The sequence below is a fragment of the Malikia granosa genome (assembly GCF_002980595.1).
GTDB classification, from domain to species: Bacteria; Pseudomonadota; Gammaproteobacteria; order Burkholderiales; family Burkholderiaceae_C; genus Malikia; species Malikia granosa.
The window spans coordinates 217,757-272,296 of the sequence record NZ_PVLQ01000012.1; the positions used below are offsets into that span (position 1 = coordinate 217,757).

Annotated in this window: 52 protein-coding genes and 1 tRNA gene (2 of these 53 only partly in view); 23 read left to right on the top strand and 30 right to left on the bottom strand. The window is 68.6% G+C overall.

Annotated elements, in window-relative coordinates:
- The 8 genes from C6P64_RS04390 to C6P64_RS04425 form a co-directional block, all read right to left on the bottom strand.
- Positions 1-383: the 5' portion of a Bug family tripartite tricarboxylate transporter substrate binding protein gene (locus C6P64_RS04390; RefSeq protein ID WP_105747362.1), read on the bottom strand. Its footprint begins 604 nt before the window's first position; 383 of the gene's 987 nt are visible here — the first part of the coding sequence; it begins with the start codon at positions 381-383; the stop codon falls past the left edge of the window.
- A gap of 75 nt (positions 384-458) precedes the next feature.
- Entirely contained in the window at positions 459-1,457 is a 999-nt protein-coding gene (locus tag C6P64_RS04395) for a tripartite tricarboxylate transporter substrate binding protein (RefSeq protein ID WP_105747433.1), read from the bottom strand.
- 121 nt (positions 1,458-1,578) lie between these two features.
- Positions 1,579-2,646, bottom strand: coding sequence for a cyclase family protein (locus C6P64_RS04400; protein ID WP_105747363.1), 1,068 nt, complete (start codon positions 2,644-2,646; stop codon positions 1,579-1,581).
- Positions 2,647-2,662: 16 nt separating this feature from the next.
- On the bottom strand, positions 2,663-3,592 hold the full coding sequence (locus C6P64_RS04405) for an NAD(P)-dependent oxidoreductase (protein ID WP_105747364.1): 930 nt from the start codon (positions 3,590-3,592) through the stop codon (positions 2,663-2,665).
- Entirely contained in the window at positions 3,589-4,269 is a 681-nt protein-coding gene (locus tag C6P64_RS04410) for an RraA family protein (RefSeq protein ID WP_105747365.1), read from the bottom strand. The genes C6P64_RS04405 and C6P64_RS04410 overlap by 4 nt, the downstream gene beginning before the upstream one ends.
- A 41-nt stretch (positions 4,270-4,310) precedes the next feature.
- Positions 4,311-5,315 (bottom strand): Bug family tripartite tricarboxylate transporter substrate binding protein, encoded by a 1,005-nt coding sequence (locus C6P64_RS04415; RefSeq protein WP_105747366.1) that lies wholly within the window; start codon positions 5,313-5,315, stop codon positions 4,311-4,313.
- Between the two features lie 10 nt (positions 5,316-5,325).
- Positions 5,326-6,198 (bottom strand): amidohydrolase family protein, encoded by an 873-nt coding sequence (locus tag C6P64_RS04420; RefSeq protein WP_105747367.1) that lies wholly within the window; start codon positions 6,196-6,198, stop codon positions 5,326-5,328.
- A 25-nt stretch (positions 6,199-6,223) separates the two neighbouring features.
- Positions 6,224-7,201 carry a Bug family tripartite tricarboxylate transporter substrate binding protein gene (locus C6P64_RS04425; RefSeq protein WP_105747368.1) on the bottom strand — a complete coding sequence of 326 codons (978 nt, stop codon included), beginning with the start codon at positions 7,199-7,201 and terminating at the stop codon, positions 6,224-6,226.
- A 101-nt stretch (positions 7,202-7,302) separates the two neighbouring features.
- Here C6P64_RS04425 and C6P64_RS04430 point away from each other — a divergent pair, with 101 nt between their 5' ends.
- Positions 7,303-8,070 (top strand): IclR family transcriptional regulator, encoded by a 768-nt coding sequence (locus C6P64_RS04430; protein ID WP_105747369.1) that lies wholly within the window; start codon positions 7,303-7,305, stop codon positions 8,068-8,070.
- 239 nt (positions 8,071-8,309) lie between these two features.
- On the opposite strand, the gene C6P64_RS04435 is transcribed toward C6P64_RS04430, so the two are convergent.
- Positions 8,310-8,394 (bottom strand) — tRNA-Leu (locus C6P64_RS04435).
- 66 nt (positions 8,395-8,460) lie between these two features.
- On the opposite strand from C6P64_RS04435, the gene cysM reads away from it, so the two are divergent.
- From cysM to C6P64_RS04455, 4 genes are read left to right on the top strand one after another with little or no spacing between them, the layout of a single operon-like run.
- The gene (gene cysM / locus C6P64_RS04440) at positions 8,461-9,399 is read left to right on the top strand and encodes a cysteine synthase CysM (protein ID WP_105747370.1); all 939 of its coding nucleotides are present in this window, start codon (positions 8,461-8,463) and stop codon (positions 9,397-9,399) included.
- A 36-nt stretch (positions 9,400-9,435) separates the two neighbouring features.
- Positions 9,436-9,663 (top strand): sulfurtransferase TusA family protein, encoded by a 228-nt coding sequence (locus C6P64_RS04445; protein WP_105747371.1) that lies wholly within the window; start codon positions 9,436-9,438, stop codon positions 9,661-9,663.
- 21 nt (positions 9,664-9,684) lie between these two features.
- A complete protein-coding gene (locus C6P64_RS04450; RefSeq protein ID WP_105747372.1) occupies positions 9,685-10,044 on the top strand; it encodes a CidA/LrgA family protein in 360 nt (119 codons plus the stop codon).
- Between the two features lies 1 nt (position 10,045).
- Positions 10,046-10,780 carry an LrgB family protein gene (locus C6P64_RS04455; protein ID WP_105747373.1) on the top strand — a complete coding sequence of 245 codons (735 nt, stop codon included), beginning with the start codon at positions 10,046-10,048 and terminating at the stop codon, positions 10,778-10,780.
- Between the two features lie 69 nt (positions 10,781-10,849).
- On the opposite strand, the gene C6P64_RS04460 is transcribed toward C6P64_RS04455, so the two are convergent.
- Positions 10,850-11,833, bottom strand: coding sequence for a tRNA dihydrouridine synthase (locus tag C6P64_RS04460; RefSeq protein ID WP_105747434.1), 984 nt, complete (start codon positions 11,831-11,833; stop codon positions 10,850-10,852).
- A 49-nt stretch (positions 11,834-11,882) separates the two neighbouring features.
- A complete protein-coding gene (locus C6P64_RS04465; protein ID WP_105747374.1) occupies positions 11,883-12,797 on the bottom strand; it encodes a LysR family transcriptional regulator in 915 nt (304 codons plus the stop codon).
- A gap of 159 nt (positions 12,798-12,956) precedes the next feature.
- Between C6P64_RS04465 and C6P64_RS04470 the strand changes: the two genes are divergently transcribed.
- Complete coding sequence (locus C6P64_RS04470) at positions 12,957-14,195, top strand: benzoate/H(+) symporter BenE family transporter (protein WP_105747375.1); 1,239 nt, start codon at positions 12,957-12,959, stop codon at positions 14,193-14,195.
- A gap of 117 nt (positions 14,196-14,312) precedes the next feature.
- Complete coding sequence (locus C6P64_RS04475) at positions 14,313-14,756, top strand: universal stress protein (protein ID WP_105747376.1); 444 nt, start codon at positions 14,313-14,315, stop codon at positions 14,754-14,756.
- 121 nt (positions 14,757-14,877) lie between these two features.
- Here C6P64_RS04475 and C6P64_RS04480 read toward each other — a convergent pair whose 3' ends face one another.
- Positions 14,878-17,796 carry a valine--tRNA ligase gene (locus tag C6P64_RS04480; RefSeq protein WP_105747377.1) on the bottom strand — a complete coding sequence of 973 codons (2,919 nt, stop codon included), beginning with the start codon at positions 17,794-17,796 and terminating at the stop codon, positions 14,878-14,880.
- 87 nt (positions 17,797-17,883) lie between these two features.
- Complete coding sequence (locus C6P64_RS04485; RefSeq protein WP_105747378.1) at positions 17,884-18,639, bottom strand: pseudouridine synthase; 756 nt, start codon at positions 18,637-18,639, stop codon at positions 17,884-17,886.
- Between C6P64_RS04485 and yaaA the strand changes: the two genes are divergently transcribed.
- From yaaA to C6P64_RS04505, 4 genes are all read left to right on the top strand, one after another.
- Positions 18,638-19,414 carry a peroxide stress protein YaaA gene (yaaA, locus tag C6P64_RS04490; protein WP_105747379.1) on the top strand — a complete coding sequence of 259 codons (777 nt, stop codon included), beginning with the start codon at positions 18,638-18,640 and terminating at the stop codon, positions 19,412-19,414. The genes C6P64_RS04485 and yaaA overlap by 2 nt on opposite strands.
- Before the next feature lie 42 nt (positions 19,415-19,456).
- On the top strand, positions 19,457-20,326 hold the full coding sequence (queF, locus tag C6P64_RS04495; RefSeq protein WP_105747380.1) for an NADPH-dependent 7-cyano-7-deazaguanine reductase QueF: 870 nt from the start codon (positions 19,457-19,459) through the stop codon (positions 20,324-20,326).
- An 86-nt stretch (positions 20,327-20,412) separates the two neighbouring features.
- On the top strand, positions 20,413-21,159 hold the full coding sequence (locus tag C6P64_RS04500) for a flagellar brake protein (protein WP_105747381.1): 747 nt from the start codon (positions 20,413-20,415) through the stop codon (positions 21,157-21,159).
- A 165-nt stretch (positions 21,160-21,324) separates the two neighbouring features.
- On the top strand, positions 21,325-22,656 hold the full coding sequence (locus C6P64_RS04505) for a ferredoxin reductase family protein (RefSeq protein WP_105747382.1): 1,332 nt from the start codon (positions 21,325-21,327) through the stop codon (positions 22,654-22,656).
- 84 nt (positions 22,657-22,740) lie between these two features.
- Here C6P64_RS04505 and C6P64_RS04510 read toward each other — a convergent pair whose 3' ends face one another.
- Together C6P64_RS04510 and C6P64_RS04515 are read right to left on the bottom strand one after the other, a co-directional pair.
- Entirely contained in the window at positions 22,741-25,146 is a 2,406-nt protein-coding gene (locus C6P64_RS04510; protein WP_170073038.1) for an ATP-binding protein, read from the bottom strand.
- A 468-nt stretch (positions 25,147-25,614) separates the two neighbouring features.
- Complete coding sequence (locus C6P64_RS04515) at positions 25,615-26,790, bottom strand: Y-family DNA polymerase (protein ID WP_105747435.1); 1,176 nt, start codon at positions 26,788-26,790, stop codon at positions 25,615-25,617.
- Positions 26,791-26,949: 159 nt separating this feature from the next.
- Here C6P64_RS04515 and C6P64_RS04520 point away from each other — a divergent pair, with 159 nt between their 5' ends.
- Positions 26,950-29,679, top strand: coding sequence for a PAS domain-containing sensor histidine kinase (locus C6P64_RS04520; RefSeq protein ID WP_105747384.1), 2,730 nt, complete (start codon positions 26,950-26,952; stop codon positions 29,677-29,679).
- Between the two features lie 19 nt (positions 29,680-29,698).
- Here C6P64_RS04520 and C6P64_RS04525 read toward each other — a convergent pair whose 3' ends face one another.
- On the bottom strand, positions 29,699-30,610 hold the full coding sequence (locus C6P64_RS04525; RefSeq protein ID WP_105747385.1) for a ketopantoate reductase family protein: 912 nt from the start codon (positions 30,608-30,610) through the stop codon (positions 29,699-29,701).
- A complete protein-coding gene (locus C6P64_RS04530; RefSeq protein ID WP_105747436.1) occupies positions 30,607-32,139 on the bottom strand; it encodes an MFS transporter in 1,533 nt (510 codons plus the stop codon). The genes C6P64_RS04525 and C6P64_RS04530 overlap by 4 nt, the downstream gene beginning before the upstream one ends.
- A gap of 306 nt (positions 32,140-32,445) precedes the next feature.
- On the opposite strand from C6P64_RS04530, the gene C6P64_RS04535 reads away from it, so the two are divergent.
- Positions 32,446-33,414: a Bug family tripartite tricarboxylate transporter substrate binding protein gene (locus tag C6P64_RS04535; RefSeq protein WP_105747386.1), complete on the top strand. Its 969-nt coding sequence runs from the start codon at positions 32,446-32,448 to the stop codon at positions 33,412-33,414.
- A gap of 43 nt (positions 33,415-33,457) precedes the next feature.
- Here C6P64_RS04535 and cho read toward each other — a convergent pair whose 3' ends face one another.
- Positions 33,458-34,375 (bottom strand): excinuclease Cho, encoded by a 918-nt coding sequence (cho, locus tag C6P64_RS04540; RefSeq protein ID WP_105747387.1) that lies wholly within the window; start codon positions 34,373-34,375, stop codon positions 33,458-33,460.
- 15 nt (positions 34,376-34,390) lie between these two features.
- Complete coding sequence (gene trhP / locus C6P64_RS04545) at positions 34,391-35,770, bottom strand: prephenate-dependent tRNA uridine(34) hydroxylase TrhP (RefSeq protein WP_105747388.1); 1,380 nt, start codon at positions 35,768-35,770, stop codon at positions 34,391-34,393.
- 198 nt (positions 35,771-35,968) lie between these two features.
- Here trhP and C6P64_RS04550 point away from each other — a divergent pair, with 198 nt between their 5' ends.
- Complete coding sequence (locus C6P64_RS04550) at positions 35,969-36,157, top strand: hypothetical protein (RefSeq protein ID WP_105747389.1); 189 nt, start codon at positions 35,969-35,971, stop codon at positions 36,155-36,157.
- Between the two features lie 333 nt (positions 36,158-36,490).
- On the opposite strand, the gene C6P64_RS04555 is transcribed toward C6P64_RS04550, so the two are convergent.
- From C6P64_RS04555 to C6P64_RS04565, 3 genes are read right to left on the bottom strand one after another with little or no spacing between them, the layout of a single operon-like run.
- Complete coding sequence (locus C6P64_RS04555) at positions 36,491-37,240, bottom strand: cytochrome b/b6 domain-containing protein (protein WP_105747390.1); 750 nt, start codon at positions 37,238-37,240, stop codon at positions 36,491-36,493.
- A 23-nt stretch (positions 37,241-37,263) separates the two neighbouring features.
- Complete coding sequence (locus C6P64_RS04560; RefSeq protein WP_105747391.1) at positions 37,264-37,788, bottom strand: diheme cytochrome c; 525 nt, start codon at positions 37,786-37,788, stop codon at positions 37,264-37,266.
- A gap of 37 nt (positions 37,789-37,825) precedes the next feature.
- On the bottom strand, positions 37,826-38,254 hold the full coding sequence (locus C6P64_RS04565; protein ID WP_105747392.1) for a DUF1924 domain-containing protein: 429 nt from the start codon (positions 38,252-38,254) through the stop codon (positions 37,826-37,828).
- Positions 38,255-38,463: 209 nt separating this feature from the next.
- Here C6P64_RS04565 and C6P64_RS04570 point away from each other — a divergent pair, with 209 nt between their 5' ends.
- The 5 genes from C6P64_RS04570 (at position 38,464) to C6P64_RS04590 (ending at position 42,822) form a co-directional block, all read left to right on the top strand.
- Positions 38,464-38,655 (top strand): YgaP family membrane protein, encoded by a 192-nt coding sequence (locus C6P64_RS04570; protein ID WP_105747393.1) that lies wholly within the window; start codon positions 38,464-38,466, stop codon positions 38,653-38,655.
- 169 nt (positions 38,656-38,824) lie between these two features.
- Positions 38,825-40,249, top strand: coding sequence for a cytochrome c oxidase accessory protein CcoG (gene ccoG / locus C6P64_RS04575; RefSeq protein WP_105747394.1), 1,425 nt, complete (start codon positions 38,825-38,827; stop codon positions 40,247-40,249).
- Positions 40,250-40,376: 127 nt separating this feature from the next.
- Positions 40,377-40,712 carry a PepSY domain-containing protein gene (locus C6P64_RS04580; protein WP_105747395.1) on the top strand — a complete coding sequence of 112 codons (336 nt, stop codon included), beginning with the start codon at positions 40,377-40,379 and terminating at the stop codon, positions 40,710-40,712.
- Positions 40,712-41,386 carry a response regulator transcription factor gene (locus tag C6P64_RS04585; RefSeq protein ID WP_105747396.1) on the top strand — a complete coding sequence of 225 codons (675 nt, stop codon included), beginning with the start codon at positions 40,712-40,714 and terminating at the stop codon, positions 41,384-41,386. Before C6P64_RS04580 ends, C6P64_RS04585 begins: the two co-directional genes overlap by 1 nt.
- Entirely contained in the window at positions 41,383-42,822 is a 1,440-nt protein-coding gene (locus C6P64_RS04590; protein WP_245911623.1) for an ATP-binding protein, read from the top strand. The genes C6P64_RS04585 and C6P64_RS04590 overlap by 4 nt, the downstream gene beginning before the upstream one ends.
- Positions 42,823-42,840: 18 nt before the next feature.
- On the opposite strand, the gene C6P64_RS04595 is transcribed toward C6P64_RS04590, so the two are convergent.
- Both C6P64_RS04595 and C6P64_RS04600 read right to left on the bottom strand, forming a co-directional pair.
- Positions 42,841-45,396 carry a cation-translocating P-type ATPase gene (locus C6P64_RS04595; protein ID WP_105747397.1) on the bottom strand — a complete coding sequence of 852 codons (2,556 nt, stop codon included), beginning with the start codon at positions 45,394-45,396 and terminating at the stop codon, positions 42,841-42,843.
- A 33-nt stretch (positions 45,397-45,429) separates the two neighbouring features.
- Entirely contained in the window at positions 45,430-45,915 is a 486-nt protein-coding gene (locus C6P64_RS04600) for a YajQ family cyclic di-GMP-binding protein (protein ID WP_105747398.1), read from the bottom strand.
- A gap of 70 nt (positions 45,916-45,985) precedes the next feature.
- On the opposite strand from C6P64_RS04600, the gene murB reads away from it, so the two are divergent.
- On the top strand, positions 45,986-47,041 hold the full coding sequence (gene murB, locus C6P64_RS04605; RefSeq protein ID WP_105747399.1) for a UDP-N-acetylmuramate dehydrogenase: 1,056 nt from the start codon (positions 45,986-45,988) through the stop codon (positions 47,039-47,041).
- Between the two features lie 21 nt (positions 47,042-47,062).
- On the opposite strand, the gene C6P64_RS04610 is transcribed toward murB, so the two are convergent.
- The 4 genes from C6P64_RS04610 to C6P64_RS04625 all read right to left on the bottom strand — a co-directional run bounded on the left by C6P64_RS04610 (position 47,063) and on the right by C6P64_RS04625 (position 50,458).
- The gene (locus C6P64_RS04610; protein ID WP_105747400.1) at positions 47,063-48,256 is read right to left on the bottom strand and encodes an MFS transporter; all 1,194 of its coding nucleotides are present in this window, start codon (positions 48,254-48,256) and stop codon (positions 47,063-47,065) included.
- Positions 48,257-48,321: 65 nt separating this feature from the next.
- Complete coding sequence (gene argG / locus C6P64_RS04615) at positions 48,322-49,656, bottom strand: argininosuccinate synthase (RefSeq protein WP_105747401.1); 1,335 nt, start codon at positions 49,654-49,656, stop codon at positions 48,322-48,324.
- 19 nt (positions 49,657-49,675) lie between these two features.
- Positions 49,676-49,993, bottom strand: coding sequence for a pyrimidine/purine nucleoside phosphorylase (ppnP, locus tag C6P64_RS04620; RefSeq protein WP_105747402.1), 318 nt, complete (start codon positions 49,991-49,993; stop codon positions 49,676-49,678).
- A 120-nt stretch (positions 49,994-50,113) separates the two neighbouring features.
- Complete coding sequence (locus C6P64_RS04625) at positions 50,114-50,458, bottom strand: arsenate reductase (protein WP_105747403.1); 345 nt, start codon at positions 50,456-50,458, stop codon at positions 50,114-50,116.
- Between the two features lie 136 nt (positions 50,459-50,594).
- Between C6P64_RS04625 and C6P64_RS04630 the strand changes: the two genes are divergently transcribed.
- Entirely contained in the window at positions 50,595-52,226 is a 1,632-nt protein-coding gene (locus tag C6P64_RS04630; RefSeq protein WP_170073039.1) for an AAA family ATPase, read from the top strand.
- Between the two features lie 19 nt (positions 52,227-52,245).
- Here the strand turns inward: C6P64_RS04630 and C6P64_RS04635 are convergent, their stop codons facing one another.
- Together C6P64_RS04635 and C6P64_RS04640 are read right to left on the bottom strand one after the other, a co-directional pair.
- A complete protein-coding gene (locus C6P64_RS04635; RefSeq protein ID WP_105747405.1) occupies positions 52,246-52,572 on the bottom strand; it encodes a YkvA family protein in 327 nt (108 codons plus the stop codon).
- A 35-nt stretch (positions 52,573-52,607) separates the two neighbouring features.
- A complete protein-coding gene (locus tag C6P64_RS04640; protein ID WP_105747406.1) occupies positions 52,608-53,897 on the bottom strand; it encodes a DUF445 domain-containing protein in 1,290 nt (429 codons plus the stop codon).
- A 335-nt stretch (positions 53,898-54,232) separates the two neighbouring features.
- On the opposite strand from C6P64_RS04640, the gene C6P64_RS04645 reads away from it, so the two are divergent.
- Positions 54,233-54,442 carry a hypothetical protein gene (locus tag C6P64_RS04645; RefSeq protein WP_105747407.1) on the top strand — a complete coding sequence of 70 codons (210 nt, stop codon included), beginning with the start codon at positions 54,233-54,235 and terminating at the stop codon, positions 54,440-54,442.
- A 94-nt stretch (positions 54,443-54,536) separates the two neighbouring features.
- Positions 54,537-54,540: the start of a bifunctional tetrahydrofolate synthase/dihydrofolate synthase gene (folC, locus tag C6P64_RS04650; protein WP_105747408.1), read on the top strand. It continues 1,334 nt past the right edge of the window; the window shows 4 of its 1,338 coding nt (coding positions 1-4); the start codon lies at positions 54,537-54,539; the stop codon falls past the right edge of the window.

The window sequence follows — 54,540 nt, forward strand, 5'->3', positions numbered from 1 at the left end:
AACACATAGGCGCTCACGGGCTGCAGGTCGGTGTCGTGGTTGAAGGGCAGCTTCTTGAAGATATGCGGCAGCAGCGAGAACGTGGTGTCGTTGGCCATCAGCGTGTAGCCGTCCGGGGCGGCCTTGGCCACCACCTGGGCGCCGATCGTCCCCGTGCCGCCGGGCCGGTTTTCAATGAAGAAGCTCTGGCCGGTCTGTTCGGTGAGCTTTTGCGCCATCTTCCGGGTCACCATGTCCACCGCGCCGCCAGGGGCATAGGGCACGATGATCTTGACCGGCTTGCTGGGCCAGCTGTCGGCGAGCGCCGTGGTGGCATGTCCGGTGAGCCAGGCAGCGGCCGAAACGGCGAGCAGCAGGCGGCGGGTAATGGCGTGGTGTGTCATGTTGTCTCCAATAATTTTCAATGAGTCGGGGTGGCAAAGGTGTTTCGGTGCCGGGGTGCTTGGCTGGGGCGCCCGTCACTCCAGCTGGATGCCGGCCGTCTTGATGACGCGGCTCCAGCGCTGGTTTTCCTGGGTCAGGAAACGGCTGAACTCGGCCGCGTTCGTACCCATGCCCTGCACCCCCATTTCGGTCCAGCGGCGCGACAGCACGGGGCCCGTGGCGAGCGCGCGTATTTCGGACTCAAGCCGGGCCAGGATTGGCGTCGGGGTGGCGGCGGGGGCCAGCAGGCCGTTCCATTCCGCCACCTCGACGTCGGCGTAGCCTTGTTCGGCGAGCGTCGGCACTTGCGCATAAGCTTCTGCACGCTGGGTCGCGGCGATGGCCAGGGCCCGCAGTTTGCCGGCACGCACGAGCGGACCGCTGGCGGAGATGGCGCTGAACATGAGGTCGACCTGAGCTGCGATCAGGTCGGTCAGCGCGGGTGCTCCGCCGCGATAGGGAATATGGGTGATCGAGACCTTGGCCGTCTGCTTGAACAGTTCCCCCGCCAGGTGCTGGGCACCACCATTGCCCGCCGAGGCGTAGGAAAGCTTGCCGGGGTTTGCTTTGGCGAAGCGGACCAGGTCGGCCACGCTGCGGAAGGGGGAGTTGACCGGCACCACCAGCAGCAGGGGCGCTCGGGTGAGCAGGGAAAGCGGCGCGAAGTCGGCCGGGCCACGGTACGTCAGCTTGGGCATCAGAATCGGGTTGACGGCGAAGGCCGTGGCGTCGAGCAGCAGGGTGTAGCCATCGGCGGATGCCTTGGCCACTGCCGCTGCGCCGATGGAGCCGCTGGCGCCAGGCCGGTTGTCCACCAGCACGGGCTGGCCCAGTTTCTCGGCCAGCTGGCTGGCCAGGGCGCGTGCGGTCGCATCCGCGTTGCCGCCCGCGGCATAGGGCACGATCAGGCGCAGCGGGCGTGATGGCCAGGCATCCGGCGATTCCGTGGCCCAGACCCGCTGGACTGTCAGCAGGCAGCCCAGGCTAGCCAGGCGCACGACGGTGCGGCGGGGAATAGAGGCTTGGAAGTTCATGTGTGTCTCCTCGGTGTATTCGAAGTTCATTCGGCCTTGAGGTTCAACGCGCGGGCCAGCCTGGCGTAGTCTTTGGTTTCGCTTGGAATTCATCGATGTATCCAGTTCTCGCCCTCGGTCCTCAGACCGTGGCGATGGGCGTGACCGGCGAGCCGGCGGCGCCAGGCAGGCGCAGCGGCGGGGCCGTCAACAGGAAGCGCGAGCGGCCGGCTTGGCGCAGCCACTGTGCCAGAGGCGTGAGCCACCAGAGCTCCCCCAGATGGATGCCGTTCTTGAACAGGCAGTGCTCGTGCAGCGGCAGGCGCGGGCGGCGCATCGGGCTGCCATGGGTCAGCGAGGCCGAGGGCACGAGTTCGACCGCCGGGTTGTCGGCCATCAGGCAGGCCAGGCGCACGTCGGTGATCCAGTTCAGGAGTTTTGCGTCGGTGCCGTCGAGGCCGCTGCCGGTCTCGTGCAGGCGCTTCACGTCGGGCTGGCGCTGCATCGTCAGCAGGGTGTCGGCGAAGCCGGTGTGCAGGCAGACCATGTCGCCGGCCTCGATCTCGACGCCGTCGGCTTCGAGTATCCGCATCAGCCGGTCGTAGCCCACCGCCTCGCGCTGGCGGCCGACGTGGTGCTCGAGGTCGACGAGGACGCCGCGGCCCTGCACGCCATGCGCGGCGAGGTTGGCCACGCCCAGCGCATTGGCGTCGGGATCGGGGTAGCGGGCCCAGTCCGCGCCGGCCCTAGGGTCGGTAGCGCCAGGGTGGATCTCCACGCCGGCGCGAAAGCCGTTGTAGAACACCGCCTCGGCCACGCCGTCGCCGTCGGCATCGAAGCGGCTGCCGATGTGGGCCAGGCTGTCCCACTGGGTCGAATACTGGGTGTTCATCAGCATGACCTCGTCGCAGACCACGTCCGTGAGGTTGGGGTCCTCCGAGGCATACGACCAGCAGAATCCCTGCACGCCGGCGCTGGCGCCATCGCGCAGGGTGCCGAACAGGCGCGGCGGCATGCGCCGGCCATTGAGGGCGAGACCGCCCGGCACGTCCAGCGGCAGCGACAGGCAGAAGGTACGGCCTTCGCGCACCTCCTGCATGCCTTGGCGCACCTTGGCGGCGGTGACCAGGTTCATCCGGCCGAGGCGGTCATCCGGGCCGAACTCGCCCCAGTGGCTGCCCTGCGGCGCGTGCTTCCAGCGTTGCGGCATGGCTTGGGCTCTCTCGTCAGGCGTGGACGGCTTGGGCCAGCACGTCGAGCACGTTGCGCGCGGCTCCCACGCCCATGTTCACATAGGCATCGCCCGTGACGCCGCCGATGTGCGGGCTCAGCAGGATGTTGGCCACGCCGTGGAACGGGTGCGGCACGGTCATGGGCTCGACCGCGAAGCTGTCCAGGGCGGCCATCGCCACCTGGCCACTGTTGACGGCTTGCAGCAGGTCGGCTTCGTTGATCAGGCCGCCGCGGGCGGTGTTGACCACGATCACGCCCTTCTTGCAGGCGGCCAGCGAGCTGGCGTTGAGCATGCCGCGGTTGTCGTCGGTCAGCGGGCAGTGCAGCGAGATCGCGTCGGACTCGCGCCAGATCGTCTCGAGGTCGACCACGCGGATGTAGTCGGGCAGGTTCTTGGCAAACGGGTCGAAGCCGATCACCTTCATGCCCATGGCGTCGCACATGCGGGCAAAGCGCTGGCCGATGGCGCCCAGGCCGACCAGGCCGATGGTGCGGCCATGCAGCTCCAGGCTCTTGTGCGTGGCCTTGTCCCAGAAGCCGGCGTGCATGCGTTCGTTGAGCCGGACCACTGACTTGGCGCAGGCCAGCAGACCCGCCAGGGCCTGTTCGGCCACGGCCGCCGCGTTGGCGCCGACGGCCGCGCGCACCGCGATGCCGCGCGCCTGGGCCGCCGCCTTGTCGATGGTGTCGGTGCCGCTGCCGTGCTTGGAGATCACGCGCAGCGAAGGCGCCGCATCCATCACCGCGGCACCGACGGCGCCGTAGCGCACGATGATGGCCACCGGGTCATGCCGCTGGCACAGGGCGACCATGTCGGCCGGGGTCGGGGCCTTGCCGGCGTAAATGACATTGAAGCCTTCGAGCAGGGCAAGGGCCTGGGGCGCCAGGTCGGCGCCGGTCACGATGACGACGGGCGCGTTCACAGGCTCTCTCCTTCCTTCAGCACGCCGGCGGCGCGCAGTGAGGCCTGCAGCCAGGAGGCGGCGGTGTTGCCCTGCTTGATCTGGGCGATGCGCTTGGCCTCGTCCTCCACCTTCTTGTGACAGCCGGGGATCAGTCCGGCCAGCCTGGCGCGCTCGACCACCACGATGCCGTCGGCATCGGCCAGCACGAGGTCGCCGGCGTTCACGGTCACGCCGCCGCAGCTGACCGGGTGGCCGATGCGCCCGCCGATGTTCTTGGTCGGGCCGTTGGGGTTGGTGCCGACCGAGAAGACCGGGTAGTCCATCTCGTCGATCTCCAGGCTGTCACGCACGGCACCGTCCATGATCACGCCCGCGATGCCGCGCTGCTGGCAGGCGGTCATCATGATGGTGCCCATCAGGGCCGAGGTCTGGTCGCCCTTGCCGTCGATCACCAGCACGTCGCCCGGCTGGGCCAGGGCGATGGCGGCGTGGATCATGAGGTTGTCGCCGGGGCGCACTTCCACGGTGAAGGCCGGGCCCGCCACCTTCATGCGCGGGCGCAGGGCGTGGATGCGGCCGTGCATGGCGCCGCGGCGGCCTGCCACGTCGGAAAAGATGGCGGCCTGGAACTGCGCGGCCTCGGCGACCAGTTCGGGGGAGACGCGCTCGAAGTCGCGCACGATGTCTTGGCTCATGGTGGGTTCCTCTGGGGTTGGAAAAAATGGGGGAGGGGGAATCAGTCGATCTGGAGGTTGCCGCTGCTGATCACGCGGGCCCAGGTGGCCGAGTCGGCCCGCTGGACAGCGGCCAGCTGCTGCGGCGTGCCGCCGACCAGCGTGATTCCCAGCTGGTCGGCCAGCTCGATCACGGCCGGCTCGCGCAGGGCCTTGTTGATCTCGGTGTTCAGGCGCTGCACCACCGGTGCCGGCGTGCCGGCCGGCAGGTAGACCGCCTGCCACTGCTCGACCACGAAGTCCTTCTGGCCGGCCTCGGCCATGGTCGGCACGTCGGGCAGGGACTTCAGGCGTGCGGCCGAGGTCACGGCCAGCGCGCGCAGCTTGCCGCTCTTGACATGGGGCAGCGCGGCGGCCAGCGGCGCGAACATGAATTGCACCTGGCCGCCCAGGGTGTCCTGCAGCGCCGGGGTGTCGCCCCGGTACGGAACGTGGATGAACTTCACGCCGGTGCGCTGCGCCAGCAGTTCCGCCTGCATCTGCAAGATGGTGCCGTTGCCGCCAGAGGCGTAGGCCATCTGGCCGGGCCTGGCCTTGGCGGCGGCGATCAGCTCGGCCACCGACCTGAATGGCTGCGAGGGCGCCACCACCACCAGCTGCGGGAAGGTGCCCACCAAGGCCACCGGCTCCAGGTCCTGCAGCGGGTCGTAGGGCAGCTTGCCCATGAGGTGTGGCGCGATGGCCTGGGCGCCGATGGTGGTGTGCAGCACGGTGAAGCCGTCCTTCGGGGCCTTGACCACGAGCGCGCCGCCGATCGTGCCGGTGGCTCCGGCCCGGTTGTCCACCACCACGGGAGTGCCCAGGGCTGCGCCCAGGCGTTGCGCAATGTGGCGTCCCAACACGTCGGTGCTGCCGGCGGCCGGATAAGGCACCACCCAGGTGATGGGGCGGGCCGTCGGCCAGCTGCCCTGGGCCAGGGCGGTGGGGCCAAGTGCTGCTGCCAGCGTGGCAGCCAGCAAGGCGCTGACGGCGCGGCGCCGCAGCAGGGTCAGGCGTGGATTGGTCATTTCAGTGCTGTTACGGGGTTGGAAAGTCGTACAGGCGCGCGGGATTGGTCACGAGGATCTGCTGCAGTGGCTGCTCATCCCCGGCCCAGTCGGCGAGGCGATCGATTTGCCGCGCGTCGTCGGGCATCGCTTGCAGTCCGGCCGATGCCGTGGCGTGGGGCCAGTCGCTGCCCCAGACGATGCGTTCGGGGGCGGCGTCGATGAAGCTGCGAGCCAGGCGGTCGAGGCCCGGGTCCTCGACCGAGCCGCTGGCGCTGACCAGGTAGGCGCCCGAGAGCTTGATCCAGGCCTGCCCGCCTGCCAGCAGATTCAGCAGCAGGTCGTGCGCCGGGTGGGCCGCGCACTGGGCGGGATTGACGCGCCCGAAGTGGTCGAACACCAGCGGCGTGGGCAGTCGGCGCAGGAGCGGACCCAGCGCCACCAGCTGCTCGACCGGCATCAGCAGTTGCAGGTGCCAGCCCAGCGGCGCGATCTGGTGCGCAATCGCCTCGATCGAGTCGACGGCGTGGAGCGCCGCGCCGAGCGAGAGGTTGACACGCGCCCCGCGCACGCCCTGTTCGTGCAGTTGCCGCAGGTGGGCGGCGCTTTCCGTGCCGCTGATGACGGCCACTCCGCGCCCGTGCGGGCCCAGTTGCGCCAGCGCTGCCAGCATCAGCCTGTTGTCCAATCCATAGGTCGACGGGGTGACCACCACGGCCCGCGTGGTGCCCATGCGCGTCTGGATCTGCCGGTAGTCGTCGATCGACGCGCTGGGCGGGCGCAGCCTGGCGCCTGCCAGGGCGGCCACGCGGCTGTCATAGACGTGGATATGGCAATCGCACGCCAGTGATGGCAGCCGGGTCCGGGCCACCGAGTCGCCAGCAGAGAAGGGGTAGCAGCTCATTGCCGTGGAAACCAGCGAGCTGTCGTCAGTCCAGCTTGGCGCCGACTTCCTTGACCACGCGTCCCCACCTGCCGATGTCGGCGCGGATCAACTGGGCAAATTGCTCGGGCGAACCGGTCGTGACGTCCAGGCCCTGGTCTTCGAGCTTCTTGCGCAGTTCGGGCGATGCCAGCGCCTTGTTCAGCTCCGAGTTCACCGCCGCCACGATGCCGGGCGGCAGGTGGGCCGGGCCCAGCACGCCAAACCAGGTCACGACCTCGAAGTCCTTGTAGCCGGACTCGGCCACGGTGGGCACCTGCGGCAGGTCGTCGGTGCGCTTCAACGCGGTCACGGCCAGGGGACGCAGCTTGCCGCTCTTGATCTGGCCCAGCAAGGTGGGCACCGACGAGACGTAGAGCTGGACCAGGCCACCCATGACGTCGTTGAGACCCTGGGTCGCACCCTTGTAGGGTACGTGGGTGAGCTTGATGCCCGCCGCGCGCTGGAGCATTTCGATGCCCAGGTGCGACACCGTGCCATTGCCCGAGGTGGCGTAGTTGAGCGCTCCAGGGCGGGCCTTGGCGGCGGCCACGACGTCGGCCAGGCTGCGGTAGGGCGAGTCGGCCGCCACCACCAGCACCTGCGGGGCATTGCCGATCAGCCCGATCGGGCTCAGGTCCTTGACCGGGTCGTAGGGCAGCTTGTTGTAGAGCGTGGGGTTGATGGCCAGGTTGCTGGTCTGGCCGATGACCAGGCTGTAGCCGTCGGCAGCCGACTTGGCCACCGTGTCGATGCCCAGGTTGCCGCCCGAGCCGGGCTTGTTGTCAACGACGAAGCTCCATTTCGTCGTCGTCGTGAGCCGGTTGACCAGTTCGCGGGCCACGATGTCGGTGCCACCGCCGGGGGGGAAGGGCACCACCATCCGGATTGGCTTGCCTGGCCAGCTGTCGGCCAGGCCGAGCAGGGGGGTGCAGGCCAGCAGGGTAGCCAAGGTGACGTGACGGCGCGTGAGGTGGGCTCGCATGGGGTGGGCTTTCGTGTTCCGGGCAGGTGTTTGCGAATGGCCGCACTGTAGGCAAGTGTTTCATTCAATACAATGCATGTTCGTACAGTGAAAGGTGTTTCATGGAGCGACATGTCAAGACCGCCTGCGAGGCGGAGCCCAAGTCCGCCGACGGCGGCGTCATAGCCGTCACCCGCGCGCTGCAGATCATGGAAGCGTTCCGCATCGGCGAGCGGCAGCTGCCGCTGGCGGAACTGAGCCGGCGCACGGGCTTGCACAACACGACGGTGCTGCGCCTGGCCCGGACGCTGGCGCTGTCGGACTTCATGGTCCAGAACGAGGATGGACAGTGGCGGCTCGGGCCCGCGGCGGGTTGGCTGGGGGCCCGCTACCAGGCGGGCTTCGACATCAACAACGTGGTCGAGCCCATGCTGCGCACCTTGTCGCAGGAAACGCGTGAGAGCGCGTCGTTCTACGTGCGCGAGGGTCAAGAACGGGTGTGCATGTCCCGGGTCGAGGGGATGCAGTCGGTGCGCCACCACGTGCGCATCGGCATGCGGCTGCCTCTGCAGTTGGGAGCGCCGGGGCGTGTGATCCTGGCTTTTTCAGGCGAGCCGGGTGCGGTCTATGAAGAAATCCGCCGTCGGGGCTATCACGTCTCGATGGGTGAACGGGAAGAGCAGGTATCGAGCGTGGCAGCACCGGTCTTTGGACTCAACTGGAGGCTGCTGGGTTCGATGTGCATATCGGGGCCCACGTCCCGTCTGGATCGAGAAAAATTGGAAGCTTTCGCGCAAACCGTGATGGATGCGGCCAACCGGCTGTCCTATGCCCTGGCGGGTGCGCGCTCCGAAGAGACCCCCAAGGTGGTGTCGACCTGGCACCCTTAGGCCGGCAGACCGTCGCGACCGATCGGCGAGCGGGCGGGTAGATGGCGTCGGTCCAGCCGGGCTGACCGTGGTCCGCTGCGGCTGCCTTTGACCATGCACCCGCAACTTGCCAATCGGTACCCGCAACGACTGTCCGCCTCATGCACACCACGGCGCATCTGCACGGAAGCGAAACTGGCATTTCCAGGGAGGAAAAAGAAAAAGGTCCGAAAGCTGGCGGAGCTTCGCGGACCTTGATCTGGTGCCCGAGGTCGGACTCGAACCGACACACCTTGCGGCGGGGGATTTTGAATCCCCTGCGTCTACCGATTTCGCCACCCGGGCAGGAATGAGAAGGAAATTATGGCACAGTGATGGCACTGTCCCTAGCATCCCAGAGAAAAAAGTCCCATGACACGCGCGACCGCCCGCAGCCGGAAGAAACCCGTCATTTACCCCTCCCTGGAGGACACCATCGGCAACACGCCGCTGATCGCGCTGCAGCGCATCGGGGCCGAGTCCAACCGCGAACGCGGCAATGTGGTGCTGGCCAAGCTCGAGGGCAACAACCCGGCCGGTTCGGTCAAGGACCGGCCCGCGCTGTCGATGATCCGGCGCGCCGAGGAGCGCGGCGAGATCAAGCCTGGCGACACGCTGATCGAGGCGACCTCGGGCAACACCGGCATCGCGTTGGCGATGGCCGCCGCCTTGCGCGGCTACCGCATGGTGCTGATCATGCCCGAGGACCTCAGCATTGAGCGCGCCCAGACCATGAAGGCCTTCGGTGCCGAGCTGATCCTCACCCCCAAGAGCGGCGGCATGGAATGCGCGCGCGACCTGGCCGACCAGATGGTCGCGCAGGGCAAGGGCAAGGTGCTCGACCAGTTCGCCAACCCCGACAACCCGCGCATCCACTACGAAACCACCGGCCCCGAGCTGTGGAAGCAGACGCGCGGGCGCATCACGCATTTCGTCAGCGCGATGGGTACCACCGGCACCATCACCGGGGTGTCGCGCTTCCTGAAGGAGCAGAACCCGGAGATCCGCATCATCGGCGCCCAGCCGAGCGAGGGTTCGCGCATTCCCGGCATCCGCAAGTGGCCGCAGGAATACCTGCCCAGGATCTACGACCCGAAGGCGGTCGACGAGCTGGTCTATGTCAGCCAGGTCGATGCCGAGGAGATGTGCCGCCGGCTCGCGCGCGAGGAGGGCATCTTCGCGGGCATCTCGGCCGCTGGCGCCTGCTGGGTCGCGCAGCAGATCGCGGCCCGGGAGCAGGATGCAACGATCGCCTTCATCGTCTGCGACCGTGGCGACCGCTACCTGTCGACCGGCGTGTTTCCGGCCTGAAGCCTGGCCCAGGAATTGATGATGTCAGGACAAGCGATGAACGCGGATCTGGAACTCGACGCGCGCGGACTGAACTGTCCGCTGCCCATCCTCAAGGCCAAGAAGGCGCTGGCCGGCATGGCCAGCGGCCAGGTGCTGAAGGTGATCTGCACCGATGCCGGTTCGGTGCGCGATTTCCAGGCCTTTGCCAAGCAGACCGGCAACGAGTTGCTGCAGCAGGATCTGGGCGGGCCGGACTTCGTGACCTGGCTCAAGCGGCGCTGAGCGGCTGCACGGGAGCGGGCGATGATCCAGGGCTTGAGCTGGCTGCTGCTGTTCCAGCTGGCTGGCGAATTGCTGGTGCTGCTGCTGGACTGGCCAGTACCCGGGCCGGTGGCCGGCATGGCCTTGCTGTTCCTGGCCTTGCTCTGGCGCGGCGGGCCAGGGCGCCGGCTGGCCCAGGCCTCGAGCCAGTTGCTGCTGCATCTGTCGCTGCTGTTCGTGCCGGCGGGCGCCGGCGTCGTGCTCTACGGCGCGCTGCTGGCGCGCGACTGGTGGCCGCTGTCGGTGGCGCTGGTGGCCAGCACGCTGCTGGCGATGGCCGTGGCGGCGCTGCTGCTACGCGCCCTGTTGCGCCGTTCCCGCCGCGACCCGGAGCAGCGCTGAGATGCTCGAGCGTGCCACCCTGGTCTGGGAGCGCCTGGCCGGCTCGCCGCTGCTGTGGCTGACGCTGACGCTGCTGGCCTACCAGTTCGGACTCTGGCTGCAGCGGCGCCTGCGCGGCCATGCGCTGGCCAATCCGGTGCTGGTCGCGGTCGCGCTGCTGTCCGCCCTGCTGCTGCTGACGGGAACCCCTTATGCCAGCTATATGCAGGGCGGCGGGCTGATCCATTTCCTGCTCGGGCCGGCGACGGTGGCGCTGGCGATCCCGCTGCATGCCAACTGGCCCCGGCTCAAGCGCATGGCCGCTCCGCTGCTGATCGTGCTGCTGGTCGCGTCCCTGGTGGCGGCGGTCTCGGCCTGGGGATTGGGCGCCTGGCTGGGCGCCGGCCCCGAGTCGCGCCTCTCGCTCGCGATCAAGAGCATCACGACGCCGATCGCGATGGCGGTCACCGAGCGCCTGGGCGGCCTGCCCGCGCTGACCGCGGTGCTGGTGATCGTGACCGGCATCGTCGGCGGACTGTGCGCCGAAGCGCTCTACCGCCGGCTGCGCATCGACGACGACGCGGTGCGCGGCTTCGCGCTCGGGCTGGCCGCCCATGGCCTGGGCACGGCGCGCGCCTTCCAGTTCAGCGAGCAGGCCGGCGCCTTTGCCGCGCTGGGCATGGGACTCAACGGCCTGCTGACCTCGTTTGCCTTGCCCTGGCTGCTGCCTTGGCTCGAGCGCCTGCTGGCGCGCTGAAAGCCCGGACCGGGCTGGCGCCATGGCTGCCTGCCGCCGGGATGCCGGGCAGGTTCCGGCCGGTCCGGCTCAGGCGCAGGCCAGCACAGGGCCGGGCTGGGCTGACTGCTGTTCGTCCAGCCAGGCTTCGAGCACGCGCGTGTCGTTGACGGTGCGCAGCGCCTGGTAGGCGGCCTCGGCCTCGGGGTGGCGGCGGCGCAGGTAGTTGAGCCATTGCTTGAGCCGGCCGTGGCGCGCTCGCGGCTCGATCCGCTCCACCACGCGCTGCCAGAAAAGCACCAGCAGCGGGCGCAATTCGTCCCAGCCGGTTTCCGGCCTGCCGCCTGCCCGGCCCTGGTCGGCCAGGATGGCCAGCGCCAGCCCGGGGTCGGCGACCATGCCGCGGCCCAGCATCAGGTCGGCGCAGCCCGACTCCCGCAGGCAGCGGCGCGCGTCCGCCACGCTCCAGACCTCGCCATTGGCCACCACCGGCAGCCGCACGGCCTGGCAGATGTCGGCGATCCGGTCCCAGTAGGCCGGGGGACGGTAGCCCTGGGCCCGGGTGCGGGCATGGACCACCAGCTGGTTGGCGCCGCCGGCCTCGATCGCCTGGGCGCAGGCCTCGGCGCGGCGGTCGTCGTCGAAGCCGAGCCGCATCTTGGCCGAGACCGGCATCGCTGCCGGCACCGCCCGTCGCACCGCCGACACGATGCGCTGCAGCAGCTCGGGGTCCTGCAGCAGCGCGGCGCCGCCACCATGGCGGTTGACGACCTTGGCCGGACAGCCGAAGTTCAGGTCGATGCCGGCCGGGCCGAGTCCGGCCAGCCGCGCCGCGTTCTCGGCCAGGCAGGCCGGGTCCGAACCCATCAGCTGCGCGCGCACCGGCACGCCGGCGGCGGTGCGGCCGCCCTGCTCGAGCTCGGGCAGCACGCGGTAGAAGACCCGCTCGGGCAGCAGGGTGCCGGTGACGCGGATGAACTCGGAAACGCAGAGGTCGATGCCGCCGACCCGCGTGAGCGTGTCGCGCAGCGCGTAGTCGAGCAGCCCTTCCATGGGCGCGAGCAGGATGGCCATGATGTCGCAGTAGATCGGGGGACAGCGATTGTCCGCCATCGGCGGCTTTTCAGCCGGCGAGCCGCTCCGGCGCGCGCGCGAACAGGGCACCGGCCCAGTCGATGAAGGCGCGCAGCCGGGCCGTCGCCTGGCGATTCGGCGGATAGAGCAGGTGCAGCGGCATGGCCGGCGGGCGGTGCGCGGGCAGGATTTCCTCCAGCTCGCCGCTGGCGAGCTGGTGCGCGACATGGAACAGCGGCACCTGGATCAGTCCCAGGCCGGCGCAGCAGGCCGCGACATAGCCGCCGCCGTCGTTGACCGCGACGCTGGCCGGCAGGTTCAGCCGCTCGACCTGGTCCGCGCACATGAACTCGAAGGCAAAGGCCTTGCCGGTGGTGGCCGACAGGTTGTCGACCGCGTGATGGCCCTGCAGCTCTGCCAGGCCCTGCGGGCGGCCATGGCGCTCCAGGTAGGTGCGGCTGGCGCAGGTCACCAGCGGCAGCACGGCGAGCCGCCGCGCGACCAGCGGCAGGTCCTCGTCGAGCGCGCCGATGCGCAGCACGCAGTCCACCCCCTCGCGCAGCGGGTCGATCTGGCGGTCGCTGATGCTGAACTCGATCCGGATCTCGGGGTAGCGGCGGCAGAAGTCGGGCAGCGCCGGCATCAGCACCAGCCGGCACAACGAGCCCGGCAGGTCGACCCGCAGCCGGCCGCGCGGCGAGCGGCCCGCCTGCGAGAACGCCGCCTCGGCCTCGTCGAGGTCGGCCAGGATCGCGCTGCAGCGCTGGTAGTAGTCGCTGCCGTCGAGCGTCGGCGTGACCTGGCGCGTCGTGCGCGCGAGCAGGCGCACGCCCAGCCTGGCCTCGAGCTGCTGGATGGCCTGGGTCGCGCCCGCGCGCGTGATGCCGAGCTGCTCGGCGGCGCGGCTGAAGCTGCCGAGCTCGACGATGCGGGTGAAGAGACGGATGGCCTCGAAGCGGTCCATGGGATTGTTATTTCAGGCTGAATGGTGTGTTGTCCTGTGGCTAATTATTAAGCCTCGGGAAACAGTGATACTGCTGGGCAGAGGCTGCCGCGCGTCCGCACCGGTTTTCCGGGCCGGCGCCGGCTGCCGTTCCCCCGAGATGCAGAAGAGACGTCCCCGATGCTGAGCCACCTTGAGATTCCCGCCGCCCGCAGTCCCGGACTGCGCCAGATCCGTTCCGACTTCGGCCTGGCCTATTTCGCCAACGGCCTGATCGGCTTCATCTTCTCGGCCACCGGGCCGGTGGCGATCGTGCTGTCGGTCGGCACCGGCGGCGGCCTGAGCCAGGCGCAGATGGCCTCCTGGGTCTTCGGCATGTTCTTCGTCAATGCGCTGATCACGATCGCGATGAGCTGGCGCTACCACATGCCGCTGGGCTTTGCCTGGACCATTCCCGGCACCGTGCTGGTCGGCCCCGCGCTGCAGCACCTGAACTTCGCCGAGGTGATCGGCGCCTTCTACGCGACCAGCGCGTTGATCCTGCTGCTCGGATTCAGCGGCTGGGTCAAGCGGCTGATGTCGGCCTTGCCGATGCCGATCGTGATGGGCATGGTCGCCGGCGTCTTCCTGCGCTTCGGCCTCGACCTGGTGCGCGCGCTGCACAGCGACGTGGCGATTGCCGCGCCGATGGTGATCGCCTTCATCGCGCTGTCGGTGCTGCCGGTCTGGGGCAAGCGGCTGCCGCCGCTGATCGGTGCGCTGATCGCAGGCGCCATCGCCATCCTGCTGCTCGGCCGCGGCGAGAGCGCGACCGTCGGCGCCTTTGCGCTGGCGCAGCCGGTGTTCACCGCGCCGCAATGGTCGATCGCCGCGCTGGTCGAGCTGGTGGTGCCGCTCGCGATCACGGTGCTGGTGGTGCAGAACGGGCAGGGCGTCGCGGTGCTGCGCGCGGCCAAGCACGAGCCGCCGGTCAACGCGATCGCCGTCGCCTGTGGCATAGGCGCGGCGCTGTGCGCCTCGGTCGGCGCGGTCAGCACCTGCCTGACCGGGCCGACCAACGCGCTGATGACCTCCTCGGGCGAGCGCCGCCGCCATTACACCGCCGCGCTGACCTTCGGCAGCTTCGGCCTGCTGTTCGGGCTGATGGCGCCGATCTTCACCGGTCTGATGCTGGCCACGCCCAAGTCCTACATCATGGTGCTGGGCGGACTGGCCATGCTGCGCGTGCTGCAGGGCGCCTTCGTCGCTTCCTTTGGTGGTGGCCGCTTCACGCTCGGCGCGCTGATCAGCCTGCTGGTGACGGTGTCCGACATCAGCCTGCTCAATATCGGCGCGGCGTTCTGGGGCCTGCTGGCGGGCTTTGCCTTTTCCTGGCTGATGGAGAAGGCCGATTTCCAGCCACTGGCCAAGGGCAGCTGAAGATTTTGACCCAGCTCAAGGTCGTAGTAGTACGGATCCGGAGCTGGGGCAGGCTTCTATAGAATGGGTTTATACCTATCAGTTTGACTCCATCCATCCCAATCAGAGGACATCACCATGTATCAGCACCTGTTCGTCCCCGTCGACGGTTCCGAGTTGTCGCAGCGCGCCATCGACGGCAGCATCGCGCTGGCCAAGCAGCTCGGCGCCCGCATCACGGGCTTCGTCGCCGAGCCCGAGCTGGCGCTGTCGGAGACTTCGCACAACCCGCAGCTGTTCGCCCAGCATATCCAGGAGCATGATGCCCGCAACGAGGCCCATGCCAAGACGCTGCTGGGACGCTTCGAGGCCAGCTGCGCCGCGGCCGGCGTCCCCTTCCAGGGCCAGCATGCCACCAACAGCAATGTCGATGACGCCATCATCGACGAGGCCGACAAGGCCGGCTGCGACATGATCGTGATGGTCACCCATGGCCGCGGTCCGGTCGGCGAGTTCCTGTTCGGCTCGCACACCAAGAAGATCATCGCGCGCAGCAAGCTGCCGGTGTTCGTGCTGCACTGAAAAAACCCGCCCCGGCCAGCCTGCCGGAGGCAAAAAAGGGACGCGGGTCCAGGCCCGGCGTCCCTTTTTGCTGTGCGCTCGATCCGCCGCCCAGGCCCCGCGGGGCTGGCGGTGCCGTCGATCAGCCCAGTCGCTGCAACTGCTGCTCGATCTTGGCCAGGGTGGCGCCGAAGTCGGCCAGGCGCTTCTGCTCCTGCTCGATCACGGCCGGCGGCGCCTTGGCGACGAAGGCCTCGTTGGACAGCTTGCCCTTGGCCTTGGCGATCTCGCCCGACAGGCGCGCGGCTTCCTTGGACAGGCGGGCCTTCTCGGCTGCCACGTCGATCTCCATGAACAGGCACAGGCGCGATTCGCCGACCACGGCGACCGGCGCGGCCTGGGCCGCCTCGGTCCAGCTGGCCTCGTCGGCAAACACCTTGACCTCGCTGAGCTTGGCCAGCGACTGCAGCACCGGCGCGATGCTGGTCAGGAACTCGGCGTCGCCGACCGCGTACAGCGGCAGGCGCTGTGCGGGCGAGACGTTCATCTCGCCGCGCAGGTTGCGGCAGGCATCGACCATGGACTTGAGCTTGGCGACATGGGCTTCCGCCGCCGCGTCGATGCGCTCAGGAGCGGCCACGGGGTAGGCCGCGACGCTGACCGACGCGCCCGCGCGACCGGCGACCGGCGCTACCTTCTGCCACAGCTCCTCGGTGATGAAGGGGATGATCGGGTGCGCCAGGCGCAGGATGGTCTCGAGCGTGCGGATCAGCGTGCGACGCGTGGCGCGCTGCTGCTCCGGGCTGCCGGTGTTGATCTGCACCTTGGCGATCTCGAGGTACCAGTCGCAGAACTCGTTCCAGACGAAATCGTAGATCGCGTTGGCGACGTTGTCGAGGCGGTAGTCGGCAAAGCCCTTGGCGACCTCGGCCTCGACGCGCTGCAGGCCCGAGACGATCCAGCGGTCGCAGGCGCTGAAGTCGAGGTAGCCGCCGATGGCGCACTGGTCGGCGCTGTGTTCGTTCAGGCCGCAGTCCTGGCCCTCGCAGTTCATCAGCACGAAGCGGGTCGCGTTCCAGAGCTTGTTGCAGAAGTTGCGGTAGCCCTCGCAGCGCTTGCTGTCGAAGTTGATCGAGCGGCCCAGCGAGGCCAGCGCCGCGAAGGTGAAGCGCAGCGCGTCGGCGCCGTAGGCCGGGATGCCGTCGGGGAATTCCTTCTCGGTCTGCTTGCGCACCTTGGGTGCGGTCTCGGGCTTGCGCAGGCCGGTGGTGCGCTTAGTCAAAAGGGGCGCCAGTTCGATGCCGTCGATCAGGTCGACCGGGTCGAGCACGTTGCCCTCGGACTTGCTCATCTTCTTGCCCTGCGCGTCGCGCACCAGGCCGTGGATGTAGACATGCTTGAACGGCACCTTGCCGGTGAAATGGGTCGTCATCATGATCATCCGGGCGACCCAGAAGAAGATGATGTCGTAGCCGGTGACCAGCACGCTGCTGGGCAGGTAGAGGTCGTAGTCCTGGGTCTTTTCCGGCCAGCCCATGGTGCTGAACGGCACCAGCGCGGACGAGTACCAGGTGTCGAGCACGTCGGCGTCGCGCGTCAGGCCGGCGGCCAGCAGCGCGGCGCGCTGCGACTCGCTAAAGTTTGCGATGCGGGCCTCGAACTGGGCCTGGGCGTCGGCCTCGTGGCGCGCGACATAGACCTGGCCCTCGGCGTCATACCAGGCCGGGATCTGGTGGCCCCACCAGAGCTGGCGGCTGATGCACCAGTCCTGGATGTTGTTCATCCACTGGTTGTAGGTGTTGACCCAGTTCTCGGGCACGAAGGACACCTGGCCGCTCTGCACCGCGTCGATCGCCTTCTGCGCGATGGACTTGCCGGTCGGGTCCTGCTCGGACACCTTGGTCATGGCGACGAACCACTGGTCGGTCAGCATCGGCTCGACCACCTGGCCGGTGCGGGCGCAGCGCGGCACCATCAGCTTGTGCTTCTTGACCTCGACCAGCAGGCCGGCGGCTTCCAGGTCGGCGACTACTGCCTTGCGCGCGTCGAAGCGGTCCAGGCCGCGGTAGGCCTCGGGGCCGTGGTCGTTGATCTTGGCGTCGAGCGTCAGCACGCCGATGATCGGCAGCTGATGCCGCTGGCCGACCGCGTAGTCGTTGGCGTCATGCGCGGGCGTGACCTTGACCACGCCGGTGCCGAACTCGCGGTCGACGTACTCGTCGGCGATGACCGGGATCTCGCGCTCGCACAGCGGCAGGCGCACATACTGGCCGATCAGGTGCGCGTAGCGCTCGTCTTCCGGGTGGACCATGACGGCGACGTCGCCGAGCAGGGTCTCGGGGCGGGTGGTCGCGACCACCAGCTGGCCTTCGCCGCTGGCGAGCGGGTAGGCGATATGCCACAGGCTGCCTTCCTCTTCCTCGCTCTCGACCTCGAGGTCGGACACCGCGCTCATCAGCACCGGGTCCCAGTTGACCAGGCGCTTGCCGCGGTAGATCAGGCCCTGCTGGTACAGCTGGACGAAGGTCTCGGTCACGACCTTGGACAGCTTGTCGTCCATCGTGAAGTATTCGCGGCTCCAGTCCACGCTGTCGCCCATGCGGCGCATCTGGGTCGTGATGGTGTTGCCGGACTGCTCCTTCCACTCCCAGACCTTGGCGACGAAGTTCTTGCGCGCCTCGGCCGGGGTCGGGCCCATGTCGTGGCGGCTGATGCCCTGACCCTGCAGCTGGCGCTCGACCACGATCTGGGTCGCGATGCCGGCATGGTCGGTGCCCGGGATCCAGGCCGTGTTGAAGCCAGCCATGCGGTGGTAGCGCGTCAGGCTGTCCATGATGGTCTGGTTGAAGGCGTGGCCCATGTGCAGCGTGCCGGTCACGTTGGGCGGCGGCAGCTGGATCGCGAAGCTGGGCGCATCAAGCTGGGCCGCACCGGTGCCGCGGAAGCCGGCGGCGCCGTAGCCGCGCTGCTCCCACTCGGGGCCCCAATGGGCTTCCAGGGCCGCGGGCTCGAAGGACTTGGACAGGGATTGCAGGCCGGGTTGGGCGATGGCGTCGGTCATGGGTTCAGGAGGTTCTGGGAATCTGGGAGGCCCGGCGTGGCGGCGGCATGACGCGGGCGGCAGCGGTGCCTCTGTGAGCTGGGGATTTTACGGGTTGGCGCTCGGTCTGGCGTCGCCTGCAGCAGCTTGGCCCGAATCGGGCCAGGCGCCAGCCACAAGCGCCCAGCGCGCCCATTCCTCTCCCAGCCCGGCTTCGATCACCAGCAGCTGGCCCGTGACCGGATGCGCCAGCTCCAGCCGGCCCGCATGGAGCCACAGTCGCTGCAGCCCCAGCAGCTCGGCCAGCGCCCGGTTCAGCGGTCCCTTGCCGTGGGTCGCGTCGCCGATGATCGGGTGGGCGATATGCTTCATGTGGCGGCGCAGCTGATGCCGGCGGCCCGTGACGGGCTGCAGCTCGACCAGCGCGCAGCGCGTGCTGGCAAACTGGCCTTGCGCCAAGGGCAGCTCGTAATGTTCCAGCGTGCGGTAGTGGGTGAGGGCGTGCTGGATTTCCTCGCGCTCGGTGCGCATGTCGTCGGGCATGCGCCTGAGCGGGTGGTCGATCACGCCCGATTCCGGCGGCCAGCCGCGCACCACCGCGCGGTAGCTCTTGCGCATGGCTTCGCCGCGCTCGAAGGCCTGGCCCAGCGCGCGCGCGGTGGCGGCGTCGAGCGCGAACAGCAGCACGCCGCTGGTGCCCTTGTCGAGCCGGTGCACCGGCCAGACCGGCCGGCCGATCTGGTCGCGCAGCAGCTGCAGCGCGAAGCGGGTCTCGCCGGCATCGAGTCCGGTGCGGTGCACCAGCAGTCCCGGCGGCTTGGCCACCGATACCAGATAATCGTCGCGATAAAGGATGGTCAGCATGTTGTTCCTATTGTCCCCGGCCAAGGCGCTGGATTACGAAACCCCGCCCGTCACCGCCACCCATACCCAGCCGCTGTTCGTGCCGCAGGCGGCCGAACTGATCGAGGTCTTGCGCGAGCGGTCGCCGCAGCAGATCGCCGAGCTGATGGACCTCAGCGATGCGCTCGCTGGCCTCAACGTCGCGCGCTACCAGGCCTGGAGCCCTGAGTTCACGACCGCCAACGCCAAGCAGGCGGTGCTGGCCTTCAACGGCGATGTCTACGAGGGCCTGGAGGCCAAGACCCTGGACGAGGCCGATCTGGGCTGGCTGCAGGACCATGTCTGCATCCTGAGCGGCCTCTACGGCGTGCTGCGCCCGCTCGACCTGATGCAGCCCTACCGGCTCGAGATGGGCACAAGGCTGGCGACGCCCAAGGGCAAGAACCTGTACCAGTTCTGGGGCACCCGAATAGCGGATTACCTGAACCAGCGCGCCGCCGCCGACCAGACACCGCTGATCGTCAACCTCGCCAGCGAGGAATACTTCAAGTCGGTCGACAAGAAGGCCTTGAAGCCGCGTATCGTCACCTGCGTGTTCGAGGAATTCAAGGGGGATAAGTACAAGGTGATCAGCTTCGCGGCCAAGCGCGCGCGCGGCCTGATGGTGCGTTATGCCGTCGCGCAACGCGCACTCTCGGTCGAGCAGCTCAAGGGCTTCGACCTCGAGGGCTACCAGTATGTGCCGGCGGCTTCCGAGCCGGACCGCCTCGTGTTCCGCCGCGACGCGCGCCCCTGAGGCCGCTGCCCGTTCACTGAACGCACAACCCGGATCGACTTCATGAGCGAACCCCTGCACCCCAGCCAGCACCAGCCCGAGCAGTCCCAGCTCGGCAAGACCTCCAGCTACGCCGACCAGTACGACCCGAGCCTGCTGTTTCCGCTGCCGCGCCAGCCTAAGCGCGACGAGATCGGCATCAGCGGTCAGCCGCCTTTCCTGGGCGCCGACCTTTGGACCGCCTACGAGCTGAGCTGGCTTAACCCGCGCGGTAAGCCGCAGGTGGCGATCGCGCATTTCACCGTGCCCTGCGAGTCGCCCAACATCATCGAGAGCAAGTCGTTCAAGCTCTACCTCAACAGCTTCAACAACAGCCGCTTCGACGATGGTCAGCAGGTGCTGGATCGTCTGAAGGCCGACCTGTCGGAGGCGGCCTGGCGCGGGGCTGAGCGCCAGGGATCGGTCGGCGTCAGGCTGCTGGCGCCGGCACAGTTCGCCCAGGAGCAGATCCACGAGCTCGACGGCCTGAGCCTGGACCGGCTCGATGTCGAGTGCACGCAATACCAGCCCGATCCTGAGCTGCTGCGCGCCGACCACGAGCAGCCGCCCGTGACCGAGACCCTGGTCAGCGACCTGCTGAAAAGCAACTGCCTGGTCACGGGCCAGCCCGACTGGGCCAGCGTGCGCATCAGCTATACCGGTGCGCCGATCGACCAGGAGCGGCTGCTGCAGTACCTGGTGAGCTTTCGCAACCACAACGAGTTCCACGAGCAATGCGTCGAGCGCATCTTCATGGACCTCTGGGCCCGCTGCAAGCCGGTCAAGCTCAGCGTCTATGCGCGCTACACCCGGCGCGGCGGTCTCGACATCAACCCCTGGCGCAGCAGCCAGCCGCAGCAGCCGCCGGCCAACATCCGCACCGCGCGGCAGTGAGGGGCGAATCCGTGTAATTCCGGATGGCATCTGCTGCCGGTTGCTGCGATCATGAAGGCGACCGAATCCGTTGAGGAACTCGCTCCATGGCCCTTTGCACCGCGCTGCCGCCGGCTGGGGATCCGTTCTGGACCCAGTCTCCGCTGGAAATCCGCCAGATCATGTGCGATCTGACCCGGCGCGGTACGAGCGTCGAGTGTTGCGCCGGGGTCGTGGGTCCTCTGGGCGCAGCCATCACCGAGGTCCGGGATTCTGGTGACATCGTCCTGGGTTTTCTGCCGGGCCATCGGCCGGAGCAGTTGCTGCGGACGGGCCTGCCGGCCGTGGCCTGGGCTAATCTTGGCAGTGTGCGGGTGGGCTTCCTGCTGGACGGCTTGCAGTTGGACAGGGCAGGTGCTGTTCCGGCTTGCATGGCCAGAATGCCGCTGGCGGTGCACCGGCTGCAGCGGCGTGAGTTTTTCCGGCTGCCCAGCCCTGCGTCGCTGCTGTGCGAACTGTCCTTGCCCCGTGTCGCAGCCGGGGCTCGTCCAGCTCAATCTGGTCGGTGCCTTGTACCCATGGTGGACCTTTCCGAGGGAGGGGTCTGTCTCGCCTGGCCGGTCGGGCGCGAGCTCTCGATCCAGCTGGGCGATGTGCTGGAGCCGTGCTGGCTTGATCTGCCCGATTTCGGCCCTATCCGTTTCGGCCTGCAGTTCATGAACCGCCTGGATGATTTCCGCCAGACGGGAGGGCAGTTGCTTGGCGCACGCTTCGTTGGCATGGAGCTCGAGCACCAGAGGCTGTTGCGGCGTTTCCTCTACCAGTTGCAGGCTGGCGTGCACCACCACCATTGATTGCCGGCATCGAGCGTCTGGGCGCTGACCAGCACGCTGACTTCTTCCCTTGCACTCGGCCCATGTCAGTCTGTCTGCCGCGTGAGGGAATGCCCATCCAGCGTTCATTGTGGGTTCAGCTGGCCAGGGCTAACATCCGCCTGATAGAGGCCACCCTTGCGAGAAATGAAACACCTCAAGACCACCCTGGCCGGCTTGCTGCTCGGTCTGACCCTCCTGTGGCTGCTGGCCGAGTCGGCCGCGCTGCCGGCAACCCAGGGCCTGTTTCCCTGGCGCACCCTGCTGGTCCAGTACTCGGGCCTGCTCGGCATGGGCGTCATGAGCGCCGCGATGCTGCTCGCGGTGCGCCCGGCCTGGCTCGAGCGCCGGCTGCACGGCCTCGACAAGATGTACCGGCTGCACAAGTGGCTCGGCATCTCGGGGCTGGTGCTGTCCATCCTGCACTGGCTGATTTCGCAAGGGCCCAAGTGGCTGATCGGGGCCGGGTTGCTCGAGCGGCCGGTGCGCGGGCCGCGCCCGGTCCAGACCGATCCGGTGCTGGCTTTCCTGCAGAGCCAGCGCGGCCTGGCCGAGGACCTGGGCGAGAAGGCCTTCTATGTCGCAGTGGCGCTGATCGCGCTGGCCTTGCTCAAGCGCTTTCCCTACCGGCATTTCTTCCGCACCCACCGCTGGATCGCGCTGGCCTACCTGGTGCTGGTCTGGCACTCGATCGTGCTGACCAGCTTTGGCTACTGGCTGCAGCCGGTCGGCATCGTGCATGGCCTGCTGCTGGCGGGCGGCACGGTCGCGGCAGTCATCAGCCTGACGCGGCGCATCGGCGTGCGGCGCAAGGCCGTCGGCGAGGTCGAGCAGGTCGAGTACCTGGAGGGCGTCAAGGTCAGCGCGGTCTCGATCCGGCTGCGCAGTCCTTGGGCCGGCCACGAGCCGGGCCAGTTCGCCTTCGTGACCTTCGACGAGCGCGAGGGACCGCATCCGTTCACGATCTCCTCGGCCTGGCAGGACGATGGCCGGCTGATGTTCCTGATCAAGGCGCTGGGCGACTACACGCGCACCCTGGCCGGCAGCCTCAAGGCCGGCGATACCGTCACGGTCGAGGGGCCTTACGGCCGCTTCCAGTTCGAGGGCCAGGCCAGGCGGCAGATCTGGATCGGTGGCGGCATCGGCATCTCGCCCTTCGTCGCGCGCCTCAAGCAGCTGGCGCAGCAGCCCGACGGCCGCGAGATCGACCTGTTCCATTCGACCGCCGAGGTCGACCAGACCGCGCTGCAGCGGTTGCAGGAACATGCCCAGGCGGCTGGCGTGCGCCTGCACCTGCTGGTCAGCGGCCGCGACGGCCGGCTGACGGGTGAACGGCTGCGTGAACTGGTGCCGCAATGGCGCGCGGCCGAGGTCTGGTTCTGCGGCCCGGCGGCCTTCGGCGACGCGATCCGCACCGACCTCTGTGGCCAGGGCCTGCCAGCGGCAAATTTCCACCAGGAACTGTTCGAGATGCGCTGAGCGCCGCCCCGGTCAGCCAGCCGTGGCTGGCGCCAGGCGCCGCCGCCGCTGGCTTCGGGCAGGGCGCCAGCGCTGCAGCGCTGGCTAGTCCTGGCGGGCCGCGCTGCCGTTCGTGTCCTTGGCTGCCTCGATCGCTGCCAGCACCCTGTTGAGTTCCTGCACGAACTCGGCCTGCAATCCGCTGTCCTGCTGCTGCAGGCCCTGCTCGAAGCGCACCGCGAGCTGGTGCAGGGTCCCGGCGCCCAGCGTGGGTGCGAGCCCCTTGAGCGTGTGCACCAGCCGGATGGCGACATCGAGCTGCTGCTGGCCCAGGGCCTCGCGCAGTTGTTCGGGCGCCTGCACGAAGTCCTGGTGGAAGCGCTGCAGCACCTGCAGCAGCAACTCCTGGTCGCCGCCCAGCGCTTCGGCGGCTTGTTCCAGGTCCAGTGGCCCGCTGCCGGAAGCAGGCTCGATCGCTGCGACAGGCAGGATCGGATCGACGCTGGCCGGAGCCGGAGCCGGAGCCGGAGCCGCCTGTGGCTGCTCGGGAATCCACTGGCCCAGCACGGCGGCCAGCTCCATCGGGTCGATGGGCTTGGCGATATGGTCGTCCATGCCGGCTTCCTCGGCGGCCTGCCGGTCCTTGTCCATGGCGGCGGCGGTCAGCGCGATGATGGGGGTACGGTTGCCGCTGGCGCGGATGGCACGGGTCGCGGCAAAGCCGTCCATGCCAGGCATCTGCAGGTCCATCAGGATGGCGGCAAAGGCCGATCGCGTGGCCTTGTCGACCGCGGACTGCCCGTTGTCGGCCGTCTCGACTTCCAGCCCCAGGCGGCTCAGGTAGGCCTTGGCCACCAGCAGGTTGGTCGGGCTGTCATCGACCAGCAGCACGCGCGCCTGGCCGAAGTCCCGCTTGACCGGTGCGACCACCGGCGCGGGCATCGGCGTGGCGGCACTTGCCGTCTGCGACAGTCCCAGCCGGGCGGTGAAGCAGAACACGCTGCCCTGGCCGGCCACGCTGGTGGCCCAGATCTTGCCGCCCATCAGCTCGACCAGGCGCTTCGAGATGCTCAGCCCGAGGCCGGTGCCACCGTAGCGGCGGGTCGTCGACAGGTCGGCCTGGGTGAAGGCTTCGAACAGATGGTCGAGCTGCTCCGGATCGAGTCCGATGCCGCTGTCGCGCACCGAAACCTGGATCAGCGCGCCCTGTCCGTCCTGCTCGATCGCCTCCGCCTTGACCTCGATGCCGCCTGCCTGCGTGAACTTCAGCGCGTTGCCGATCAGGTTGTTGATGACCTGCAGCAGCCGCAAGGGGTCGCCCAGCAGCAAGGCCGGGATCTGGGGCGAGACCTCGAAGCGCAGCGCCAGCTGCTTTTCCTCGGCCTGGATCTCGAACAGGGCGCGCGACTTCTCGAAGACCTCGACCAGGTTCAGCGGCACCGATTCGAGCATCATGTGGCCGGCCTCGATCTTGGAGTAGTCGAGAATGTCGTTGAGCACGCCGAGCAAGGCGGTGCCGGCCAGGTGGATCTTGGTCAGGTGATCGCGCTGGTGCGGGGTCAGGTCGGTCTCGAGCAGCAGATTGGTCAGGCCGATCACCGCGTTCATGGGGGTGCGGATCTCGTGGCTCATATTGGCCAGGAACAGGCTCTTGGCCTCGTTGGCGCTGACGGCCTGCTCCTTGATGCCCTGGAGTTCACGCGTGACCTGGCTCACCTTGACCAGCCGTTTCTGCGAGCGCCGCAGCAGCACGAAGAAGAACAGGATCGCCGCGCTCGTCAGGCAGGTCACGCCGATGACGATATTGCGGTAGATCCGGTAGGGCGCCAGCACATCCTCTTCCGCTTCCGAGCTGACCAGGGTCATGCCGTAGTCGCCCAGCTTGTAGTAGCCGCTGATCTCTTCCGTCTGGGTGGCCGGGTTGTAGGACCGGAAGTTGCCGGTCTGCGGCGCAGCCGGGTCCAGATAGGGCGCTTGCACCTGCTGGTTGTACATCGATTCCGAGGTCGGGCTGATGGCCATGATCTCGCCGCTGTTGCGGACGATTTTCAGCTTGCTGCGGTTTTCGGTGAACAGCCGGTCGGAGAATTTCGAGAAGAATTCCGGCGCGATCGACAGCACCAGCACGCCGTCGAATGTGCCCTGCTTGAGGATGGGGCGCGTCAGCTGGATCGACCATTTGCCCGAGACCTTGCCCTTGAGGGGCTTGCTGATGAACAGGATGTCCTGTTCCGGCGCGTCGGCATGGACGCGGAAATGCTCGCGCTGGCTCAGGTCGACCACCGTCTGGGGCTTGCTGAGGTTGGAGAACTGCATCATCCCCTGGCTGTCGATGACGGCGATCTGGAATACCAGGTCGTCGATCATGTTCTGGTGGTGCTGCACATAGTCCGCAAACTGCTCCCAGTCGCCCTGCCATTCCTCCCGGGCATCCAGAATGAACGAGTTCAGCCGCTTGATGGTGGATTGGCTGTATTCGGAAAAGATATGCGCGTTCTTCGCGGTGCGCAAATTGGCTTCCTGGATATAGGTTTGCCTGCTGCGCTGTATTTCATAGATGGCCGCCGCCCATGTTGTCAATATGATAACTATCGCCACGAAGGTCGTTTGCCGACGCAGTTTCAGGTTTGACGAGTAGATGGCCTTCATGAGGGGGTTGCTGATATTAATATATTTATTGTTTTTTGGGGTGCGGTGGGTTTCAGGTGGGTTCCGAGAGTGCGAACAGCTAGAGCGCTACCGGGCTGCCCTTGCTGGGCCGCGGGTTCATCGGGCGTTTCGTTGCAGGATGCAACTGGCTCTGTCGCTCATTGCAGCAGGTTGCGGTAACAAGGAAAGTGCGCTTTCCAATAGAGCAATCATTGTACCCGCTAGCAGGATTCAAACCCTTGAATTCAAAGAATTTCGGGTATTTCCATGCTAAGCGGCGAGCCTGGATCGCCGGCTTGCCATTCGCCGGTGCTGGAGCACTGGGGGAGGCTAGAACAGCGGCAAGGACAGGCCCGCTTGCAGCCCTGGCGCCGGTCCGGGGCTGGCGGCGAGCAGGTCCGGCCTGGCCAGCGTGCCTACCCGCACGCCGAGCAGGCGCAGGCGGCGCGTCAGGTCGACCCGCTTGAGGCACTGGCCCGCGATGCGGCGGATCTCGCGCGCGTCGGCGCTGTACTGCTCGACGGTCAGCTCGCGCGTGACCGACTGGAAATCGTCGTAGCGCAGCTTGATGCCTATGGTGCGGCCGACATAGCCCTTGGCCCTGAGGTCGGCTGCCACCTGCTCGCACAGCCGGGTGAAGATGGCGCCGAGCTCGGCCTTGTCGCGCACCGGATGCAGGTCGCGCTCGAAGGTGGTCTCGCGGCTGACGCTGACAGGCTCGCTGTGGGTGACGACCGGGCTGTCGTCGCGGCCCCAGGCGGCCTCGTGCAGCCAGGCGCCATGGCTGGGGCCGAACTGCCGCAGCAGCGCCTGCAGCGGCTGGGCGGCCAGCTCGCCGATGGTGTGGATGCCCAGCGCCTGCAGCTTCTGGTCGGTCTTCGGGCCGATGCCGTTGATCTTGCGGCAGGGCAGGGGCCAGATCAGGCGCTGCAGGTCGGACTCGTGGATGACCGAGATCCCGGCCGGCTTGTTGAATTCGCTGGCCATCTTGGCCAGCAGCTTGTTGGGTGCGACGCCGATCGAGCAGCTCAGCCCGGTGGCGTCCAGGATGCCGCGCTGGATCAGCCGCGCCAGCACCCGCCCGCCCTCGCGCTGGCCGCCCGGTACCTCGGTGAAGTCGATGTAGACCTCGTCGATCCCGCGGTCCTCCAGCAGTGGCGCGATCTCGCGGATCACGGCCTTGAAGGCGCGCGAGCAGCGCCTGATCTCGTCGAAGTCGACCGGCAGCAGGATGGCATCCGGGCACAGCCTGGCGGCCTTCATCAGCCCCATCGCCGAGCCGATGCCGAACTGGCGCGCGGCATAGGTCGCGGTGGTGATGACGCCGCGCCCGGCATAGTCGCGCAGGCGCGGGAAGTCGGCGACAGGGATCTCGGACAGCGGCAGGCCGGCACGGGAGGCCTGCAGCGCATCGTCCGCGCGCCGGCGCCCGCCGCCGATGACCAGCGGCAGGCCCTTGAGCTGCGGATAGCGCAGCAGCTCGACCGACGCGAAGAAGGCGTCCATGTCGAGATGGGCGATGCGGCGGATCGGGGCAGTCGGACTCACGGCAGGATTGTCGCGCGGACGCCCGCCGCCCGTCCGATCCGGGTGGCTTCTCAAAGCCGTGATAAATGAGCAAGATGGAGTCTGAGTGAAGACATAACAGGGACAGGGAGATAAGGCATGTCAGATCCGATGGCGTACCCGCGTCAGCTGCAGCGGCCCGATGGCGACCTGCTGTTCAGTTCGCTGCCGATAGGCATCGTGATGCTGGACCCGCTCGGCGCGCTGATGGCCGCCAATCCGGCTGCCGAAGCCATCCTGGGGCCGGGCGTGCAGTGCTTGTGCGACTGGCAGGCCGCCGATCCGCGCTGGGAGGCGGTGCACGAGGACGGCACGCCCTTCCTGCCCGCCGAGTATCCTGCCCGGCTGGCGCTCCAGACCGGCCAGATCATCCACCCGGCCGTCATGGGCCTGCGCGACCGCCAGCAGGACCGGCTGTGCTGGCTCCGGCTGCAGGCGGTGCCGATCCGGGATCGGCAGGGTGGCGGCTTGCAAGGGGTCTATGCGCTGTTCGAGGACATCACCGAGCAGCGGCAGGCCCGCATCGAGCTCAACGCGGCCCGCGCGGCAGCCGCCCGGCGCGAGATGGCCGAGCGGCTCGAGATGGCCGCCGAAGCCGCCAAGTTCGGCGTCTACGAGAGGAATTACGAGAGCCGGACCTGCTACTGGTCGCGCGAGCTCAAGGCGATTGCCGGCCTGCCGGAGACGGCCGAGCCCGAATCCTGCGAGGCGCTGTTCGACTTCATTCACCCCGACGACCGCGACGCCATGCAGCAGGCCTTCGCGCGCGCGCTCGACCCGCGGGGCGAGGGCTTGCTCGATCAGGTCAGCCGCCTGGTCCGGCCCGATGGCCGCTTGCGCTGGATCCACTGGGTCGGCCAGACCCGCTTCGATGGCGAGGCCGGCCAGCGCCATCCCAAGCTGTTCAGCGGCATGGCGCTCGACATCTCGCAGTACAAGGCGGTCGAGTCCGAGCGCGAGCGCTATTTCCGCTTCTTCAATGCCGCTCCGGTCCTGATGGCTATCCTGGGCGAGGATGGCAGCTTCAAGCTCGTCAATCCGGCCGTCAAGCGCATGCTGGGCTACGCAGCGGCCGACTTCATCGGCCGTTGCTATCCCGACCTGATCCACCCGGACGACCGGCTGGTCTCGCAGCAGGCCCTCGAGGCGGTGCACGCGGGCAGCACGAGCGCGGATGGCTTCGTCAACCGCTATCTGTGCCAGGACGGCAGCCCGCGCTGGCTGGCCTGGAACGCGGTCTTCAGCCCGCAGGAGAAGCTGTTCTATGCGGTGGCGCGCGACATCACCGAGAGCCGGCAGGCCGAAGAGGCGCTTCATGCAGCCTCTAACTATGCCCGCAGCCTGCTCGAGGCCAGCCTCGATCCGCTGGTCACGATCAGCCCGCAGGGCAAGATCACCGACGTCAACCGGGCCACCGAGGCCGCCATCGGCCTGGACCGCGAGGCGCTGATCGGCAGCGATTTCTCGGACTACTTCACCGATCCCGACAAGGCCCGCGCCGGCTACGAGCAGGCCTTCGAGCAGGGGCAGGTCAGCGACTATCCGCTGGTGCTGCGCCATGTCGACGGCCGCGAGACCGAGGTGCTCTACAACGCGAGCGTCTACCGCGACGAGGGCCAGCGGATCTGCGGCGTCTTTGCCGCGGCGCGCGATGTCACGCGGATCAACGCGATCGCCAAGGACCTGGCCCGGCACCGCGAGCATCTCGAGGAACTGGTGCGCCAGCGCACTCGCGAGCTCGAGGCCGCCAAGCTGGCCGCCGAGGCCGCCAACCAGGCCAAGACTGCCTTTCTCTCCAACATCAGCCACGAGCTGCGCACGCCGATGAACGCGATCATGGGCCAGGGCTATCTGCTGCAGCAGGGTGACCTGGGGGCGCAGCAGCAGGAGCAGCTCAAGGCGCTGCAGCTGGCCAGCCGGCAGCTGCAGGCGCTGATCGAGGACATCCTGAACTACACCCGGGTCGACAGCGGCGTCCTGCACGCCGGCCAGCAGGAGTTCGAGCTCGAGGCCGTGCTCGCGGCCATTGCCGATCGCCTGCGCGAGCGCCTCGTCGCCAAGGGGCTGGAGCTGGTGCTCGAGGTCGCACCCGATGTCCCGCCTCGGCTGACCGGCGATCCGGTCCAGATCGGCCAGGTGCTGCACAAGCTGGCGGACAACGCGGTCAAGTTCACCGAGGCCGGCCGGGTCAGGCTGGCCGTCCTGCGCGAGCCCCACGAGCAGCAGCAGGGGGCGGCGGCTCGGTGCATCTGGTTGCGTTTCGAGGTCAGCGACACCGGCATCGGGCTCGGGCCGGACGATCAATGCCATCTGTTCGAGAGCTTCCAGCAGGTCGATGACGGCCTGACGCGGCGCTACGGCGGCACCGGCCTGGGGCTGGCGATCGCGCGCAAGCTGGTCAAGCTGATGGGCGGGCAGATCGGCGTCGAGAGCCGCAAGGGCCAGGGCAGCCGCTTCTGGTTCAGCTTGCCGCTCGGGCTGGCCGATCCTGTCGCCTGTCCGCCGGGAAGCGGGGCCTGTGCTCCGGTGTTGCCGCCCGCGCTTGCCGGCGCGGCCGCGCCGGTGCGGGCTCATGAAGCCAATGAGTCCGACGCCCTGGTTGACGGCGCGGCGATCGCTTCCCTGGACCGGATGTCATGGCCCCAGCTGCAGCAACGGCTGCTGCAGCTGCTGCGCGAGGACGATGCGGGCTCGGTACCGCTGTGCGAACAGCACGCCGCCTTGCTGCAGCAGGCGCTCGGGGAGCGCTACGGTCCGCTGATGCAGGCGGTGCGGGGCTTCGACTTCGAGGCGGCATTGACCCAGCTCGGCGGGCCTGGCGCCGCCTGAGCCACCGGCCTGAGCAGGCTCAGGCCAGGGGCGGCTCGCCGGGTGGGTCTTCGAGCAGCTTGACCAGACCGTGCAGCGTGCGGTTGACCGGCGTCGGCACGCCGAGCGCCTCGCCACGGCGCACCAGCCAGCCATTGAGCTGGTCGATCTCGCTGCGCCGCCCGCGCGCCAGGTCCTGCGCGGTCGAGGATTGCTGGGTCGGCATCGCGTCGGCCAGTGCGCGCACCTGCTGCCACAGGTCGGCGGGCAGGGTCACGCCTTCGGCGCTGGCGACCGCCAGGCATTCGGCCACCGCCTCGCGCATCGTGGCCTCGATGCCCGGTCCCCGGATCATGCGGCCGTAGGGCAGGCGCGAGATCGCCGACAGCGCGTTGTAGGCGCAGTTGACGACCAGCTTGGACCATTGCGCCGCGCGCAGGTCGGGCAGCACCTGCACCGGCACGCCGGCAGCGGCGAAGAGACTGGCGGTGGCCGCGCTGTCGGGACCGGCGCCGAGCACGAGCTCGCCGCGGCCGTGATGGCGCAGATGGCCGGGGCCGGCGAGCTCGACCGCCGCATAGACCAGCACCGGCCGCACCCGCTGCTGCGGCAGCAGGGCCTGCAGCCGGTCGGCGTTGTCCATGCCGTTCTGCAGGCTCAGCAGCAGCACGCCCGGCGCCAGATGCGGCCGCAGCGCGGCAGCGGCGGCCTCGGTGTCGCCGGACTTGACGCAGCACAACACCCAGTCGGCACCGGCCACGGCTGCCGGGTCGACGCTGGCGTGCATGGGCACCGATTCGTCGAAGGCCAACGTCTGCAGGCGCAGTCCGTCGCGCAAGACGGCGGCGACATGGGGTGCGCGCCCGATCAGCGTGACGGCGTGGCCGGCGCGCGCGAGCAGGCCGCCGTAATAGCTGCCCACGGCGCCCGCGCCCATGATGGCGATCCTCATTTGACGCTGGTCTCCATCAGGCAGCGGGTGACGCGCGGCGGCTCGGGGCCGAGGTGGAAGGCCAGCTTGCGCGCATGCAGCTCGGCATCGGCGGCGGTGACGCGCTCGAAGCGGCGCAGGTGGTCGGTCCAGGACTCGTCGGTGACCAGCTCGATGAAGCGGCCCGGGTCCTCGAGGTCGTGCAGCAGCTCCCAGGACAGCGCGCCCTGGCGCAGCCGGCTTGGTCGGCTCTCGTCCATCATCAGGGTCCGGAATGCCGCGGCCTGCGCCGGGTCGATCCGGTACTCGATCATCACGCTGACCCGGCCCGCGCTCGCCGGCCCGGGATGCTGCGGCGCCTGGAAGATGCGCCTGGGCGTCAGGTCGCCGGCCTGGCCGCTGTCGGGCAGCAGGCGGTTGGTCAGCCACATCGTCAGCGCGCCGGTGCCGGCGGCAATCATCAGGCTGGTCGGCACGCTGGTCCAGGTCGCGATCTGGCCCCAGAGCGCGGCCCCGCTGGCGCTGGCGCCCATGATGGCCATCTGGTACATCGACATGCCGCGCGCGCGCACCCAGTCGGGCAAGCCGAGCTGGATCGACACGCTCAGGCTGTTGGCAGTGGTGATCCAGGCCGCGCCGCCGAGCAGCATGGCCGGCACCGCGATCCAGAGCTGGTCGGTCCAGGCCATCACGGCCATGCTGCCGGCCTGCAGCCAGGCGCCGCGCAGCACCAGCGCGTCGCGCGGGTAGCGTTGCCGCAGCCGGGGCAGCAGGGCGGTCGAGCCGATCGCGCCGGCACCCATGGCCGCCAGCAGCAGGGTGAAGGTCGCGGCGTCGCCACCCTGCATGCCATGGGCCACCAGCGGCAGCAGCGCCATCAGCCCGGTCGAGTGGAAGAAGAAGATCCAGATCCGCAGCAGCACGCCCTTGAGCTGGCGCGACTGGGCGATGTATTGCAGCCCGACCCGCATCGCGGTGCCCAGGCGCTCGCGCCCGAGCGGGTGCGGCTTGTGCTCGCGCTGCCAGCGGCTGATCACGACCGCCGCCAGCAGCGACAGCAGCGCGTTGAGCGCGAACACCCAGGCGCTGCCCGCCGCGGCGATGATCGCGCCGGCAATCAGCGGGCCCAGGATGCGCGACGCATTCATCGACACCCCGTTGAGCGCCAGTGCCGCCGGCAGCTGCGGTCGCGGCACCAGTTCGGGCACGATGGCGGCGAATACCGGCCAGCGCATCGCCAGCCCGATGCCGTTGGCGAACACCAGCGCCAGCAGCAGCGGCGGCGTCATCGCGCCGAGGAAGACGACCGTGCTCAGCAGCGCCGCGACGACGGCGATCCAGAGCTGGGTCGTCAGGAAGTATTTCTTGCGGTCCAGGCTGTCGGCCAGCGCGCCGCTGGGCAGGCCGAGCAGGAACACCGGCAGCGTGGCGGCGGTCTGCACCAGCGCGACCCAGATCGGCTTGCTGGTCAGCGAGGTCATCATCCAGGCGGCGGCGACATCGTTCATCCACATGCAGAGATTGGCCACCAGCCAGGTGGACCAGAGCATGCGGAAGACGGGCTGGCGGAACGGTGCCAGCGGGGACAGTTCGTCGGGCTTCAAGGCTGGCCGGACGCCTTCCTGGCCTGGCCCGGCCTCGCCATCATCACAGTTGCACGCATTGCAGGCATCGAAGATTCCGGTTCTGGGCGGCTGCGAACCGGTTCATGCGTGCGGCCTTGCCGCCACGCCCGTGCGCGCCATGTCCATGTCACGATCGTGAGGAATGAGGGCCGCAGTTTGCGGCACGAAACTGCGACTATATAGTTTTCCCATTTGTTCTTCAAAACAACACCCGAAACCCGGAGACCTTACATGACGACACGCCGTCTTCTGCTCGCCAGCGGCATTGCCGCTTCCCTGTCCTGCCTGCAGCCGGCCGCCCTGGCCCAATCCAGGCCGATCCGGCTCATCGTGCCCTTCGGCGCCGGTGGCGTGGCCGACCTGACCGCGCGCGCCGTGGCACAGAAGATGGCCGAGAACATGGGGCAGTCGATCGTGATCGAGAACAAGCCCGGCGCCGGCGGCGTGGTGGCCGCCGAGGCGGTCGCCCATGCCGAGCCCGATGGCAACACGCTGCTGCTGATGTCCAATGCGATGGCGGTCAGCACCGGCCTGTTCAAGTCGCTGCCCTTCGATGCCCGGCGCGATTTCGCCCCGGTGTCGCTGCTGGGCCTGTTCGACCTGGCCATCGTCGTGCCCGGGAATTCGCGCTTCCAGTCGCTGGCCGAGCTGCTGGCCTGGGGACAGGACAATCCGGGCCGGCTCAACATCGGCACCATCGCGGTCGGCAGCACCCAGCATCTGGCGGCCGAGTGGTTCAATGCCCAGTCCAACCTGCATGCCCAGATCGTGCCCTTCAACGGCACGCCGGCCGTCATCACGGCGCTGCGCGGCGGTCAGGTCGATGCCGCGGTCGAGATCCTGGGACCGGTCAAGTCCCAGCTCGCCGCCAAGGCGATGCGGGCGCTGGCCGTGCTCGGCGAGTCGCGCCCGGCCGACCTGCCGGGCGTGATCGCGGCGCGCGAGCTGCCGGGCCTGAGCGGCATCAATGTCTCGTCCTGGAATGCGCTGGCGGCGCCCGCCAGGACCGCGCCTGCGGTGCTCGAGCGCCTGAACCGCGAGGTGGCCAAGGCGCTGCAGGCGCCCGAGGTCAGGAAACGCCTGGCCGACCTCAGCGTGCAGCCGCGCGCCAGCAGTCCGGAGCAGCTGGCCCGCCTGCTCGATGGCGACATCAAGCGCTGGAGCGCCGTGATCCAGCGCGCCGGCATTCCGCGCCAGTGAGGCGACGGGCCAGGCCCGGGCATGGTCGCTGGGCCCTCGACGGTCAGAGCGGCAGCAGCTCGGCCTGCCCGGTCAGCAGCGGCTGGCACAGGATCTTGTAGCCATCGGCATCGAAGCCGGCGACGACCTGTCCCAGCGACCTGGCCTGCTCCAGGCTGCTGGCGCTGCCCAGGTAGCACCAGTTGCGCACGACATGGATCTGCTGCATGGCTTCTTGCGCCGGCTCCGAATCCTGTGGCGCAGCGGCAGCGGGCGCATCCGCGCTGGCTGGCCAGCGCTCGACCAGCCCGATCGCACCGGAATGGGGCCAGCAGGCGATGCGCAGTCCGTCGAGAGCCGCCAGCAGGCGGTCGCGGTGTGCCGCCTCGCTCTCGCGGCCGCAGCAGGCGCCGGCGCATTGCCTGAGCATGGAGCGGAAGCAGCTACGGCTGCCCACCGGCTTTTCCAGCCCCAGCAGGCTGTAGCAGAGCCGGTGCTCGTCGGCCAGCGCGCGCAGGCCTTCGAGCGCGGCATGCCGGCTCGCGTAGAGACCGAACAGCTCGGGCGTGCGCGCGAAGTCGATCTCCTTCGAATAGACCACCTCGGGCCGGCCGTCGGCATCGAGCCGCAGCGCGCAGAGCTGCTTGTTGCGCCGCAGCTTCTGGTTGAACAGCGGCTGCTGCTGCTTGATCTGCTGCGCCTCGAGCAGCAAGGCGCCGATCTCGCCCGCGGTGCGCAGGAAGCTGATGCGGCTGGTCTGGCGCAGCATGCGGTCCTCGTCGGGGTTGCGCAGGTGCGACAGCAGCCGCGCGCGCAGGTTCACGCTCTTGCCGATGTAGAGCGGCAGCCCGCCTTGCTGGCCGTGGAAGGTGTAGACCCCGGGCGCCGCCGGCGCGGCAGCGGCTTGCGCGCGCAGGTGCTCGGGATACTGGAACTCGCGCCCGGCTTCGAAGTCGGCGCGGCGCCGGCGCGGCAATTGCATGGCGCCGATGTCGGCTCAGGCCGCTTCGGCCGGGATCAGCCGCGCCAGCAGCGCGCCGTTGTACTGCTCGGGCAGCGGGATGCGCACATGCAGCGGGCTGCCCGGCGCCACGCTGACCGGTTCGCCATCCATCTTCTGCATTTCCTTCAGCTCGATGACATGGTTGCCGCTCGGGTGGATGACCTGGATCTTGTCGCCGACCGAGAACTTGTTCTTGACCTCGACCTCGGCCCAGCCGTCGGCCGCATTGAGCACGTCGCCGACATAGTGGCTGTGGCCGACCAGCGAATGCCCGGTCTCGTAGTTCTGGTAGTCCTGGCTCGGGCGGCGCTCGAGGAAGCCGCTGGTGTAGCCGCGGTTGGCCAGCCCTTCGAGCTCGGTGATCAGCAGCGGGTTGAACGGGCGGCCCGCCACCGCGTCGTCGATCGCCTGGCGGTAGATCTGTGCCGTGCGCGCGACGTAGTACAGGCTCTTGGTGCGGCCCTCGATCTTGAGCGAGTCGACGCCGATCTCGGCCAGGCGCTGCACATGCTCGATCGCGCGCAGGTCCTTGCTGTTCATGATGTAGGTGCCGTGCTCGTCTTCCATGATCGGCATCAGCTGGCCCGGGCGGCCGGCTTCCTCGATCAGGTAGACCTGGTCGGCCTTCGGGTGTCGCTCGCCACCGCCGCAGGCTGCGAACGAGGATTCGGCCTCCTCCTGCGCCTGGTTGAAGTTGAAGCCCTGTTCCATCTTGACGGCAATCGCCTCGCCGGTGTTGGGGTCGACGGCGGTTTCCTGGGCCGAGTAGTTCCAGCGGCAGGCGTTGGTGCAGGTACCCTGGTTCGGGTCGCGCCGGTTGAAGTAGCCCGACAGCAGGCAGCGGCCCGAGTAGGCGATGCACAGCGCGCCGTGCACGAAGACTTCGAGCTCCATGTCCGGGCATTCCTGGCGGATCTTCTCGATCTCGTCCAGGCTCAGCTCGCGCGAGAGGATGATGCGCGCGACGCCCACCTTCTGCCAGAACTTGACCGCCGCGTAGTTGACCGTGTTGGCCTGCACCGAGAGGTGGATCGGCATCTCGGGATACTGCTCGCGCATCATCATGATCAGGCCGGGGTCGGCCATGATCAGCGCGTCGGGCTTCATCGCGATCACCGGCGCGATGTCGCGCATATAGGTGCGCACCTTGTCGTTGTGCGGCAGCAGGTTGCTGGTGACGAAGAACTTCTTGCCGCGCGCATGGGCCTCGCGGATGCCGATCTCGATCTGCTCGAGCCGGAATTCGTTGTTGCGCGCGCGCAAGCTGTAGCGCGGCTGGCCGGCGTAGATCGCGTCGGCGCCGAAGTCGTAGGCGGCGCGCATCTTGTCGAGCGAGCCGGCAGGCAGCAGCAGTTCGGGGGCTTTGAGAGTCATGGGACGTGATTGTCCCGGAAACCGGCCGCCAGCTCACGCCTGGCCCGGTTTTGTCCCCACGCCGGCCGCAGGAGCTGCCTCGATTCGCTTCCCGCTCGCGCCTGGCCATGGCCTGGACCTGCGCCTCGCTAGAATCGCGCCCAGGCTCCCGCCTTGCCGGGGCAGTTTTCCTCATCCACGCTTCACCAGATCCTGCCCATGGCCGCACAGAATGTCTTCCTCCGTACCCTGCAAGCCCTGGCGCTCGGCAGCCTGCTGCTGGGCCTGCCAGGCTGTGCGGTGGTCGCCGTCGCGGATGCCGCGGTCACGGTGGTGGCGACCGGGGTTTCCATCACGGCCAAGACCGTCGGTGCCGTGGCCGACGCCGTGATCCCCGACGGCGACTAGGCCTGAGCGGCCAAGTCCCTGATTTTCCGGGGCTTTTCCGGCTTATCCAGAAAATCTGTGGACAACTTTGTTGAGATCCTGGTGGGCAACTGCCGCCGGCCTTGGAAATCAAGCGATTTGCTGCCTTGCCTGAAAATTAGGCAGTGATTCGATTTGATTGAAAATCAATGACTTGCCTGGTTCTGTCCGGTGGCTGGCAGTCCTTGCCAGGGCAGCGTCACGGCGGGGGCGTTGTGTGACAGTTCGGCCTGGCTTGTGCATAAGGCGCGCCTCGCTTTGTCAAGCCCCGGCCATTTCGCGCCGGCCTGGCGCAGCGCCAGAGGCGCGGATGGCTCAATCGTCGTCGTCGCCCGCCAGCACCTGCTGCAAGGACTGGACCGACAGCAGGCCCTCGGGCGCCTGTTGCCATTCCCAGCGCCAGTAGCCCAGCACCGCGAGCAGCAGCAGGATGGCCAGCCAGCCCTGGTTGTTGCGCACCAGGTCAGCACCCTTGCCGGGCATGCGGCCGGTCAGCATCGGCAGCGCCTGGTTCTTGCGCCGCCACAGGCTGATGCCGAGCAGCAGGCCCAGGTGGGCCAGCACCAGCATCAGGTAGCCGTTGCCGAAGAACTCGTGCACTTCGGCCAGCCATTCGCCACCCCATTCATGGTAGGTCGCATAGCCACTCAGCGTCAGCGGCAGCACGGACAGCAGCAGCAGCGCGATCACGAGCGCCATCAGCAGGTTCTGTCCCGGCTGCCAGTTGACCTGGCCCTTGGCCAGGCTGGCCGGCAAGCCGCGCAGCCAGACCGGTGCCAGCGCCAGCTTGTTGCGCAGCACCGACAGCCGGGCCTGGCGCGGACCGAACAGGCCGTAGAGCAGCCGGAACACGATCAGTCCGGCCATGGTGTAGCCCAGGGTCACGTGCAGGGCGCGCAACCGTTCGCCGTCGCCGGTCAGGTAGGCGCCCAGGAAGCTCAGCGCCAGCAGCCAGTGGTAGACCCGGGTCGGGGCGTCGGTCACGCGCCGGCTGCCGGTGCTGCTCTGGGCCGCGCGGCTGGCCGGCCGCGGGCTGTTCGCCGTGGTGGGTAGGGTGGTGTTCATCTCGATTCCTTGCAAAAGCGGGCTCAGTCCTGGTCCCAGTTGCGCCGGTAGCGCGCGTCCAGCCCGGCCGGGAAGCGCAGTTCGTCGTCGTCGAAGCGGCCCTTCTCGGCGCCGCTGTGGCAGGCCATGCAGTTGGCCGCGCTCTTGACCGCCGCCTGCTTCCAGATCGTCGGATCGAGCTGGCGGTGCTTGCGCTCGAACCAGGGCGAGCGGGTGATGCGGTCCTGCGGAGGCGCTTCGCTGCTGACCCGCTTGTAGCTGCCGGCATGGGTCTGCAGCCAGGCGCCGATCTGGCGCACGCTGGCCTCGTCGAGCGAGGCGTCGGTGCCGTAATGGCGGTCGAGCCCGCCCATGATCCGCTTCCAGGACTGCGCCGGCAGCATGCCGGGCGGATAGGCCAGGTGGCAGGCGGCGCATTCCTGCTGGTAGGCCGGCAGGATCTGGCGCGGCATCACGCTGCCGCTGTCGGCCTGCGCGGGCGATGCCAGCAGGCACAGGCCGGCCAGGGCCGCCAGCGCCGGCAGCAGCCGGGCGGTCAGTGGGCTCATGTGATGGGTTTTCATCTGGGGCGACTCCGGCATCGGTTCAGGGCTTGAGGCTGACCAGGTAGGCCATCAGGTCGGATTTCTCGGCGGCCGTGCATTCGCGCGCCAGCACATCCTTGCAGTTGCGCCGGAACCACTTGTCGACCTTGGCGGTCTCGGTGAAGGCCTGCGGATTGAAGGCCGGCGCCAGCGGCGCGATCCGGCGCCCGGTGCTCGCATGCTTGCCGTCCTGGGTCGGCGGCGCCTGGTGGCAGGAGGAGCAGGACCATTCATTGCCATGCTTGCTGGCGAAGAAGATGCGGCCGCGCTCGGCATTGCCAGCGGCGCCGGCGGCGCTGTTCCAGCGCGCGAGCTGTTCGGCCGCGCTGGTGTCAGCGGCCAGCGCCGGCCAGGTGGCGCTCGCCAGCAGCAGGCCGAGCAGGGCGGTGCGCAGCGCCGGGCTGCGAGCGGGAGGCTGGGTTCTTGTCATCTTGTGGTTCCCTGGAGGTGGAAGAATCTGTTGGCCTCGATGATGCGCCGCCCGGCCTGTACCGGGCCTGAAGCCCTTGTTCATGCGCCGTTCAGCTTCGCGCCCCGCCCTGGACGGCCCGGAAGGCTTGACCGCTTTGGCGATAGTTCGTAATCTGGCGGGGTAATCCTCATATACTCATGAGGGTATTCATCCCAACAAGGATCATCATGAAAAGCAATGTCGGTGGCATCGATCGCGTGCTGCGCATCGTCCTGGGTCTGTTGCTGATCGCGCTGGCGGCGACCGGGACCGTGGGCGCCTGGGGCTATCTGGGCCTGCTGCCCTTGGCGACCGGCCTGCTGGGCTGGTGCGGCCTCTATGGCCTGCTCGGCATCAATACCTGCCCGCTCAAGAAATGAGCGGCCTGGCTCGCTGAGCCGGGTCGGGACCGGCCCGTCCCGACCCGGCCTTAAGTCTGGCTGCGCATAATCGAGGCTGCTGACAAGGGCAGGCGGCGTCGTGCGCCGGCGCCAGCCACATAGGGGGCCGGGCACGGGCCAGGCATCCCTTTTTTCGATTGGAATCCTTATGACGACGAAGCCTGACAAACCACAAGCCGGACAAGCGCCTGAAGAAATCGAGATCTCGCTCTACCAGGCGAGCAAGAAGATCTACGCGCGCTCGGTCAAGGGTCTGTTCAATACCTGGCGCTGGGCGCTGGTCTGGATCACGCAGATCGTCTTCTACGGCCTGCCCTGGCTGGTCTGGAACAACCGCCAGGCGGTGCTGTTCGACCTCGAGGCGCGGCGCTTCTATCTGTTCGGCCTGGTGCTCTATCCGCAGGACTTCATCTACCTGACCGGCCTGCTGGTGATCGCGGCGCTGGCGCTGTTCCTCTTCACCGCGGTGGCCGGGCGACTGTGGTGCGGCTACGCCTGTCCGCAGACGGTCTACACCGAGATCTTCATGTGGATCGAGAAGGTGATCGAGGGTGACCGCAGCGCGCGCATGCGGCTCGACGACGGCGAGCTGTCGCGCAACAAGTTCGGCCGCAAGGCGCTCAAGCACGCGGCCTGGGTCCTGTTCGCGCTCTGGACCGGCGTGACCTTCGTCGGCTACTTCACGCCGATCAAGGTGCTGGTCGACGAGATCCTGTCGCTGGGCCTGGGCCCCTGGGAGACCTTCTGGGTGCTGTTCTACGGCTTCGCGACCTACGGCAACGCCGGCTGGATGCGCGAGCAGGTCTGCAAGTACATGTGCCCCTACGCCCGCTTCCAGAGCGCGATGTTCGACCGCGACACGATGATCGTGACCTATGACGAGAAGCGCGGCGAGCCGCGCGGCCCGCGCAAGAAGTCGGCCGATCCGCAGGCGCTCGGCCTGGGTTCCTGCATCGACTGCACGCTGTGCGTGCAGGTCTGCCCGACCGGCATCGACATCCGCAAGGGCCTGCAGTACGAGTGCATCGGCTGCGGCGCCTGCGTCGATGCCTGCGACGACGTGATGGACAAGGTCGGCTATCCGCGCGGCCTGATCAAGTACGCGACCGAGAACGGCATGGAAAACGGCTGGAACCGCCAGCAGATGATCAAGCGCGCCATGCGCCCGCGCGTGCTGATCTACACCGGTGTCCTGCTCGCGATCTGCATCGCGGTCGCCGTCAGCCTGTTCATGCGCACCCCGCTCAAGGTCGACGTGATCCGCGACCGCGGTGCGATCGCGCGCATGGTCGAGCAGGGCCGGATCGAGAACGTGTTCCGCCTGCAGGCGATGAACGCGACCGAGGTGGTGCAGAAGCTCGAGGTCTCGGTCGACGGCCTGCCCGGCATCATGATCGCGTCCGAGCGCCAGATGGACGTGCAGCCGACCGAGGTCCGCTCGCTGGTGCTGCGCGTGCAGATCCCGCCCGGCTCGTCGCCGAGCGGTTCGCACCACATCAAGTTCCAGATCCGCTCGCTCAACGACTCGGGCATCGCCATCCAGGAGGAGACCGTCTTCCTGGTGCCGCGCTGACTCGCGCGTCGCTGGTCAGCTGAGGCCATGGTGCCAGCCGGTCCCTGACGGGCCGGCTGGTTCAGCCAGCGTTCAGGTGGATGGACCGAGAATCCAGGCATCAACCACTTCCTCGCCCGCTGCCGCCATGATCCCGACTCCTTCCCGTCCTGTCCTTTCCTCCCGCCGGCGGCTGGCCGCCTGCGTCGTCCTGCTCGGCCTGGCCTGCGGCACGGCGCTGGGCTTTGATGGCGACCATGAGCGTGCCCGCGCCGCGCTGCAGGCCGGCGAGGTGCTGCCGCTGCCGCAGCTGCTCGAGCGGGTCGCGCGCGTGCAGCCGGGCCAGGTGCTCGCGGTCGAGCTCGAGCGCGACGACGGACGCTGGGTCTACGAGCTCAAGCTGCTCGATCCGGCCGGGCGGCTGGTCAAGCTCGAGGTCGATGCGCGCAGCGCCGAGCTGCTGCGCCGCAAGGGAGGTCGCTGATGCGAGTGCTGGTGGTCGAGGACGAGGCGGCGCTGGCCGAGCAGATCGCTCGCACGCTGCAGGACCGCGGCTACGTGGTCGACCTGGCCAGCGACGGCCGCGAGGCCTGGTACCAGGGCGGGGTGCAGGACTATGACGCGATCCTGCTCGACCTCGGCCTGCCGGTCCTCGACGGCCTCAGCGTGCTGCGGCGCTGGCGCAGCGAGGGCATGAGCAGCCCGGTGCTGGTGCTGACCGCGCGCGACCAGTGGCACGAGAAGGTCGCCGGCATCGACGCCGGCGCCGACGACTACCTGAGCAAGCCCTTCCACATGGAGGAGCTGCTCGCGCGCCTGCGCGCGCTGATCCGCCGCGCCGGCGGCCATGCCTCGGCGCTGCTGAGCTGCGGCCCGCTCGAGCTCGACACGCGCAGCGCGCGCATCAGCCTGCAGGGCCAGCCGCTGCTGCTGACCGCGCAGGAATTCAAGCTGCTGGCCTACCTGATCCACCATGCCGGCCAGCTGGTCTCGCGCACCGAGCTGACCGAGCATCTCTATGCCCAGGACTGCGAGCGCGACTCCAACACGATCGAGGTCTTCATCGGCCGGCTGCGCAAGAAGCTGCCGGCCGGCCTGATCGAGACCGTGCGCGGCATGGGCTACCGGCTGCAAGCCCCCGACGGGGCCGAGCGGTGAGTTGGTCCAGCCTGCGCTGGCGCCTGCCGCAAAGCCTGCGCTGGCGCCTGCTGCTCGGCACGCTGGCCGGGCTGACGCTGGCGCTGGTGGCGGCCGGCTTCGCGCTCTCGGGCCTGTTCGCCGACCAGGTGCAGCGCCAGTTCCGCTCGCATCTGCAGCTGCAGCTCGACCAGCTCACGGCGGCGCTCGAGGTCGATGCCGCCGGCCAGCCTTCGCTCGACTCGGCACTGGCCGATCCGCGCTGGCAGCAGCCCTACGGCGGCCTGTACTGGCAGGTCGACGGGCCGGGGCGCCAGGGCCTGCTGCGTTCGCGTTCGCTCTGGGACAGCCTGCTGCGCCTGCCTGGCGACGGCCTGCCCAGCGGCCAGACGCACGAACATCGCCTGCTCGGACCGGCCGGCCAGCCGGTGCTGGTGCTCGAGCGGCAGGTGATCTGGGACGCGGCCCCGGGCCCGGAGGCCAGTCCGACCGATGGCGGGCGCGCGTCGGAGCAGCGCCTGGCCGCGGCGGGCCAGGGCAGCTGGCGGTTGATCGTGGCCCAGGACCTGCGCGAACTCGAGGCCGCGCAACAGCGCTTCGACCTGACGCTGGCGGCCAGCCTGGCCGTGCTCGGGCTGGCCCTGGCGGCGGCGGCCGGCGCGCAGCTGGCGCTCGGCCTGGCGCCGCTGCGGCGGCTGCAGCGCGCGGTGCAGCAGGTGCGCGCTGGCGACGCCCAGCAGCTGGAAGGCGAATTCCCGGCCGAACTCCATCCGCTGGTGCAGGACTTCAACGGCGTGCTGCTGCAGAACGAGCAGGTGGTCCAGCGCGCGCGCCAGACCGCCGGCAACCTCGCGCATGCGATCAAGACGCCGCTGGCGGTGTTGGCCAATGCGGCGGCGCAACCGCGCGGCGAGCTGCCGGCCTTCGCCGCCCTGGTCGACGAGCAGGTGCGCAGCGCGCGGGCCCAGGTCGAGTGGCATCTGGCGCGCGCGCGCATGGGTGGCAGCGGCGTGCCGGGCCTGCGCAGCCCGGTCGCGCCGGTGCTCGAGGGCCTGTTGCGCGTGATGCGCAAGGTCTACGCCGGCCGCGAGCTGCGCTTCGATTGCGACCTGGCACCGGATGCGCTGGCCTTCGCCGGCGAGTCGCAGGACCTGCACGAGATGCTGGGCAACCTGCTCGACAATGCCTGCAAATGGGCCCAGGGCCGGGTGGCGGTGCAAGCCCGCGCCGAGGGCCGGCGCCTGCTGGTGACGGTCGATGACGACGGCCCCGGCCTCGGCGCCGCCGAGCGCGAGCGGGTGTTCGAGCGTGGCATCCGCGCCGACGAGCGCCAGCCCGGCAGCGGGCTGGGACTCGCGATCGTGCGCGAGGTCGCGCAGCTCTACCAGGGCCAGGTCAGGCTCGAGGCCTCGGCGCTGGGCGGCCTGCGCGCCAGCCTGGAGCTGCCGCTGGCCTGAGCCAGCCATGGCGTTGCGTCAGCCTGGCGGCGGCGTGCCCAGGCTGCGGCGCTGCCAGGGCAGGGCGGCAGCGGGCGCCAGCAACCCGAGCAGGCCCGCGCCCAGCACCCAGTCCAGCGGCAGCGGCGCGAACTGGAACAGTCCGCGCGCGGCCGGCAGCAGCAGCGCCAGCGCCAGCAATCCCGCCGTCAGGGCAGCGATCGCCAGCAGCGCCGGATTGGGCCGCAGCAGGCCGCGCAGGTCGGTACCGCGCTTGAGCAGCACCAGCCCGAAGCTGGCCGACACCAGCGCCACGAAGGTCATGGCGCGCGCCTGCGCCTCGCCGACACCGTTGAGCCACAGGCCGGCGAACAGCCCGCCGACCCCTGCCAGCACCAGGCCGCCCTGCAGCAGGCTGAGCGCGATCAGCTGCAGCGAGAACAGCGGCGCCGCCGGATCGCGCGGCGGCCGGCGCATCAGCTCGGGGTCCTGCGGCTCGCTCTCGAACACCAGCGAGGCCACCGGGTCGATCACCAGCTCGAGGAAGGCGATATGCACCGGCATGAACACCAGCGGCCAGCCCAGCAGCAGCGGCAGCAGCGACAGCCCGGCGATCGGCACATGCACCGCCAGCACATAGGCCATCGCCTTGCGCAGGTTGTCGAAGATGCCGCGACCGGCGCGGATCGCGCCGACCATCGAGGCGAAATCGTCCTTCAGCAGCACCAGCGCCGCGGCCTCGCGCGCCACGTCGGTGCCGCGCTGGCCCATCGCGATCCCGATATGCGCCGCCTTGAGCGAAGGCGCGTCATTGACGCCGTCGCCGGTCATCGCGACCACCTCGCCATTGGCCTTGAGCGCCTCGACGATGCGCAGCTTCTGCTCGGGCCGCACCCGCGCGTAGACCGCCACCGTCCTGACCCGCTCGCGCAAGGCCTGGTCGTCGAGCGCGGCCAGTTCGGTCCCGGTCAGCAGCGCTCCCTCGTGTGCCAGTCCGGCCTGGCGCGCGATCGCGCGCGCCGTCTCGGGATGGTCGCCGGTGATCATCAGGACCCGGATGCCGGCCGCGCGGCAATCCCGCACCGCCTCGGGCACCCCGGGCCGCACCGGATCCGACAGCCCGACCAGGCCGAGCAGCTCGAAGTCGAAGCCCTGCTGGGTCGCAGGCCAGTCATGGCCCTCGAAGCTGGCCCGCGCCACCGCCAGCACGCGCAGGCCGTCGCCGGCCATCGCCTGCGCGGCCGCGAGCAGCGCCTGCCGGCGCTCGGGAGCCAGCTGGCACAGCCGCGCCACCGCCTCGGGCGCGCCCTTGACCGCGACCTCGTGCGTTTCCTGCACCGGCACCTGCCAGACATGCGACATCGCCAGCAGTTCGGGGCTCAGGTTGTACTCGTGCACCAGCTCGAAGCCGTCGAAGCGCTCGGGGGCATTGCGCTGCTGCTGGCCCAGGCGGTGGATCGCCTGCTCCATCGGGTCGACCGGCTCGCGCTCGCTCGCGAGCCAGCTCGCGTCGAGCAGGGCATGGAAGGCGGCCGGCAGCAGCGCGCCCGCCGGGTCATCGGCGCGCCAGCGCTGCAGGCCCTGGTCCGAGGCCAGCACGAGCTCGGCCACCGCCATCCGGTTCAGCGTCAGCGTGCCGGTCTTGTCGCTGCACAGCACGGTCGCGGCGCCCAGGGTCTCGATCGCGGCCGAGCGCCGCGTCAACACCTGCTGGCGCGACAGGCGCCAGGCGCCCATCGCGGTGAACACGGTCAGGATCAGCAGGAACTCCTGCGGCAGCATCGACATCGCCAGCGTGAGCCCGGCCAGCACGCCGCCGAGCCAGTCGCCGCGCAGCCAGCCGTACAGCAGCAGCACCGCCAGGCTGATGCCGAGCCCGAGCACCGAAAAGATCCGCACCAGCCGGCGCGTCTCCAGCCACAGCGGCGTGGCCGGCATCTCGACCTCGCCCAGGGTCTTGCCGATGCGGCCGATCTCGCTGCGCGCGCCGGTGGCCGTGACCCGGGCCAGCCCCTGGCCGCTGATGACCAGGGTGCCGGCGTAGACCTGGGACAGTCCCGATTGGTCCGGTGTGGCGTCCGGCCCGGCATCGGGCGTGGCGGCCTGCTTGGGCACCGGCATCGACTCGCCGCTCAGCAGCGATTCGTCGGTCAGCAGGTCGTGGCAGGCCAGCAGCTGCGCGTCGGCCGCGATGCGGTCGCCGTCGCCGAGCAGCAGCAGGTCGCCGACCACCACCTCGCGACCCTGGATGCGAACGCGCTCGCCGCCGCGCAGCACCAGCGCGCGCGGGCTGGTCAGCTCGCGCAGCGTCTCGAGCACCCGCTCGGTGCGTCGCTCCTGCCAGAGCGTGATCGCGAACGAGACCGCGACGAAAGCCGACAGCATTGCCGCCTCGTGCAGGTCGCCGAGCGCGGCATAGATCGCCACCGAGGCCAGCAGCAGCTGCAGCATCGGCTCGCGCAGCGCCTCCAGCGCGATGCGCCCGAGCGTGCGCGGCGCCGGCTGCGGCAGCTCGTTGGCGCCTTCGGCCGCGAAGCGTTGCGCGGCCTGCTCGGGCGTCAGTCCTTGCCAGGCAGCGGGCGGGTTCTCGTTCATCGATCGCCTCGCTCGCCTGCCCGGGCCTGCGCCTCAGTCGCGGAAGTTGTCGAAGGACAGCGGCAGATCGGTCATGTCCTTGCGGATCAGCGCCATTGCCTGCTGCAGGTCGTCGCGCTTGGCGCCGGTCACGCGCACCTTTTCTTCCTGGATCGCGGCCTGCACCTTCATCTTGCTGCCCTTGATCAGCTGCTGGATCTTCTTGGCGTCCTCGCTGGAGATGCCGTTGCGGACCTTCAGCACCTGCTTGACCTTGTCGCCGCCGATCTTCTCGACCTTGCCGGCATCGAGGAAGCGCACGTCGACGCCGCGCTTGGTCATCTTGTTGCGCAGGATGTCGTCGACCTGCTGGATCTGGAAGTCGCTGTCGCCGAACAGCGTGATTTCCTTGTCCTTGAGCTCGACCGCGGCCGAGCTGCCCTTGAAGTCGAAGCGGGTGCCGATTTCCTTGGCGGTCTGCTCGACGGCGTTCTTGACTTCGACCAGGTTGGGCTCGAGCACGGTATCAAAAGAGGGCATGGCGGATTCCGGAAAAAATGGGACGGACCGGGCCGCCGCAGTCGCTGCGCCCGGGTGAGACAATCTCGGGATGTTAGTCGAGAAAAACCTGCCCTTGCAGCCCTTCAACAGTTTCGGCATCGCCGCGCGCGCGCTGCGGCTGGCCCGCATCGGCTCGGAAGCCGAGCTGCAGGCGCTGATCCGCCATCCCGACTGGTCGGCCGACCAGACCTTCGTGCTCGGCGGCGGCAGCAACATCGTGCTGACCGGCGACGTCAGGCAGCTGGTGCTCAAGGTCGAGATCCCGGGCCGGCGTCTGCTGCGCGAGACCGAGCGCGGTTGGCTGGTCGAGGCCGGCGCCGGCGAGCGCTGGCACGACTTCGTCGCCTGGACGCTGCAGCAGGGCTGGCCCGGGCTCGAGAACCTGGCCTTGATTCCCGGCACCGTCGGCGCCTCGCCGGTGCAGAACATCGGCGCCTACGGCGTCGAGTGCCAGGACCGCTTCGACTCGCTCGACGCGATCGACCTCGAGACCGGCGAAGCCTTCAGCCTGAACGCGGCGCAATGCGGCTTCGGCTACCGCGACTCGGTCTTCAAGCACGAGCGCGCCGCCGACGGGCGCGGCTTCGGCCTCAAGGGCCGGGCGCTGATCACGCGCGTGCGCTTCCTGCTGCCCAAGCCCTGGAAGCCGGTGCTGGGCTACCTCGACCTCGAGCGCAAGATGGCCGAGCTCGGCCTGGTCGATCCGGGCGCGCAGCAGATCTTCGACATGGTGTGCGCGATCCGGCGCGCCAAGCTGCCCGACCCGGCGCTGATCGGCAACGCCGGCAGCTTCTTCAAGAACCCGAGCGTCACGCCCGAGCAATGCGCCGACATCATCGCGCGCGATCCCAAGGTGGTGCACTACCCGATGCCCGATGGCAGCATCAAGCTCGCCGCCGGCTGGCTGATCGATGCCTGCGGCTGGAAGGGCAAGACCGTGGGCCATGCCGGCGTCTACGACAAGCAGGCGCTGGTGCTGGTCAACCGCGGCGACGCCGAACATCCCTGCACCGGCGGCGAGGTCATGACGCTGGCGCGCGCGATCCAGACCAGTGTCTACGAGCGCTTCGGCATCCGGCTCGAGCCCGAACCAGTCGTGCTCTGAGCCGGCAATGGCCGCGCCGGCTCAGGCCTCGCGCCTGGGCGGCTGCGGCTCCGTCCGCAAGGACCAGGCGATCCGGCTGCCGGTCGCCGCGATCAGGCCGGCCGACCAGAACAGCGCCGACACGCCGATCAGCGCGCCAAAGCTGCCGAACAGCATCGGCATCGCGACGCTGGTGGCGCTCACCGTCATCAGCCGCATGCCGAGTGCCTGGCCCATGCGCTGCGCCGGGGTGATGTGCTGCAGCAAGCTCAGGATCGTCGGCTGGACCCCGCCCAGGGTCACGCCCAGCAGGGCCGACAGCAGCGCGGCCGCCCAGGCCTGCTGCACCAGCGGGTAGAGGCCCAGCCAGACCGCGGTCAGCGCGAGTGCTGCGGTCATCACGCGGCGCTCGGACATGCCCTCCGACAGGCGGGGCAGCAAGGGGCGGATCACCGCCGCGGCGGTGGCAAACGCACCCAGTATGAAGCCGATCATCGAGGCGCTGAAACCCCGCTCGTGACCGAGCACGGGCACCACGAAGGCGTGCACGTCCCAGCAGGAGGCGGTGGCCCAGGCCACCACCAGCAGGCGCCGCAGTCGCCAGTCGGCCAGCAGGTCGCGCTTGCCGCCGCCATTCTGCTGCGACGTGACCAGCGCGCTGGGCGCCTCCTGGATCCCATGCACCCACAGCAGGCTCGATAGCGCCAGCAGGCCCACGGCCACGGCGGCCCAGGCAAAGGCCTGCCGGTCCACGCTGGACTGCCCGGCATGGTCGAGCAGCAGGCCCACCAGGGCCGGTCCGACCAGGTTGGCAGCCGGCGCGGCCAGCGACAGCCAGCCCCAGAGCTTGCGGCGCTCCTGGGCCGAGTCCGCGGCCATGCCGGCCCGGCGCTGCACCGTCACCTGCGCCAGCCCCATGGCGCCGCCGACCAGCAAGGCCGCGGCTGCGAAGCTCCAGGCCTGCTGCCAGGCCGCCGCCAGCAAGGCCCCCGACACCGCCATCGTCACCGCCAGCCGCCAAGGCAGGTGCAGGCCATGGCGGTCCACCAGCCGGCCCCAGGGCAAGGCCATCACCACATTGCTGACCGCGAACAAGGCGATCAGCACCCCGGCCTCGGCGGCGCTGTGGCCGTGGTGCAAGGCGTACAGCGGCATGCCCATGCGCAGCCCGGTCATGCAGGCGTGGATCGCGATCTGGCCGGCGATCAGGCGGAACAGGATGGACGGGTGGCTCATGCAGGCAGGGCTTGAAAAACAAGAAAGGCCGGTTGCCCGGCCTTCGTGGAAACGCAACGGCGTGCTTACTTGCCGCCGAGCTTGAGGAAGTCCTCGCCCTGGCCCAGCGACAGCAGGCCGGCGTCGGAGTAGATGCCCAGCTTGGCGCGGGTGTCGGTGATGTCGAGGTTGCGCATGGTCAGCTGGCCGATGCGGTCGAGCGGCGTGAACGGCGCGTCCTCGACCTTCTCCATCGACAGGCGCTCGGGCGCGTAGGTCAGGTTCGGGCTGTCGGTGTTGAGGATCGAGTAGTCGTTGCCGCGGCGCAGCTCGAGCGTGACCTCGCCGGTGATCGCGCGTGCGACCCAGCGCTGTGCCGTCTCGCGCAGCATGATGGCCTGCGGGTCGAACCAGCGGCCCTGGTAGAGCAGCCGACCGAGCTTGAGGCCGTTGATGCGGTACTGCTCGATCGTGTCCTCGTTGTGGATGCCGGTGACCAGGCGCTCGTAGGCGATGTGCAGCAGCGCCAGGCCGGGGGCCTCGTAGATGCCGCGGCTCTTGGCCTCGATGATGCGGTTCTCGATCTGGTCGCTCATGCCCAGGCCGTGACGGCCGCCGATGCGGTTGGCTTCCAGGATCAGCTCGACTGGCGACTCGAAGGTCTGGCCGTTGAGCGCGACCGGCACGCCTTCCTCGAAGCGCACGGTGACTTCCTCGGCCTTGACCGCGACCTCATCCTTCCAGAACGCCACGCCCATGATCGGGTTGACGATGCGGATGCCGGAGTTCAGGTGCTCGAGGTCCTTGGCCTCGTGGGTCGCGCCGAGCATGTTGCTGTCGGTGCTGTACGCCTTCTCGACCGACATCTTGTAGTCGTAGCCGTTGGCGATCAGGAACTCGCTCATCTCCTTGCGGCCGCCGAGCTCGTCGATGAACTGCTGGTCCAGCCAGGGCTTGTAGATCTTCAGGCTCGGGTTGGTCAGCAGGCCGTAGCGGTAGAAACGCTCGATGTCGTTGCCCTTGTAGGTCGAACCGTCGCCCCAGATGTTGACGTCGTCTTCCTTCATCGCGGCCACCAGCATGGTGCCGGTCACGGCGCGGCCCAGCGGGGTGGTGTTGAAGTAGGTCACGCCAGCGGTGCTGATGTGGAAGGCACCGGCCTGCAGCGCGGCGATGCCCTCGTGGGCCAGCTGCGGACGGCAGTCGATCAGGCGCGCCTGCACTGCGCCATAGCCCATGGCCTTGCGCGGGATCTCGTCGTAGTCGGACTCGTCGGGCTGGCCCAGGTTGGCGGTGTAGGCATAGGGCAGGGCGCCCTTGAGCTTCATCCACAGCAGCGCGGCGCTGGTGTCGAGACCGCCCGAGAAGGCAATGCCGACCTTCTGGCCGGTGGGCAGGTTTTGCAGGATGGTGGCGGACATGTTCGGGTCTTTCTCCGGATCAGCCGAAGTGGCAGATGTAGTGGTAGGCCTCGGTCACGCGGATCTCGAAGCTGCTGTTGCCGGGGATGCTGAACTGCTCGCCAGGGCCGGACTTGAGCCAGGCGTCGCTGCCGGCGAGCTTGTATTCGCAGGAGCCGGCCACGCATTCCATGATCTCGGGGGCGCCGGTGTTGAAGGTCAGGGTCGCGGGCAGCACCACGCCGACCGACTTCTTGGTGCCGTCGGGGAAGGTGATACCGTGGCTGACGCACTTGCCGTCGAAGTAGACGCTGGCCTGGGTGTTGACGGACACGCCGTCGATCTGGGTGGTGCTCATGGAGTTCGTTCGCGACAAATCGCGCTTAAAGGGGGTGGAGGAAGCCTGGCGCCGCCGGCAGCGGCGCGCCAACCTGCCATTTTAGAGGGGCGGGCGGCCAGGCTGGCGGGAAATGCTGGCTCAGACGCGAGCCGCCCAGTCATCGGCATCGAAGCCGACCGTGATCGCAGCTGCCCATTCGACCACCGGGCGCTTGATCACGCTGCTGTGCGCGACCATCACCGGCTTTGCGCTGGTGCCGTCGACCACGCCGGCCTGCAGCGCGGGGTCGAGCTTGCGCCAGGTCGGGCCGCGGCGGTTCAGCAGCTTGTCCCAGCCGACGGCGGCGATCCAGGCGTCCAGCCTGGCCTCGGGCACGCCGGCCTTCTTGAAGTCGTGGAACTCGTGCGCGACGCCGTGCTCGGTCAGCCAGGCGCGCGCCTTCTTCACCGTGTCGCAATTGGGGATGCCATAGACCTTGATCATGGCCGGAATTGTGCCGCAAGGCGGGTGGCGCCAGCGATGAGCAGCAGCGTCAGGCCTGTCACAAGTTTTAATGGAGAATGTCACCAAATTGCATTTTTGCAACTTCGATCCACCGACATCGACCCCGCTGACCGCCATGGCCACCCTGCATCCCTCATTTCCCGCCGCTGGCCTGCTCGGTCCCGGCTTCTACCGCGAGCGCGACATGCTGGAGCTGCTCGAGCTCGGCCTGCCGGTGGGCTATGACCTGTTCCACAACGTGGACTGGTCCAGCACGCTCGAGGGCCGGCAGCAGATCGGCGAAATCGACATCGCGCTCGTCTCTCCGATCGGGCACCTGCTGCTGATCGAGGTCAAGTCCGGCCCGCTCGAGGAAGGCGAGGCGGGGCTGAGCAAGCGCTACGCCAAGCGCGACGAGGCGCTCGACGTCGGGCACCAGCTGCGCCGCCAGCATGGCGCCATCCTGTCGCGCCTGACCGACGAAGGGCTGCGCCAGGTCAGGGTCGGCACGCTGCTCGTGCTGCCCGACCACCGCGTCGCCTCCACGTCGCTGGCGCACCCGTCCGAGCGCATCGTCGATGCCGACGGCTGCCCCGCGCTGTGCCAGCGCGTGCTCGACCTCATGCCCCATGATCCGCTGCCGGAGGATTCCCGGCAAAGGCTGGTCGACTTCCTTGCCAACCGCTTCAAGGTGCTGCCCGATGTCTCGTCCCATGTCGGGCAGATCATGCGCACCAGCACCGCGCTGTCGTCTGGCCTGGCGACCTGGATTCCCGCCATCGAGCACGAGTCGGGCCTGTTCGTGATCGAGGCCACGGCCGGCTCGGGCAAGACCCAGCTCGCGCTCGCGCTGATGCGCCAGGCCCATGCCGCCAAGCAGCGTTGCGCCTATGTCTGCTTCAACCGCGCGCTGGCCGACCACATGCTGCTGATCGCGCCCTACACGGCGCAAATCATGACTTTCCACGAGGCCTGCGTCGAGCAGGCGCGGCGCGCCGGCCTGGAGCCGGATTTCAGCCAGCCCGGCATCTACGACCAGCTGGCCGAGCAGCTCGCTGCCGCCACCCCCCGCATGACGCCGCGCTGGGACCTGCTGATCATCGACGAGGCCCAGGACTTCGAGCCCGAATGGGTCCAGGCGATGACCGACCTGCTCAAGGACGGTGGCCAGGCCTATCTGCTGGGCGACCAGCAGCAGCGCATCTACCGGCGCGAGGGCTTCGAGCTCGGCCAGGCGGTGCGCATCCACTGCATGGACAACTTCCGCAGCCCGCGCAAGGTGGTCGAGGCGATCAACCTGCTGGGCCTGAGCGAGCGGCCGGTCGTGCCGCGATCGGCGTTCGCGGGCCAGTTGCCGGGGTTTCACGACTATCCGAGCAAGCCGGGCCAGGCGCTGGCCCAGGTCGAGGCCTGCGTGCGCGAGCTGAAGGTCGCCGGCTTCAAGACCGAGCAGATCGCGGTGCTGACCTACGGCCGCAGCGGCTCCGAGATCCTGGGACGCGAAACCATTGCCGGCCTGCGCACGCGCCGCTTCACCGGGCGCTACGACTCGGCCGGCAACCCGCAGTGGACCGGGGGCGAGCTGCTGGTCGAGACGCTCTACCGCTTCAAGGGCCAGAGCGCGCCGGCCGTGATCCTGTGCGAGATCGATTTCGAGCAGGCCAGCGACGTCGAGCGGCGCAAGCTCTTCGTCGGCATGACGCGCGCGCAGGTCCGGCTCGAGTGCGTGCTGAGCGAGCGGGCGGCGCGGGGCTTGCTGGCGGGGTGAGCCACGGCTTGCGGCTCAGTCAGGCCCCGAACCACTCCTTCATCTTCTCGGATGCCATCGTCTTGACCTGAGCGGTCACATACATCGACACCGTCCCGAGCGCCGCCGCCAGCGCGCCCAGGTCGTCGGTGAAGCCGGCGACCGGAATCGCATCGGGTACCGCGTCCACCGGCAGCACGAAATAGGCTAGGACGCCGTAGATCACGGTCCTGGCCCAGGCCGGGGTATTGGGCTGCTGGGCGGCGTAGTACAGCCAAAGCGCCTTCTCGATCACTTCCTTGCCGGCCTTGAGCGCGAAGTTCTTCACCTTGTTCCAGAAACTGCCGTCGTCGAATGTGTCTGCCATGGGGGTTCTTCCTGTGAAATTTGTCTGATTCAAAGTCAGCCTGTCGCCTGCAGCAGCGCATAAATCGCCAGCCCGACCAGCCCGCCGACTAGCGTGCCGTTGATCCGGATGAACTGCAGGTCGCGCCCGATCGCGAGCTCGATGCGCTGGCTCATTTCCTCCCGGGTCCACTTGGCCAGCTGCTGCTCGATGAAGCGCCCGACCTCGCCGCGGTATTTCCGGATCAGCGTGACGCTGCCGTTCTCGATCGCCTGGTTCAGCCATTGCCGCAGGCCGGACTCCTCGACCAGCAGGCTGCCGAGCTTCTGGACCCAGGCCTGCAGCTGGCGCAGCAGCGCCGGTTGTTCCTGGCCCAGGTCATGCAGCAGCCTATCCTTGAGGCTGTCCCACAGTCCCGACAGCAGCTGCTGCACCTGCGGGTCCTGCACCAGCTCGGCCTGATGGCGCCGGATCTTCGCGGCCCATTGCGGGTCGGCTTTCAGCCGCAGCGCGAAGTCGCCGATCCAGCCGTCGAACACGCCCCGGAAGCGGTGCGCCGGATCGCGCCTGACCTCGTCGAGCTTCTGGTTCAGCGAGCCGATCGACTTGGGCGCATAGGCGTTGACCGCCATCTTCATGATCGAGTTCTCGATGCCCAGGCTGTCGATCAGGAACTGGCTGATGACCGGCAGCTTGTCCGGGTCGCCGAGGTAGGCACCAGCCCCCTCGAGCAGGGCGTCGAGCAGCTCCTGGTGCCGGTCGCTCTGTATCAGCCGATCCACCAGTTGGCCCGCTATCACCGACAGGTCGACCTCGGTCAGCTGCCGGCTGGCCAGCTCGCGGATCTTGTCCCGGATCTGCTCATGGTCCAGCGCCTCGATCAGCTGCCGCGCGACGCTCGCCGCCGACCGGTTCATTCCGGCCAGATGCTGCGGATCGAGCAGCCATTCGCCGATGCGCCGGGCCGGGTCGGCCTGCCGGATCTTGTGGCCGATCGCTTCCTCGGTGATGAAATGGTTCTCGACAAAGGCGCCCAGGTTGCGGCCGATGGCGTCCTTGCTGTTCGGGATGATCGCCGTGTGCCAGATCGGCAGCCCCAGCGGATGCTTGAACAGCGCGACTACCGCGAACCAGTCGGCGATCGCGCCGACCATCGCGGCCTCGGCGAAGGCCGCGACATAGCCCCAGGCCGGGTGCCGGGCGCGCAGCACGTGGGCGACCAGCAGCAGAACGGCCGCTCCCGCCAGCAGGGCCAGGGCGACCAGTTGCATGGTGCGCAGCTTCTGGCGGCGCAGTTCGTCGGCGGTTTGGTCCAGGTCTTGCTGGATTTCGGTGGCTTTGCGCATGATTCGGTGGGGCTTGGTCAGTCCTTGTCAGCGTATCAGCTGCGCGATCAGGTCCGACAGTCCAGTCATTGTCGTTTGCGTAATGCGAATGATGTTCATTTAGGTAAATCCTAACCGCAGGCCCGGACAAACCATGTCGTTTCCACAAATAGGGCGGGTTTTTTATCGATTCATCCAGGCGGCTGTGCCCGTCCGGCTTGTCAACCGGGCTGGGCTGCGCTACCCTGCGACTCGTCATGTCCTGGTATTTATCGGATATGGCATTTTTGTCGGGGCGTGCATCCATGTCCCCGATGACGCAAGCGCAGATGGCAATTGCCAGGGAGGAGGCTGAGATGGCCGACAACAAGAAGCCCAAGTCCGGTACCGATACCGACAACGCGAGCTCGACGCCGGATGTCGACAACGCGAGCGGCAGCGCCGACGTCGGCAATGCCAGCGGGACCGCCGATGTTCCGCCGGATGACGACCCGCTGAGCGACGCCAACCTGGACAGCATGAACAACACCGGCACCACCTGGGGGCGTTACCGGAACCGGCGCTGAGCCCCTTCAGGCGGCGGAACGGGGCTGCCCTTGGGTCGAACGCGGTTTCAATCCCGCTGCGACAATAGGGGCCTTGCCCTTTTCCGTCCCAGCCATGA

What these genes read in the sequence shown, in the direction of transcription:
- C6P64_RS04410 (WP_105747365.1), bottom strand. Translation starts at nt 4,269, where the DNA reads ATGAGCCAAGACATCGTGCGCGACTTCGAGCGCGTCTCCCCCGAACTG.
- C6P64_RS04485 (WP_105747378.1), bottom strand. Translation starts at nt 18,639, where the DNA reads ATGCTGACCATCCTTTATCGCGACGATTATCTGGTATCGGTGGCCAAG.
- ppnP (WP_105747402.1), bottom strand. Translation starts at nt 49,993, where the DNA reads ATGAGCACCACCCAGATCGACGGCGTGTCCGTCAACACCCAGGCCAGC.
- C6P64_RS04515 (WP_105747435.1), bottom strand. Translation starts at nt 26,790, where the DNA reads ATGGACGCCTTCTTCGCGTCGGTCGAGCTGCTGCGCTATCCGCAGCTC.
- C6P64_RS04455 (WP_105747373.1), top strand. Translation starts at nt 10,046, where the DNA reads ATGCTCGAGCGTGCCACCCTGGTCTGGGAGCGCCTGGCCGGCTCGCCG.
- C6P64_RS04430 (WP_105747369.1), top strand. Translation starts at nt 7,303, where the DNA reads ATGGAGCGACATGTCAAGACCGCCTGCGAGGCGGAGCCCAAGTCCGCC.
- C6P64_RS04560 (WP_105747391.1), bottom strand. Translation starts at nt 37,788, where the DNA reads ATGAGCCCACTGACCGCCCGGCTGCTGCCGGCGCTGGCGGCCCTGGCC.
- argG (WP_105747401.1), bottom strand. Translation starts at nt 49,656, where the DNA reads ATGTCCGCCACCATCCTGCAAAACCTGCCCACCGGCCAGAAGGTCGGC.
- C6P64_RS04465 (WP_105747374.1), bottom strand. Translation starts at nt 12,797, where the DNA reads ATGGACCGCTTCGAGGCCATCCGTCTCTTCACCCGCATCGTCGAGCTC.
- C6P64_RS04625 (WP_105747403.1), bottom strand. Translation starts at nt 50,458, where the DNA reads ATGATCAAGGTCTATGGCATCCCCAATTGCGACACGGTGAAGAAGGCG.
- ccoG (WP_105747394.1), top strand. Translation starts at nt 38,825, where the DNA reads ATGACGACGAAGCCTGACAAACCACAAGCCGGACAAGCGCCTGAAGAA.
- C6P64_RS04525 (WP_105747385.1), bottom strand. Translation starts at nt 30,610, where the DNA reads ATGAGGATCGCCATCATGGGCGCGGGCGCCGTGGGCAGCTATTACGGC.
- C6P64_RS04395 (WP_105747433.1), bottom strand. Translation starts at nt 1,457, where the DNA reads ATGAACTTCCAAGCCTCTATTCCCCGCCGCACCGTCGTGCGCCTGGCT.
- C6P64_RS04630 (WP_170073039.1), top strand. Translation starts at nt 50,595, where the DNA reads ATGGCCACCCTGCATCCCTCATTTCCCGCCGCTGGCCTGCTCGGTCCC.
- C6P64_RS04565 (WP_105747392.1), bottom strand. Translation starts at nt 38,254, where the DNA reads ATGACAAGAACCCAGCCTCCCGCTCGCAGCCCGGCGCTGCGCACCGCC.
- C6P64_RS04585 (WP_105747396.1), top strand. Translation starts at nt 40,712, where the DNA reads ATGCGAGTGCTGGTGGTCGAGGACGAGGCGGCGCTGGCCGAGCAGATC.
- C6P64_RS04555 (WP_105747390.1), bottom strand. Translation starts at nt 37,240, where the DNA reads ATGAACACCACCCTACCCACCACGGCGAACAGCCCGCGGCCGGCCAGC.
- C6P64_RS04530 (WP_105747436.1), bottom strand. Translation starts at nt 32,139, where the DNA reads ATGCTCTGGTCCACCTGGCTGGTGGCCAATCTCTGCATGTGGATGAAC.
- C6P64_RS04480 (WP_105747377.1), bottom strand. Translation starts at nt 17,796, where the DNA reads ATGACCGACGCCATCGCCCAACCCGGCCTGCAATCCCTGTCCAAGTCC.
- cysM (WP_105747370.1), top strand. Translation starts at nt 8,461, where the DNA reads ATGACACGCGCGACCGCCCGCAGCCGGAAGAAACCCGTCATTTACCCC.
- cho (WP_105747387.1), bottom strand. Translation starts at nt 34,375, where the DNA reads ATGCAATTGCCGCGCCGGCGCCGCGCCGACTTCGAAGCCGGGCGCGAG.
- C6P64_RS04595 (WP_105747397.1), bottom strand. Translation starts at nt 45,396, where the DNA reads ATGAACGAGAACCCGCCCGCTGCCTGGCAAGGACTGACGCCCGAGCAG.
- C6P64_RS04635 (WP_105747405.1), bottom strand. Translation starts at nt 52,572, where the DNA reads ATGGCAGACACATTCGACGACGGCAGTTTCTGGAACAAGGTGAAGAAC.
- C6P64_RS04520 (WP_105747384.1), top strand. Translation starts at nt 26,950, where the DNA reads ATGTCAGATCCGATGGCGTACCCGCGTCAGCTGCAGCGGCCCGATGGC.
- C6P64_RS04475 (WP_105747376.1), top strand. Translation starts at nt 14,313, where the DNA reads ATGTATCAGCACCTGTTCGTCCCCGTCGACGGTTCCGAGTTGTCGCAG.
- trhP (WP_105747388.1), bottom strand. Translation starts at nt 35,770, where the DNA reads ATGACTCTCAAAGCCCCCGAACTGCTGCTGCCTGCCGGCTCGCTCGAC.
- C6P64_RS04640 (WP_105747406.1), bottom strand. Translation starts at nt 53,897, where the DNA reads ATGCGCAAAGCCACCGAAATCCAGCAAGACCTGGACCAAACCGCCGAC.
- C6P64_RS04460 (WP_105747434.1), bottom strand. Translation starts at nt 11,833, where the DNA reads ATGGCCATCCTGCTCGCGCCCATGGAAGGGCTGCTCGACTACGCGCTG.
- C6P64_RS04505 (WP_105747382.1), top strand. Translation starts at nt 21,325, where the DNA reads ATGAAACACCTCAAGACCACCCTGGCCGGCTTGCTGCTCGGTCTGACC.
- C6P64_RS04400 (WP_105747363.1), bottom strand. Translation starts at nt 2,646, where the DNA reads ATGCCGCAACGCTGGAAGCACGCGCCGCAGGGCAGCCACTGGGGCGAG.
- C6P64_RS04580 (WP_105747395.1), top strand. Translation starts at nt 40,377, where the DNA reads ATGATCCCGACTCCTTCCCGTCCTGTCCTTTCCTCCCGCCGGCGGCTG.
- C6P64_RS04600 (WP_105747398.1), bottom strand. Translation starts at nt 45,915, where the DNA reads ATGCCCTCTTTTGATACCGTGCTCGAGCCCAACCTGGTCGAAGTCAAG.
- C6P64_RS04500 (WP_105747381.1), top strand. Translation starts at nt 20,413, where the DNA reads ATGGCCCTTTGCACCGCGCTGCCGCCGGCTGGGGATCCGTTCTGGACC.
- C6P64_RS04645 (WP_105747407.1), top strand. Translation starts at nt 54,233, where the DNA reads ATGGCCGACAACAAGAAGCCCAAGTCCGGTACCGATACCGACAACGCG.
- C6P64_RS04535 (WP_105747386.1), top strand. Translation starts at nt 32,446, where the DNA reads ATGACGACACGCCGTCTTCTGCTCGCCAGCGGCATTGCCGCTTCCCTG.
- C6P64_RS04445 (WP_105747371.1), top strand. Translation starts at nt 9,436, where the DNA reads ATGAACGCGGATCTGGAACTCGACGCGCGCGGACTGAACTGTCCGCTG.
- yaaA (WP_105747379.1), top strand. Translation starts at nt 18,638, where the DNA reads ATGTTGTTCCTATTGTCCCCGGCCAAGGCGCTGGATTACGAAACCCCG.
- C6P64_RS04425 (WP_105747368.1), bottom strand. Translation starts at nt 7,201, where the DNA reads ATGCGAGCCCACCTCACGCGCCGTCACGTCACCTTGGCTACCCTGCTG.
- C6P64_RS04415 (WP_105747366.1), bottom strand. Translation starts at nt 5,315, where the DNA reads ATGACCAATCCACGCCTGACCCTGCTGCGGCGCCGCGCCGTCAGCGCC.
- C6P64_RS04550 (WP_105747389.1), top strand. Translation starts at nt 35,969, where the DNA reads ATGGCCGCACAGAATGTCTTCCTCCGTACCCTGCAAGCCCTGGCGCTC.
- queF (WP_105747380.1), top strand. Translation starts at nt 19,457, where the DNA reads ATGAGCGAACCCCTGCACCCCAGCCAGCACCAGCCCGAGCAGTCCCAG.
- C6P64_RS04610 (WP_105747400.1), bottom strand. Translation starts at nt 48,256, where the DNA reads ATGAGCCACCCGTCCATCCTGTTCCGCCTGATCGCCGGCCAGATCGCG.
- C6P64_RS04470 (WP_105747375.1), top strand. Translation starts at nt 12,957, where the DNA reads ATGCTGAGCCACCTTGAGATTCCCGCCGCCCGCAGTCCCGGACTGCGC.
- murB (WP_105747399.1), top strand. Translation starts at nt 45,986, where the DNA reads ATGTTAGTCGAGAAAAACCTGCCCTTGCAGCCCTTCAACAGTTTCGGC.
- C6P64_RS04570 (WP_105747393.1), top strand. Translation starts at nt 38,464, where the DNA reads ATGAAAAGCAATGTCGGTGGCATCGATCGCGTGCTGCGCATCGTCCTG.
- C6P64_RS04450 (WP_105747372.1), top strand. Translation starts at nt 9,685, where the DNA reads ATGATCCAGGGCTTGAGCTGGCTGCTGCTGTTCCAGCTGGCTGGCGAA.
- C6P64_RS04420 (WP_105747367.1), bottom strand. Translation starts at nt 6,198, where the DNA reads ATGAGCTGCTACCCCTTCTCTGCTGGCGACTCGGTGGCCCGGACCCGG.